Annotated in this window: 47 protein-coding genes (2 of these 47 cut by a window edge); 29 read left to right on the top strand and 18 right to left on the bottom strand. The window is 38.3% G+C overall.

Annotation, left to right across the window (positions count from 1 at the left end; translation table 11 throughout):
• From M9892_03870 to M9892_03835, 8 genes are all read left to right on the top strand, one after another.
• Nucleotides 1–1,222, top strand: partial view of an ATP-binding protein gene (locus M9892_03870; protein ID MCO5253487.1) — the 3' portion only. The gene continues 491 nt to the left of window position 1, outside the view; the window shows 1,222 of its 1,713 coding nt (coding positions 492–1,713); its start codon lies beyond the left edge, outside the window; its stop codon occupies nucleotides 1,220–1,222.
• Between the two features lie 173 nt (nucleotides 1,223–1,395).
• The gene (gene rseP, locus M9892_03865) at nucleotides 1,396–2,742 is read left to right on the top strand and encodes an RIP metalloprotease RseP (protein MCO5253486.1); all 1,347 of its coding nucleotides are present in this window, start codon (nucleotides 1,396–1,398) and stop codon (nucleotides 2,740–2,742) included.
• An 8-nt stretch (nucleotides 2,743–2,750) separates the two neighbouring features.
• Complete coding sequence (gene hscB / locus M9892_03860; GenBank protein MCO5253485.1) at nucleotides 2,751–3,266, top strand: Fe-S protein assembly co-chaperone HscB; 516 nt, start codon at nucleotides 2,751–2,753, stop codon at nucleotides 3,264–3,266.
• Between the two features lie 4 nt (nucleotides 3,267–3,270).
• Complete coding sequence (locus tag M9892_03855; GenBank protein ID MCO5253484.1) at nucleotides 3,271–3,861, top strand: riboflavin synthase; 591 nt, start codon at nucleotides 3,271–3,273, stop codon at nucleotides 3,859–3,861.
• 70 nt (nucleotides 3,862–3,931) lie between these two features.
• Nucleotides 3,932–4,168: an acyl carrier protein gene (locus M9892_03850; protein MCO5253483.1), complete on the top strand. Its 237-nt coding sequence runs from the start codon at nucleotides 3,932–3,934 to the stop codon at nucleotides 4,166–4,168.
• Nucleotides 4,169–4,179: 11 nt separating this feature from the next.
• On the top strand, nucleotides 4,180–5,439 hold the full coding sequence (fabF, locus tag M9892_03845; protein ID MCO5253482.1) for a beta-ketoacyl-ACP synthase II: 1,260 nt from the start codon (nucleotides 4,180–4,182) through the stop codon (nucleotides 5,437–5,439).
• Complete coding sequence (gene rnc, locus M9892_03840) at nucleotides 5,405–6,187, top strand: ribonuclease III (protein MCO5253481.1); 783 nt, start codon at nucleotides 5,405–5,407, stop codon at nucleotides 6,185–6,187. Before fabF ends, rnc begins: the two co-directional genes overlap by 35 nt.
• Nucleotides 6,188–6,425: 238 nt before the next feature.
• Entirely contained in the window at nucleotides 6,426–7,139 is a 714-nt protein-coding gene (locus M9892_03835; GenBank protein ID MCO5253480.1) for a hypothetical protein, read from the top strand.
• 152 nt (nucleotides 7,140–7,291) lie between these two features.
• Here M9892_03835 and mce read toward each other — a convergent pair whose 3' ends face one another.
• Nucleotides 7,292–7,693 (bottom strand): methylmalonyl-CoA epimerase, encoded by a 402-nt coding sequence (mce, locus tag M9892_03830; protein ID MCO5253479.1) that lies wholly within the window; start codon nucleotides 7,691–7,693, stop codon nucleotides 7,292–7,294.
• Between the two features lie 93 nt (nucleotides 7,694–7,786).
• On the opposite strand from mce, the gene M9892_03825 reads away from it, so the two are divergent.
• Nucleotides 7,787–9,001: an IscS subfamily cysteine desulfurase gene (locus M9892_03825; protein MCO5253478.1), complete on the top strand. Its 1,215-nt coding sequence runs from the start codon at nucleotides 7,787–7,789 to the stop codon at nucleotides 8,999–9,001.
• A gap of 53 nt (nucleotides 9,002–9,054) precedes the next feature.
• On the opposite strand, the gene menD is transcribed toward M9892_03825, so the two are convergent.
• Nucleotides 9,055–10,698, bottom strand: coding sequence for a 2-succinyl-5-enolpyruvyl-6-hydroxy-3-cyclohexene-1-carboxylic-acid synthase (gene menD / locus M9892_03820; protein ID MCO5253477.1), 1,644 nt, complete (start codon nucleotides 10,696–10,698; stop codon nucleotides 9,055–9,057).
• A gap of 111 nt (nucleotides 10,699–10,809) precedes the next feature.
• On the opposite strand from menD, the gene M9892_03815 reads away from it, so the two are divergent.
• The 3 genes from M9892_03815 to M9892_03805 are packed head-to-tail and all read left to right on the top strand — an operon-like array spanning nucleotide 10,810 to nucleotide 13,102.
• On the top strand, nucleotides 10,810–11,472 hold the full coding sequence (locus M9892_03815; protein MCO5253476.1) for a hypothetical protein: 663 nt from the start codon (nucleotides 10,810–10,812) through the stop codon (nucleotides 11,470–11,472).
• Entirely contained in the window at nucleotides 11,469–12,599 is a 1,131-nt protein-coding gene (locus M9892_03810; GenBank protein MCO5253475.1) for a hypothetical protein, read from the top strand. The genes M9892_03815 and M9892_03810 overlap by 4 nt, the downstream gene beginning before the upstream one ends.
• Nucleotides 12,600–12,607: 8 nt before the next feature.
• Nucleotides 12,608–13,102 (top strand): dihydrofolate reductase, encoded by a 495-nt coding sequence (locus tag M9892_03805; GenBank protein ID MCO5253474.1) that lies wholly within the window; start codon nucleotides 12,608–12,610, stop codon nucleotides 13,100–13,102.
• A 144-nt stretch (nucleotides 13,103–13,246) separates the two neighbouring features.
• Here M9892_03805 and M9892_03800 read toward each other — a convergent pair whose 3' ends face one another.
• The gene (locus tag M9892_03800) at nucleotides 13,247–13,957 is read right to left on the bottom strand and encodes an SAM-dependent methyltransferase (GenBank protein ID MCO5253473.1); all 711 of its coding nucleotides are present in this window, start codon (nucleotides 13,955–13,957) and stop codon (nucleotides 13,247–13,249) included.
• 83 nt (nucleotides 13,958–14,040) lie between these two features.
• Between M9892_03800 and M9892_03795 the strand changes: the two genes are divergently transcribed.
• From M9892_03795 to M9892_03775, 5 genes are all read left to right on the top strand, one after another.
• A complete protein-coding gene (locus tag M9892_03795; protein MCO5253472.1) occupies nucleotides 14,041–19,083 on the top strand; it encodes a C25 family cysteine peptidase in 5,043 nt (1,680 codons plus the stop codon).
• Nucleotides 19,084–19,295: 212 nt separating this feature from the next.
• Nucleotides 19,296–19,592: a hypothetical protein gene (locus M9892_03790; GenBank protein ID MCO5253471.1), complete on the top strand. Its 297-nt coding sequence runs from the start codon at nucleotides 19,296–19,298 to the stop codon at nucleotides 19,590–19,592.
• Between the two features lie 2 nt (nucleotides 19,593–19,594).
• Entirely contained in the window at nucleotides 19,595–20,680 is a 1,086-nt protein-coding gene (locus M9892_03785; protein ID MCO5253470.1) for an Mrp/NBP35 family ATP-binding protein, read from the top strand.
• Nucleotides 20,681–20,686: 6 nt separating this feature from the next.
• Complete coding sequence (locus tag M9892_03780; GenBank protein ID MCO5253469.1) at nucleotides 20,687–20,929, top strand: NifU family protein; 243 nt, start codon at nucleotides 20,687–20,689, stop codon at nucleotides 20,927–20,929.
• 3 nt (nucleotides 20,930–20,932) lie between these two features.
• A complete protein-coding gene (locus M9892_03775; protein MCO5253468.1) occupies nucleotides 20,933–21,760 on the top strand; it encodes a hypothetical protein in 828 nt (275 codons plus the stop codon).
• A gap of 59 nt (nucleotides 21,761–21,819) precedes the next feature.
• Here M9892_03775 and M9892_03770 read toward each other — a convergent pair whose 3' ends face one another.
• Both M9892_03770 and M9892_03765 read right to left on the bottom strand, forming a co-directional pair.
• Nucleotides 21,820–22,701, bottom strand: coding sequence for a DUF2911 domain-containing protein (locus M9892_03770; protein ID MCO5253467.1), 882 nt, complete (start codon nucleotides 22,699–22,701; stop codon nucleotides 21,820–21,822).
• A 107-nt stretch (nucleotides 22,702–22,808) separates the two neighbouring features.
• Nucleotides 22,809–24,041 (bottom strand): competence/damage-inducible protein A, encoded by a 1,233-nt coding sequence (locus M9892_03765; protein ID MCO5253466.1) that lies wholly within the window; start codon nucleotides 24,039–24,041, stop codon nucleotides 22,809–22,811.
• 288 nt (nucleotides 24,042–24,329) lie between these two features.
• Between M9892_03765 and M9892_03760 the strand changes: the two genes are divergently transcribed.
• Nucleotides 24,330–25,121 carry a TIGR02757 family protein gene (locus M9892_03760; GenBank protein ID MCO5253465.1) on the top strand — a complete coding sequence of 264 codons (792 nt, stop codon included), beginning with the start codon at nucleotides 24,330–24,332 and terminating at the stop codon, nucleotides 25,119–25,121.
• Here the strand turns inward: M9892_03760 and M9892_03755 are convergent.
• The gene (locus M9892_03755; protein ID MCO5253464.1) at nucleotides 25,118–26,380 is read right to left on the bottom strand and encodes an asparagine synthetase B; all 1,263 of its coding nucleotides are present in this window, start codon (nucleotides 26,378–26,380) and stop codon (nucleotides 25,118–25,120) included. The genes M9892_03760 and M9892_03755 overlap by 4 nt on opposite strands.
• 53 nt (nucleotides 26,381–26,433) lie before the next feature.
• Nucleotides 26,434–27,627 carry a leucine-rich repeat domain-containing protein gene (locus tag M9892_03750; protein MCO5253463.1) on the bottom strand — a complete coding sequence of 398 codons (1,194 nt, stop codon included), beginning with the start codon at nucleotides 27,625–27,627 and terminating at the stop codon, nucleotides 26,434–26,436.
• A gap of 247 nt (nucleotides 27,628–27,874) precedes the next feature.
• Between M9892_03750 and M9892_03745 the strand changes: the two genes are divergently transcribed.
• The gene (locus M9892_03745) at nucleotides 27,875–33,445 is read left to right on the top strand and encodes a PKD domain-containing protein (protein ID MCO5253462.1); all 5,571 of its coding nucleotides are present in this window, start codon (nucleotides 27,875–27,877) and stop codon (nucleotides 33,443–33,445) included.
• Nucleotides 33,446–33,507: 62 nt separating this feature from the next.
• On the opposite strand, the gene bshB1 is transcribed toward M9892_03745, so the two are convergent.
• Together bshB1 and M9892_03735 are read right to left on the bottom strand one after the other, a co-directional pair.
• The gene (gene bshB1 / locus M9892_03740) at nucleotides 33,508–34,224 is read right to left on the bottom strand and encodes a bacillithiol biosynthesis deacetylase BshB1 (GenBank protein ID MCO5253461.1); all 717 of its coding nucleotides are present in this window, start codon (nucleotides 34,222–34,224) and stop codon (nucleotides 33,508–33,510) included.
• Entirely contained in the window at nucleotides 34,217–34,891 is a 675-nt protein-coding gene (locus M9892_03735) for a DUF4294 domain-containing protein (protein ID MCO5253460.1), read from the bottom strand. The genes bshB1 and M9892_03735 overlap by 8 nt, the downstream gene beginning before the upstream one ends.
• Before the next feature lie 90 nt (nucleotides 34,892–34,981).
• Between M9892_03735 and prfB the strand changes: the two genes are divergently transcribed.
• The 4 genes from prfB to M9892_03715 all read left to right on the top strand — a co-directional run bounded on the left by prfB (nucleotide 34,982) and on the right by M9892_03715 (nucleotide 41,332).
• Nucleotides 34,982–36,074, top strand: a protein-coding gene (prfB, locus tag M9892_03730) for a peptide chain release factor 2 (protein ID MCO5253459.1) whose coding sequence is annotated in 2 segments (ribosomal slippage) — nucleotides 34,982–35,041 and nucleotides 35,043–36,074 — 1,092 coding nt in all. Because the reading frame shifts where the segments join, the coding sequence is not laid out codon by codon here.
• 49 nt (nucleotides 36,075–36,123) lie between these two features.
• Complete coding sequence (locus tag M9892_03725; GenBank protein ID MCO5253458.1) at nucleotides 36,124–36,450, top strand: hypothetical protein; 327 nt, start codon at nucleotides 36,124–36,126, stop codon at nucleotides 36,448–36,450.
• An 86-nt stretch (nucleotides 36,451–36,536) separates the two neighbouring features.
• Nucleotides 36,537–38,888 carry a T9SS type A sorting domain-containing protein gene (locus M9892_03720; protein MCO5253457.1) on the top strand — a complete coding sequence of 784 codons (2,352 nt, stop codon included), beginning with the start codon at nucleotides 36,537–36,539 and terminating at the stop codon, nucleotides 38,886–38,888.
• 8 nt (nucleotides 38,889–38,896) lie between these two features.
• Nucleotides 38,897–41,332, top strand: coding sequence for a gliding motility-associated C-terminal domain-containing protein (locus tag M9892_03715; GenBank protein MCO5253456.1), 2,436 nt, complete (start codon nucleotides 38,897–38,899; stop codon nucleotides 41,330–41,332).
• A 208-nt stretch (nucleotides 41,333–41,540) separates the two neighbouring features.
• Here the strand turns inward: M9892_03715 and M9892_03710 are convergent, their stop codons facing one another.
• Complete coding sequence (locus tag M9892_03710; GenBank protein MCO5253455.1) at nucleotides 41,541–41,840, bottom strand: septum formation initiator family protein; 300 nt, start codon at nucleotides 41,838–41,840, stop codon at nucleotides 41,541–41,543.
• An 86-nt stretch (nucleotides 41,841–41,926) separates the two neighbouring features.
• On the bottom strand, nucleotides 41,927–43,411 hold the full coding sequence (locus M9892_03705) for a hypothetical protein (protein MCO5253454.1): 1,485 nt from the start codon (nucleotides 43,409–43,411) through the stop codon (nucleotides 41,927–41,929).
• Nucleotides 43,412–43,446: 35 nt separating this feature from the next.
• Between M9892_03705 and M9892_03700 the strand changes: the two genes are divergently transcribed.
• From M9892_03700 to rfaD, 4 genes are all read left to right on the top strand, one after another.
• Nucleotides 43,447–43,869: a DUF423 domain-containing protein gene (locus M9892_03700; GenBank protein ID MCO5253453.1), complete on the top strand. Its 423-nt coding sequence runs from the start codon at nucleotides 43,447–43,449 to the stop codon at nucleotides 43,867–43,869.
• 129 nt (nucleotides 43,870–43,998) lie between these two features.
• Nucleotides 43,999–44,655, top strand: a complete 657-nt coding sequence (locus tag M9892_03695; GenBank protein ID MCO5253452.1) for a thiamine diphosphokinase — start codon at nucleotides 43,999–44,001, stop codon at nucleotides 44,653–44,655.
• On the top strand, nucleotides 44,655–45,665 hold the full coding sequence (locus M9892_03690) for a class I SAM-dependent methyltransferase (GenBank protein ID MCO5253451.1): 1,011 nt from the start codon (nucleotides 44,655–44,657) through the stop codon (nucleotides 45,663–45,665). The genes M9892_03695 and M9892_03690 overlap by 1 nt, the downstream gene beginning before the upstream one ends.
• Nucleotides 45,666–45,741: 76 nt before the next feature.
• Nucleotides 45,742–46,704, top strand: a complete 963-nt coding sequence (gene rfaD, locus M9892_03685) for an ADP-glyceromanno-heptose 6-epimerase (GenBank protein ID MCO5253450.1) — start codon at nucleotides 45,742–45,744, stop codon at nucleotides 46,702–46,704.
• Here the strand turns inward: rfaD and M9892_03680 are convergent.
• A complete protein-coding gene (locus M9892_03680; protein MCO5253449.1) occupies nucleotides 46,701–48,248 on the bottom strand; it encodes a sodium:solute symporter in 1,548 nt (515 codons plus the stop codon). The genes rfaD and M9892_03680 overlap by 4 nt on opposite strands.
• 3 nt (nucleotides 48,249–48,251) lie before the next feature.
• The gene (locus tag M9892_03675; GenBank protein ID MCO5253448.1) at nucleotides 48,252–50,687 is read right to left on the bottom strand and encodes a hypothetical protein; all 2,436 of its coding nucleotides are present in this window, start codon (nucleotides 50,685–50,687) and stop codon (nucleotides 48,252–48,254) included.
• Between the two features lie 122 nt (nucleotides 50,688–50,809).
• Here M9892_03675 and M9892_03670 point away from each other — a divergent pair, with 122 nt between their 5' ends.
• On the top strand, nucleotides 50,810–51,418 hold the full coding sequence (locus M9892_03670) for a LysE family translocator (GenBank protein MCO5253447.1): 609 nt from the start codon (nucleotides 50,810–50,812) through the stop codon (nucleotides 51,416–51,418).
• A gap of 7 nt (nucleotides 51,419–51,425) precedes the next feature.
• On the opposite strand, the gene M9892_03665 is transcribed toward M9892_03670, so the two are convergent.
• Genes M9892_03665 through rpoN form a run of 3 tightly spaced genes read right to left on the bottom strand, consistent with a single transcriptional unit; the run spans nucleotide 51,426 to nucleotide 54,283 of the window.
• The gene (locus M9892_03665; protein ID MCO5253446.1) at nucleotides 51,426–52,208 is read right to left on the bottom strand and encodes an enoyl-CoA hydratase-related protein; all 783 of its coding nucleotides are present in this window, start codon (nucleotides 52,206–52,208) and stop codon (nucleotides 51,426–51,428) included.
• Nucleotides 52,205–52,813, bottom strand: a complete 609-nt coding sequence (locus M9892_03660; protein ID MCO5253445.1) for a hypothetical protein — start codon at nucleotides 52,811–52,813, stop codon at nucleotides 52,205–52,207. Before M9892_03660 ends, M9892_03665 begins: the two co-directional genes overlap by 4 nt.
• Before the next feature lie 9 nt (nucleotides 52,814–52,822).
• Nucleotides 52,823–54,283 carry an RNA polymerase factor sigma-54 gene (gene rpoN, locus M9892_03655; GenBank protein MCO5253444.1) on the bottom strand — a complete coding sequence of 487 codons (1,461 nt, stop codon included), beginning with the start codon at nucleotides 54,281–54,283 and terminating at the stop codon, nucleotides 52,823–52,825.
• A gap of 74 nt (nucleotides 54,284–54,357) precedes the next feature.
• Here rpoN and M9892_03650 point away from each other — a divergent pair, with 74 nt between their 5' ends.
• Nucleotides 54,358–55,869, top strand: coding sequence for an asparagine--tRNA ligase (locus M9892_03650; GenBank protein ID MCO5253443.1), 1,512 nt, complete (start codon nucleotides 54,358–54,360; stop codon nucleotides 55,867–55,869).
• Between the two features lie 117 nt (nucleotides 55,870–55,986).
• On the opposite strand, the gene M9892_03645 is transcribed toward M9892_03650, so the two are convergent.
• Together M9892_03645 and M9892_03640 are read right to left on the bottom strand one after the other, a co-directional pair.
• Nucleotides 55,987–56,589: an SOS response-associated peptidase gene (locus M9892_03645; protein ID MCO5253442.1), complete on the bottom strand. Its 603-nt coding sequence runs from the start codon at nucleotides 56,587–56,589 to the stop codon at nucleotides 55,987–55,989.
• Nucleotides 56,590–57,671: the 3' portion of a Y-family DNA polymerase gene (locus M9892_03640; protein MCO5253441.1), read on the bottom strand. 178 nt of this gene lie beyond the right edge of the window; 1,082 of the gene's 1,260 nt are visible here — the last part of the coding sequence; its start codon lies beyond the right edge, outside the window; it ends in the stop codon at nucleotides 56,590–56,592.

The raw sequence follows: 57,671 nt of genomic DNA, 5'->3' as shown, positions 1-57,671 counted from the left end.
TTTATATGTTATTATCCTTCTGTTTTTAACTGTTTTGTTTATTCTCAATAAAATCAGTAACAGTTTTTCTAAATCAATCGTTGAATTACGAGACTTTGCGATTGCCCCTAAGAAAGATACACGGTTGAATTTTCCCAAAAATGAAATTGGGGAAATTGGAAAAGAAATTGCCGCAAATTACACACAACTCAGAGTGTCTAAGGAACAAATAGAATTGGATAAAGAAAAACTGTTGCAACATATCCATAATTCCAAGGAAGGAATTTGTTTTTATTCACCCCAAAAAAATGCAGAGTTTTATAATGGCTTGTTTATTCAAAATATTCATACCATAACCGATGAACCTACTACTGAACCTTCCATTATTTTTTCGGATAACACATTCGAAGAGCTTCAACACTTCTTAGAAAATACGCAGCAGCATTTCAAAGAGTATAATCTAAGCAAGCAAGGTAAAATATTTTCTATCCGCATTGTAAAGTTTGAAGATAGAAGTTTTGAAGTCATCATAAACGATATTTCAAAACAAGAAGAGTTGAAAAAAATAAAACAGCAAATGCTCAGCAATATAGCCCACGAACTGCGAACACCCGTTGCAGGAATCAGAGGGTATTTAGAAACTATTCTGGAAAAACCTTTGGACGAAAAAACCAATCAGCATTTTCTGTCTCAGGCTTACCATCAAACCAAAGTATTATCAGACTTGATACAGGACATGAACCTCATCAATAAGATGGATGAAGCAGGAAATACGCTAAAAAAAGTAACTTTAAATCTGTTAGCACTTTTAGAAAAAATACAGGATGAATATTCTTTAACGCTTATCGAAGACAACATTAAACTACAGCTTTCGATTCCTGAAAGCACGGTAATTAATGCCAACGAAAGTTTGATTAATTCTTTATTTAAAAATTTAATAGACAACGCCATTCGCTATGCAGGGAATGGCATTAGTATTTCTATTTCAATGTATAAAGAAGACAATGAATTCTATTATTTCTCATTCTATGACACAGGTATTGGCATTCCGGACGAAAAACATTTAGTACGCATTTTTGAGCGATTTTATAGAGTAGATGAAGGAAGAACTAGGGACACCGGAGGTTCCGGACTTGGTCTTTCCATTGTGAAAAATGTAGTCTCCATTCATGGGGGCAATATCATTGCAAAAAATAGGAAAGGTGGCGGATTGGAATTTTTATTCAGCTTAAGGAAGGATTAATCTACATAGATTTGAATATTGTTATGACTAAGGCAATTAAAACTTGCATACTAAATCTTCACTGTTCGTTACTTTCAATTAATACCAACTTCGATTTTATTCTGTTGAAATAAAATAGGATACATTTCAATATTGAGTAATTTTGCCAAGCAAATTTTTAACAGATAGCATACGTGGGAAATATCACAATGATTGGGCAGTTGATTGCCGCCTTGGCAATTCTTGTAACACTGCATGAGTTAGGACACTTTTTGGCAGCAAGAGCATTCGGAATTAAGGTAGAGAAGTTTTATCTCTTTTTTGATGCATGGGGAATCAAACTTTTTAAGTTCAAAATAGGAGATACAGAATATGGTATAGGATGGCTACCATTGGGAGGCTATGTAAAAATTGCCGGTATGATTGATGAGTCTTTGGATACAGCCCAACTCAAAAGCGAACCACAAGATTGGGAATTCAGAGCCAAACCCGCTTGGCAAAGATTGATTGTAATGGTTGCCGGGGTAGTTGTCAATTTGATTTTGGGAATCTTTTTGTTTTCTATGGGAATATTCAGCTACGGAGACGGATATTTACCCATGAAAGCTATTAATGATAACGGTGGAATTGCAGTTACAGAGATAGGAAAGCAGTTTGGTTTCCAAACAGGAGATAAAATAACAGAAGTGAATGGCAATCCTATTTTAAAATTGGAAGATTTGTTTGCTTCAGATATCATTCTTGCAGATAAAATCGAGGTGAAGGTTCAGCGAGAAGGACAAGCACAAACTTTGGTAATGCCTAAAGACTATACCAATATTATTTCCTCCAACAAAAAAGAGCCTCCATTTTATGCAAGAAATCCTTTGTTAGTGGATTCTGTTCTTGCAGAATCGCCTGCTGCTAATGCAAGTTTGCACAAAGGAGATAAAATCACAGGATTTATTTTGGACAAAGACCATGTGGTTTCTGTGCAATTCCAAGATGAACTCGCATCTGCGCTGAAGGACTATGCTGATAAACCTATTGTGGTAATGGTGGAAAGAGATAAAAGTATCTTGTCTTTGCCCATTCAGCTTGATACCACACTCAAACTTGGCATTTTGGTTAAGGATGTTTATTCAGATAAAATCGAAAAAGTATATTATGGGTTTTTCAAATCTTTTGAACTTGGAACAACTCGCTCTTTTGGACTAATCATCGCAAATGCCAAAGGACTTGGTCAAATTTTTACCGGAAAAATCAAAGCACAAAATGCCTTGCAAGGACCTGTAGCAATCGCCACTTATTTTGGCAAAGTTTGGGATTGGCAAAGGTTTTGGAATCTTACGGCTATTTTGTCATTGATACTTGCTTTCATGAACTTGTTGCCTATCCCTGCCCTTGACGGAGGACATGTATTCTTCCTTTTGATAGAAATGATTATAGGAAGACCTGTCAATGAAAAAATAATGCACACTGCACAAGTCATAGGGATGATAATTCTACTGGCTTTGATGGTCTTTGTGATTGGAAATGATATTTTCAGATTGTTTAAGTAGAATTTGACATGGATACAAGCAATTATTTTCGTTTTTACGGTTTTGAGCCTGAATTTGATATTGACGAAAAATTATTGCGACAAAAATACCTGCAAATCAACCGCGATTTTCACCCTGATTTTTTTGCCTTAAGTCCTGAAAAAAAAACAGAAGCTTTGCAGATTTCATCATATAACAATGATGCTTTCAAAACCCTTGAAACATTTGACAAAAGAGTAGCTTATTACTTGTCTCTATATGGCTTATATGACAAGGAGTCCAAAGCCGAATTGCCACCTGATTTTCTGATGGAAGTGATTGACCTGAATGAGGAAGTTGCAGATGCTCAATTTGACCATGATGCAAATACCCTGAATGCGGTAAAGGAAAAAATTACTAAGATGATGCAGGAATGTGTAGATAAACTGGTAGAGATTGGCAAGCAACTGAAAGGACAAGAAGAAAGAGATACATTACACCAGGCTGCCAAAACAGAATTTCAGAAATATAAATACTTTAGCAGGTTGTTGTCCAAAATCAAATGAGCGTATGTTTACCGGGATTATTGAAGATATTGGAGAAGTAGTTGCCATTGAGAAAGAACAAAGTAATTTGATTTTTACTATCAAAAGCAAATTAACTCCTGAGCTTAAAATTGACCAAAGTGTGGCTCATAATGGAGTGTGTCTGACTGTTGTTGACATCAATGGAATGCAATACAAAGTGACTGCCATTGCCGAAACCTTATCCAAAACCAATTTAGACACATTAAAGCCCGGAAGTCTTGTCAATCTTGAGCGTTCATTACTTGCAAATCAGCGTATTGACGGACATTTTGTACAAGGGCATGTGGACACCACCGGAGTTTGCACAGAAATTGTGAATAAAAACGGAAGCTGGTTGTTTACCATACAATATGTAGCTGACCAAACACATTTTTATACCGTCTCCAAAGGTTCTATATGTATTAATGGTATAAGCCTGACTGTAGCACAAAGTAACAAAGGTGAAATGGCGCTTGCCATAATCCCTTATACTTATGAAAATACCAACCTTAACACCTTGAAAACCGGAGATAAAGTCAATATTGAGTTTGATATTTTGGGCAAGTATATCAGTGCATTGATTCAAAATAAATAAACTCAAAAAAAGAATTTGTCTTATTTGGTAAAAATATAGTTATTTGCACCCGATAAAAAACTTAATTATTATGTCAGATATTTCAACAAAAGTGAAGTCAATTATCGTTGACAAACTCGGGGTAGAAGAAAGCGAAGTTTCTATGGAAGCAAGCTTCACACAGGATTTAGGAGCAGATTCATTAGATACTGTTGAATTGATTATGGAATTTGAAAAAGAATTCAATATTGCAATTCCCGATGAACAGGCTGAAAAGATTCAGACCGTAGGAGAAGCCGTAAGGTATATCGAAGCAAACAGCAAGTAATTTCCCCCTCAATGGAGAAAAAACTGAAAAGAGTAGTCGTTACAGGTCTGGGTGCATTGACACCTATTGGCAATGATGTTCAATCTTATTGGAATGCGCTGCAAAATGGTGTGAGTGGGGCCGGACCTATAACACGCTTTGATGCCTCTCTTTTCAAAACTAAGTTTGCTTGTGAAATCAAGAATTTTGACGTAACTAACTTGTTGGACAAGAAAGATGCGCGCAGAATGGACTTGTTTACACAGTATGCTTTGGTATCAACCCAAGAAGCCATTAACGACTCAGGCGTCAATATTGAGGCTATCAATAAAGATAGAGCAGGAGTTGTTTGGGGCTCGGGAATTGGCGGTTTAACCAGTTTTTTTAAAGAAGTTATTGATTATGCGAAAGGAGATGGAACACCGCGTTTTTCTCCTTTCTTTATTCCTATGATGATTGCCGATATCGCCTCCGGTTATATCAGTATCAGATATGGTTTTAGAGGTCCTAACTATACCACAGTATCAGCTTGTGCCTCTTCTAACAATGCTCTTATAGATGCTTTTAACCTCATCCGATTAGGCAAAGCAGATATTATCTTAGCCGGTGGTTCTGAGGCTTGTGTAAATGAACCCGCAATCGGTGGATTTAATTCAATGAAAGCGCTTTCTGAAAGAAATGATGATCCTAAAACAGCTTCCAGACCCTTTGACAAAGAACGCGATGGTTTTGTATTAGGCGAAGGTTCTGCTGCTATTGTCTTAGAAGATTTAGACCATGCACTTGCCCGCGGAGCAAAGATTTATTGCGAAATGGCAGGTGGAGGTCTTACCGCAGATGCATACCATATTACTGCACCGCATCCGGAAGGATTGGGAGCACAAATGGTTATGACACATGCTTTGGAAGATGCAAACATGAAACCCGAAGAAATTGATTATATCAATGTACACGGAACTTCAACTCCTTTGGGAGATATTAGCGAGGTTAAAGCAGTTCAGCGAGTTTTTGGCGATCATGCATGCAAATTAAATATCAGTTCAACAAAGTCTATGGTTGGACACTTGTTGGGAGCTGCCGGAGCAGTTGAAGCACTTGCCGCTATTTTTGCTTTAACAAAAGGTATTATTCCCCCAACCATCAACCACTTTACGGATGACGAATCTTTTGACCCTAAATTGAACTTTACTTTTAACAAAGCCCAACATAGAGAAGTAAATGCTGTTCTCAGCAATACTTTTGGCTTTGGGGGACACAATGTCTCTGTTATCTTTAAAAAGTACAACCCTTGATTTTCTTCTATTGAGTATTCTGTCTTATATTGGACTTCAACGAGAAAAGAAGTTTTGTAAGCGCATACAAAAAATAACCGGATACAAACCTGAAAATATAAGGTTGTATAAACTTGCCCTAACGCATAAAACTACCGCTACTAAAATCCATCACGGAGACATCAGAGAAGACAACGAAAGATTGGAATTCTTGGGTGATGCTGTCTTGGACTTAATTACGGCTGAAATACTTTTCAAACAATTTCCATTCAAAAACGAGGGGTTCCTTACAGAAATGCGCTCCAAAATGGTAAGTCGTGAGCAATTAGGAAATATTGCCGGCAAAATAGGATTATTGGAAATTGTCAAATTTGATAAAAGTATGCTGAATAGAAAAGGAGCTATGCATGTAGTGGGTGGCAATGCTCTTGAAGCACTCATCGGTGCGGTTTACCTTGACAAAGGCTATAAGAAAACTTCTAAGTTTATCAAGAAACGCATTGTGGATACGCATTTGGATTTCAAAATATTAGAAGAATCCGAAATCAGCTATAAAGGCAAACTCTATGAGTATGCACAAAAAGAAAAAAAGGAAGTTCGCCTTGATGTGGTAAATGAATTTAGAAAAGGAGGGGACACCTACTTTGAAATATGTGTTCTTATTGACAATGTTCAAATTGCAAAAGAGGTATATAATTCTAAGAAAAAAGCCGAAGAGTTAGCCAGTGAAAAGGCATACAAGAAGATTATGGAACAATCTGCGCATTAGTTCAATCACCATTCTTCTATTTTTAAAACATAAGTTTAAATTGATTTTGTTTGAAGTTGAAAACTTATAGGAACTGTTCCTAGTGTTACTAACACGTTTCAAAGCATTCATAAACACACGTTTTATCTCCATTTGAAAGATTTTGAGTTTAGGCATTATTCAGAGATGAAAATGTGTTGTATATTTGACTACCCCCAAAAGCCCGAAACAACTATTTGAACTTTTTTTAAACCTCTTAATGAAAGCCAAATTAATCATCTTGTTGTGTACACTGTTTGCTTCTGTTCATTCAAAAGCGCACAATAATATATTGCCAATTAAGAGTAGCAATAAAGATACAGCGGTGCGTGCTTTTCCTTGGCGTAATTTTACTTTAGAACTTGGAGTCGGAATACTCCCTTATGGTACAAATTCAATTAATAAAGAAATGCAATCATCTTATTTCTACAATCCAATTAGTTCTCCATATATTGGGTTTTCGTATAATTCTAATAATTTTCCTATTGGTGCTTATATTGATTTTAGTTTGTCCCAATTTTATACGGGTAATACATGGGTGCCATTTGACTGGCAACCTGCATCGTTATATGACCCGGCATTTCCGAGTAGAGTATATAGACTTTCATATATTGAAGCAGAATCGCAGGCAATGAATATTGGGATATTATATGGCAAAGAAATAATGAATGGCTTTGAGCTATATACCAAGGTTGGTGTAGGAACGAGTTGGCACGATTATGAACTGGGATATTATTATAATGTCGGTGGAGCTGTGTTTAACGGGCATTTCAAAAAAGAAACATTCAATTATCAGTGGGCGGTTTGTTTCAGATATTTTCCTATAGATATTTTTGGATTTGGAGGCAGCTTTGCCTTTGCAGATAATTTCCCTGTTTACACGCTTACAACTGCGTACAAGTTTGGATATAAATACAATAAAGGTGCACAGTAACCACCTTGATTATTTCATTTTCTCCATGTAATGCCCCAATCATTGCTGATGTACTTTCCCAAGTTTAGGTAGGAAATTTTCAGATAGTTAATTTACCTTAATGGTACTCACTATTCAAAAAAATATTGAAAGCAAAAAGAAAAAATTCCACTTTATTTCTTAGGCTGACACAGTTCAATCAGGTTCCCTAATGTGGACTTTGGATGTAAAAATGCAATTTCCATATTGTCTGCTCCCGGTACAGGCTGTTCGTTAATCAACACAAACCCTTCTGATTTTAGTCGCTCAATCTCAGCTTGGATATCATCCACAAGGAATGCGTAGTGATGAATACCTTCGCCATTCTTTTCTATAAACTTGGCAATCGGGCTGTCTGGGCGAGTAGCAGCAAGTAATTCTATTTTGTTTTCTCCAATTTTGAAAAATGCAGTTTTGACACCTTGTGTGGCAACATCTTCTATTTTATAGCACGATGTATTGAGCAAATTCTCATATACAGGTATTGCAGCTTCTATGTCTTTCACCGCAATTCCTATGTGTTCTATCCTTTTCATGCTGCACAATCTATTTTAGGGTGCAATAAAATGTTTTTACTTTAAATAATTACTTAGTTTTGCAGCTTAGAATGAATCTAAATAAATACCATCATGTTAAAATTACCTATATACCTTGATAACAATGCCACCACACAGGTTGACCCACGTGTGTTGGATGAAATGCTCCCTTATTTTACAGAAAAATTCGGAAATGCTGCCAGCCGAAATCACTCTTTTGGATGGGTGGCAGAAGAAGCAGTTGATTATGCTCGTGAGCAAGTTGCAAAATTGATCGGCTCGGATGCCAAAGAAATCATTTTCACTTCGGGTGCAACCGAATCGAATAACCTTGCTATCAAAGGCGTTTTTGAAATGTATCGTCAAAAAGGCAATCATATTATTACCGTAACAACTGAGCACAAAGCAATTTTGGATACTTGCAAAGCAGTACAGAAGTTGGGTGCAGAGGTTACTTATCTTGAACCGAACACGCAAGGGATGATTACTGTTGAACAAGTTGAACAGGCTATTACACCACAAACAATACTTATCAGTGTGATGTTTGGTAACAATGAAATTGGAGTGATTCAACCTATTAGTGAGATTGGTGCATTAGCCAAGAAAAAAGGAATCTTATTCCATACAGATGCAACACAAGCTGTAGGAAAAGTGCCGGTAAATGTGTTGGAAGATAATATTGATTTAATGTCTTTCAGTGCACACAAACTTTATGGTCCAAAAGGTGTTGGAGCTTTGTATGTGCGCAGAAAAAACCCGCGTGTGAAAGTTATTGCGCAAATGGATGGAGGCGGACACGAAAGAGGAATGCGCTCCGGAACGCTGAATGTGCCCGGTATTGTAGGATTTGGTAAAGCATGTGAAATCTGCATGAACGAAATGGAGGAAGAGGGCAAAAGATTGAGCAAACTCAGAGATAAATTGCAAAATGCACTGGGAGTTTTAGAAGAATCATACATAAACGGAGACAAGGAACACAAGCTGCCGCATGTGTTGAACATGTCATTTAAATATGTGGAAGGTGAAGGATTGATTATGGGTATTAAAAATATTGCAGTTTCATCAGGTTCTGCTTGTACCTCAGCTTCTTTGGAGCCTTCTTATGTTTTGAAAGCATTGGGCTTGGATGATGAATTGGCACATTCGTCCTTGCGTTTTGGATTGGGACGCTTTACCACAGAAGAAGAAATTGATTATACCATTGAGCATGTCAAAACTGCGGTTAATAAACTCAGAGATATGAGCCCACTTTGGGAAATGTTTAAAGAAGGAATTGACCTCAAAACTCAGGCTTGGGGTGCTCACTAAACGAAAAAGTAAATACCAAAAACAAAAAAGACTGTTCATTTGAACAGTCTTTTTTATTGTTTAACATTGTGCCACATTGCTTGATTCTGTTCAGGATGAGTAATTACTTCCAAAATAAAGTTTGAGTTTATTGTTATAAAATCAGACAGATGTTGAGTGAAGGTGTTTTTTGAATGTGCAACCGCATATTGTAGCTGAAAATCATCTGCAATATTTTTTGCAGTACGTGAATGTGGGGTAGTAAAAAAAGATTTTGCTTGACTGCCGGACGGTCCGGGAATCATATCAAAGATATTTCCTCCTTGATTATTGAACAAAAGTATTTTCAGATTATCAGGCACCTTATCTAACCATAACCCGTTAGCGTCATAAAAAAAAGCGAGATCACCGCAAATGAGATAATGTTCATGCTCTTTGTCTGCAAGTGCAGCACCCACAGCAGTGGACACACATCCGTCTATTCCGCTGGTTCCTCTATTTGCATATATGGAGAGTTGGCTGTCGGCTCCACATACTGCCACATAGCGCACTGACATTGAGTTGGCAACATGCAGGATTGCATTTTTGGGTATTATTTTCAAAAACGAGTCAATCGCCCATAAATCATTCATGTCAACAGTGTTCTCGATTTTGGAATGAAGTCGTATTGTATGATCTGACATTTGCTCAGTCCACAGATGTTTGAAATCTTTGTTGTCTTGAATAGAATCCATAAATGGAGAGCCAAGACTGCTACAAACAATAGGGTTGCTAAAGTATGTGTCGCGTATAATATTCCTGTCTGCCAAATGAATATGGTGTTTGGGCGGATATTTTCTAATTAGGCTTTTAAGATTTTTGTTCAACAAAAAACTTCCGCAGGTAATCAGAGTATCGGGTTTGTTTTTTTTCCAAAACTCTTCTGAAATTGAATTGCAAAATAGTTCCCAATAATCATTGCTTTGGTATTTGCGGTATGCAGAGGTTAAATCGCATAGAATCAGTGCATTCTTTTCTGCCAGATTCTTAATTTCTTGTTCTGTATTTATATTGAAATCACCGGTGCCACATAATACCATCAATGTTTTACCACAGAGAGATTTGTTGGCAGGAAGTTGCACTTGGCTGTGGCTTTTGACCTCCGTTGTAAGGCTGAACGGTTTTACCTTTTTTATCGGTTCAGGAAAATACAACGGCTCTGAAAAGTGGAAGTTAAGATGTACTACTCCTTTGTCCGGAAACTGAGTGCGTGAGTTGATTTTATTGGCAATGCGTTCAACCTTTCCGAGCGAGCGCTGCAATTCCATTATACCTTTCCATTCTATATAGGCATTGGTATATTTGCCGAACACCCTTCTTTGGTCTATTGCTTGATTTTCCCAACGATTGATAAGTCGAGTGGGTCTGTCTGCACTGAAAACAATGAGAGGAATATTCAACTGATGTGCTTCTGCTACAGCCGGGAACAGGTTTAGTAGGGCGGTGCCGGAAGTGCAAATAATAATAGCAGGTTTTTGTGAAATTTTTGCTGCCCCTAAAGCCATGTATCCGGCTGCGCGTTCATCTACCACAGAGTGTAGTTCAAAACCTTGTTGTGCAACGGCTGCATTAATAAGCGGAGCATTGCGAGAACCGGGACAAACAAAGACGTGTCTTATTCCATACCAATACAAACATTGAAACAAATGATGTACATTTTCTTGTCCGGCTTTTTTCACGTTTTTTATCCTTTAAACGGCTGCAAATGTAAGGATTATTAAAGGGCATACATGAGTCAATTAGTATGACAAAATCTTTATTTTTGTGCAAAATATTTTTTCAAACATCAAGTGAATTTCTTCGGACATTATTTTACTGATTCACAAAAAGGGAAGGCATGGTACAATATGGGTTTGGTTTTCCCTGATTTGTTCAGAGATTTATACCGAAAGCATGTTCCGGAAAGAGATAAAAGAGAATATTCCACACAAGCGCTCGAATTTATCAAGGGCATGAAATCCCATATTGAACGCGACAAAATGTTTCATAACTGCGAATATTTTATCCATGCGGAGGAAGAATTAAAAAAAGCATTTTATGAAAAAGGTATTTTTGAAAAAATTCCCAGGGCTTGGTTTATGGCGCATGTCTTAACCGAGCTGTTAACGGATAAGCAGTTGGTTATAGATTTCCCTGAAAAAGTCAAAGTATTTTATGATGACATGTACACAACTATTGGAGATGAAGCAATTGTGGATGAATTGTTTGACAATGCAGTATTCAAAACAGTATTTTTGTCAAGAATGCGCCTGATACATCATGATAAGTTTATTTTTGCCTACGCTAATAATGAAAAAATAATTGCAACGTTATGGAGAGTATATGAACGTGCAAAAATCAATGTAAGCATGGAGACTCAAGTTTTTTTAACACCTATATTGCTCGAAATCGTTGCCGGATTGGACGGCAGTATTCATTTTGACTGGAATCAATACAGAAAAATAAATTTATGAGAAAAATAATCACAGCTTTTTCTGTAATACTTTTTGCACTGCAAATACAGGCACAGAATGCAACCAAATACAGCAATGAGTTTTTAACCTTAGGTGTTGGCGCACGCTCCATGGGGATGGGAAATGTTGCTGTTTCGCTCACCGATGATGTTTTTGCCGGATATTGGAATCCTGCGGGTTTGGTGGATATTCAAGACAAGATACAAGCTTCATTTATGCACTCTGCATACTTTGCCGGAATTGCAAACTATGATTATCTGGGTATTGCAACAAAACCTACTGAAAATAGTGCACTCGGATTGACAGTGTTGAGATTTGGTGTGGATGGTATCTTGAATACTTTGGACTTAATTAAAAATGGTGAAATCAATTACGATCGTATTTCTCAATTCTCTGCGGTTGATTATGCTTTTATTGCTCATTACGCACAAACTGTTGATATGACAAGGCTAAACAGCTATTCGTTCTTTCAAGACTCTAAACTGAGTTGGGGTGTAAACACTAAAGTGATTAACCGCAAAGCAGGACCTTTTGCTACTGCATGGGGATTTGGTTTTGATGCGGGTGCAAGGCTTACCGGATTAAAATATGGTTGGAGTTTTGGTGTAATGGCTAAGGATATTACAACTACATTTAATACATGGAGGTATAGTTTTTCGGAAAGAGATAAGGAGGTTTTTGCACAAACCGGCAATGACATTCCTATCAATACCCTTGAACTAACCTTGCCCAGGCTGATTTTGGGTGTAGGCAAAAAGTGGGATTTGAAAAAGTTTGAGATTGTTACTGCTACCGATTTTGAAATTACCACTGACGGTAAACGAAATACCCTTATCAAAAGTAATCCTTTTAGCATAGATCCCAAATTGGGCGCGGAGTTCAGCTATAAGTTTAAGGATGAAAACAATAGGGTTTCGTTGAGAATGGGTATTGGCAATATTCAGAAAGAAACAAACAAAAAAGGCAATAAAATCAATTCATTTATGCCAACGGTAGGGGTAGGGATTAAAATAAAAAGTTTTAGCATTGATTACGCATTAACCGATATTGGAGATATGAGTGCAGCTCTTTACTCAAATATTATCTCTGTACGCTTTGGTTTTGATGCAGCCAATCTGAAAAAATAAGTTGACTGATGCGTGAACTGGTGCAAATTGTAGCTGTAGGACAGAACAACGAAATAGGAAAAGATAATCAGTTATTGTGGCATTTGCCGGACGATTTCAAATGGTTTAAGAAACACACAATAGGACACCCGGTGATAATGGGTAGAAAAACATTTGAGTCCATGGGAAAACCGTTGCCGGGCAGGTTGAACATTATTGTAAGTAGAACTCCGCGCACGCTTGAAAACACGGTCTGGACAGACAGTGTTGAAAAAGCAGTTGAAATAGCTCAAAAACAAAATGATAGGGTTTTTATTCTGGGTGGTGCATCTCTGTTCAAAGATTGCTTGCCAATCACTGATACAATCTATCTTACTAAAGTGTTTGCAACGTTTGATGCAGAAGTGTTTTATCCTGAACTCAACCCGCAAGAATGGAAACTTACTTATTCTCAATTTCATCCCAAAGATGCCAAACACCTCTATGATTTTGAGTTCGAGATTTTGAAAAGAGTAGGCAAGTGATTCGCTGAATTCACATCAGCATTATTGGCAAGATAAATTCAAAAATACGATTGTTTTTTACCTGAATGCGTTGAGATTGTTAGAAATAAACTCATCCAAAACAGTTGAAATCATTTTCTTAAATTGCTATTGTTCGAGATGTGCTTATCTCCCTAAAAGAAAAATAGTGGGATTTTTGTCAATTGCAATTGGGTTGGTGTTCCATTCGGCTATAGTTTGGGTATCAATACGTTGATTGTTTTGTAATAAATTGGTAGCTAAACAAAGTCTAATATGTGGGTTAATATTCTCTCGCAAGTGTAAAAATAGGTTGTTGTTTCTGTAGGGGGTTTCTATAAAAATCTGAGTGTATCCCGAATTGAGCACCTCTGTCTCCATGCCTTTGAGTGCTCTTTTTAGTTCTTTGGGTTGTACGGGTAAATATCCATGAAAAACAAATTGCTGTCCATTCAGTCCCGAAGCCATTAGCCCTAACATCAGCGAAGATGCCCCCACCAAGGGAATAATTTCAAATTTCTTCTTACGTGCCAAATCAACTAAGGCAGCACCGGGGTCTGCAATACAAGGCAGACCGGCATCTGACATAAATCCTACTTTTGAATACTGAACTAAACTCTCCGAAATTTCATTCAGTTCTATATGGTCGAATTCATTTTTTGCGATTTCTCTGATATCAAAACTTTGGATTGTACGCTGCAAGTGACAAGATTTTATAAAGGCTCTTGCTGGCTTAGCGTGTTCTACCCAAAGCACTTCAATTTGTTCTAAGACAGTCTTATGAAAAGTTGTGATTTCTTTGTCGATACTATCTTCGCCAAGTGATGAAGGAATTAGATAAAATTGCTTGTCGGACATGGTGGATGTTTGTGTAATAGTTGTTATTGAGGTAGCTTAGTATGTATCAATCTTTTGTTTATTTTTGAACGTTTGCGAAAACGATGAGAAAAATACTTGTTTTTTTACTGACTTTTACTTGCCTGATTATGGTTTTTCCCTATCATTCTATTGGGCAAAACTATGGAAATGAATGGATAAAAAAAGACCAAAAGTATTTCAAAATTAAAATAGCACGCGAAGGAATCTTTCGTATTGATTATACCACACTTGCAACGGTTCTTTTTCAAAATGGAATTGATTTATCTACAATTAATCCCACCAAAATTCAGCTTTTCAATAATGGTGAAGAGGTACCCATTTACTTAAAAGGTGAGAATGATGGGATATTTAATTTTAATGATTTTATTGAATTTTATGGCAAACCCAATGATGGGAAGTTAGACCGGGAATTGTTTTATACCGACCCGGTAAATGACCCTTTGCACGATAATCAAAGTTTATATTCTGATACAGGGGCTTATTTTATTACCTTCTTGCCAAATAGTTCACTGTCAAATGGCAAACGCTACGCACTTTCACAAACACAAAATCTGGGTGCATTCCCAATCGAACCCTTCTTTAAATACACAAGTTCTTTATATTTAAGTGAAACATATTACTATGGACACCCCACGGTCATATCCAATGTAGCATTGTATTACCCCGAATATACGGAAGGAGAGGGTTGGGTTGGAAACAGATTTGGATTTGCTCCCTCTGTGGCTTCTTTTAGAACCTTGTCTTTGCCAACTCCCGCCCAGAATGCAAGTGGTTTTGACCCTATACTAGAATTTAAAGTAATTTCATCCACAGAAAACATTGCCATTCCCGATCATCATTTGCAGGTGGGTGTGAGCATGAACAATGCTTCTTTTACTAATGTTTACGACACTTTAACGGATAGCTATGGAGTAATAAAGAAAACGTTGAGCTTCCCTAAATCTTATATTAGTGGAGGCGGAACATCATATATCAAACTTGAAGCTATGAACATACCGGGCGTTGCTTTGCAGGCATTTAACCCGTCTTATGTAACATTGAAATATGCACGTGATTTTAATATGGTTGGATTTACATCAATCAAAGGTGTAATGGCACCCTCTGCTACATCTAAGGAAATTTCTTGGAGCAATTATGGTGTGCCGGGACAAAATGCACCGCTTGTATATGATTTAACCAATAACCGTAGAGTTACACCTGTTTTTGGAGTAGGTCAAACTTTTAGCTATGTCAATCCGCCTTCCGCAAAGGACGTGGAATTTGTGATTTTTGACAGTACTGATGCCTCTACTGTTACTCAAATTGAAGCTGTTGATTTCCCAGATATTGATGTAGCAATCAACAACACCCAGTTTCTCATTATTACAAATCAGAAGTTAATGGGAAAAGCAGCCACAGATTATTTGAACTATCGCAAAACAAGCTTTGCTGCTAATATGTATTCCGTACAACAGTTGTACAATACTTTTAGTTATGGAGTTGAAAATCCTATTGCAATTCGCAGATTTGTAAAATTGTTGATAGACAAAGCTACAACGATGCCACCTGAATATCTGTTGTTTTTGGGACGAGGTATTCAGCCGGATTTGCTAAAAACTGCCGGTATGCGACCTTTGAACCTTGTTCCAATCATAGGAAGCCCAGCATCAGATATTTTATATACATCGGGTTTAGGCGGCAAGCAATATACCATCCCCTATCTTGCCACAGGACGTGTATCAGTTGACAAACCTTCAGATATTGCTATTTATTTGGAAAAACTAATTGAGCAAGAACAAACTCCCAATGCTCAATGGAAAAAACGTGTCATGCACTTGGGGGGCGGCAATGATGGTTCGGAAAGCAAAATTATACGAAGTTATCTTGAGTATTTTGCAGCTTACCCCGTTAAACCCCCATTTGGCGGCAATGTGCAAGGCTATTACCGCAGTGCTTCTGATGTGGCGATTGATATTAATATTCGCAATAATTCTGTGCAAAATATCAATAGTGGATTGAGCTTGATAACGTTTCTTGGACATGGGTCTGCAACTGTTTTAGATGTAGATATAGGAGACACTACCGATTATACCAATAAGGGCAGACTGCCTATTATGTATTTTAACGGTTGTAGAGCTGGGAACCCTGCCATTGGTTTTAATAATGGTAATTTGTTCTATGGCGAAAGAATGATAAGAGCCAAAGAAAAAGGAGCTATTGTTTTTATTGGTCAGACCTCGGTTTCAGAATTAGGCAGTTTAGGTGGGCAAATCCGTAGTTTCTATGATAATATGTTTATCCAAAATTTTGGAAAATCAGTAGGTAAGATTCTGAATAAGACCATTGAAGAAAACCTTAATTATAACAGCCCTTTATCAAGATTGCACAATACGTTTATTTTTTATCAAGGAGACCCTGCTTTTACCCTTTACAATCCCCCTTTACCGGATTATTTTGTTACGCCTTCAAGTTTATTCTTAAATCCCACTAATACCAATGCACTCAGTGATTCATTTCAGTTAGGGATAATAGTTGGTAACATAGGCAGATATAATGTAGCTGACTCATTTGATATTGCTATTAAAAGAACATGGCCTTCAAATTCCAAGATTGAACAATATACAATACGGGTGCCTGCTATAGGATATTTGGACACCCTTTACTTTACTTTTAGAACCAAAGATATTGCAACAACCGGAAACAACATATTTGAAGTTGAGCTTAATCCCTCTAAAGAAATTATTGAAAGCGATTATGCTAATAATAAGGTCAAATGGGATAGATATATTGAAGGGAATGGTATCAGTCTGTTGTATCCCAGACGCTTTGCCATCCATAATCAGGCTGATTCTGTTACGCTTGTGGCGCAATCCCTTAACTTATTAAAAGCCAATAATCAGTTTATTTTTGAGATAGATACAACACCGGACTTTAACAGCCCTTGGTTAAAAAGAACTATGCCGGCTATTAATACAGGAAATTTAGTTAAATGGACAGTGCCTATCATGTCAAAAGATAGTCAGGTATATTATTGGCGTGGAAGGTTAAACTTGCCGACTGACCAAGGCGGTTTTTGGGAAGAACGCTCATTTATCTATATTAAAAACGCTCATTCAGGTTGGTCGCAATCCGATTTTCCGCAGTTTTTACAATCTTCTCAACCAAACAAAATTATCTTAAACAAAGAGAAAGAGCAATTTGAGTTTGGTCAAACAGAGCGTTTTGTGTGGGTAGATACAAGAGTTACTTCACACGCGAATCTTGGGGTGAAATTTGCAGGATTCTTGTCTCAGGATGTCAATCCCAAAGCCGATGGAAGCTTTATTGCAGTCTTATTGGATAGAAACACATTGCAACAATTCTTGGATGGGAATTTCTACCCCAAATGTTGGTTAGGTGCTACGTGGCCACCTTTTCAGGCTTCACAAGATTATGCTTATTATTGTTTTGCAAATAATGCAAGCGGAGTAGCAGAATTTAATGCTTTGATTAATGATGTTCCTACCGGCACCTATGTTGCATTCTTTACGCGCTATGATGCACAACTCAGCACTTGGGGGGCGCAAATGAAGCAAACACTCAATTTGTTGGGTGCTAACTCGTTTGAAGGATACCCCAAAAACCAAGCTTCTTATGTGATGATAGGTTGCAAAGGTTGGACGCCCGGCACCGCTTTTGAAAACATTTCACACTTGACAGACAGTGCTACCATGGGGTATGCTGCTATTGAGGGCAAAATTTTAGGTAGATATGACCAAGGGGCATTGATGTCCGAACTCATTGGACCTGCTACACAATGGAATACCGCCTATTTTGATTGGCGCCCTATGACAGGAACACCATTCAATACAGATGAAATTAAATTCTCTGTATATGGTGTAGATTCAAGCAAAAACTCTTTTTTGCTAATGCAAAATATCTCCCCTTCTACGGTTGACCTGTCAGCCATTGATGCAAACCGTTATCCCTTTCTTCAACTCAAAGCAGATTTCAAAGATTTGACCGACCGTTCTGCACCACAGATACGCCATTGGCTTATTACCTTTGAAGAAAGACCGGAAGGTTCTATCAATACATCTCAAAATTTTTCCTTTCATAAAGACACCTTGCAGGAAGGTGACTCTTTCCGCATCAATATTGGATTCCAGAATATTTCGACTAAGTATATGGATAGCGTACTTTACAAGTTTCAGATTGTTGATTTGTCTAATCAAAATGTTTTGCAATCGGTTACACAAAAAGGCAATCCAATCCTGCCGGAGGAGTTTGTGTATATCAATCAGAAAATGCCGACCAAAGGTTTAGCGGGACGTTATGCTGCCAATATTTTCTTTAATCCCGAAATGGCTCAACCCGAAGTTTCTCTCGCCAATAATTATTTGAGTATCCCATTTCAGGTTATTACTGACAATTTGAACCCCTTGCTTGATGTGACTTTTGATGGACGTCATATCATGAATGGTGAGATTGTCTCACCTAACCCCACAATTTTGATTACATCTAAAGATGAAAATAAATTTTTGCTTCAAACTGATACAGCCGGCTTTGAAGTATTGCTTCGAATACCCGGTTCGCAGGTGTTTAATCCCATTGATTTGAGTGGAGGGGAAATTACGTTTAAACCCGCTATGGATGCCAATAATGTGGCGGCTATTGAATACAGACCGACCAATCTGCCGGATGGCAAGTACACCATCAAAGTGCAGTCTAAAGATATTTCAGGAAATAATGCCGGCAAGGAGTTCTATACCATTGATTTTATTGTCATAAACGAAAGTAGTATCACAAATTTTTATCCTTATCCAAATCCATTTACTACTCAAATGAGATTTGTGTTTACGCTCACCGGCAAAGAAGTCCCCGATGATATCCGAATCAAGATAATGACAATTTCCGGCAAGGTTGTCAGGGAAATCACTAAAGATGAGTTAGGCTTTATCAGAGTGGGTAATAATGTTTCCGAATTTGCATGGGATGGCACTGATCAGTTTGGCGACAGGTTGGCGAATGGTGTTTATCTGTATCAGGTTACTGTAAAGAATCACAAAGAAGATGTGAAGCATAGAGATTCTGCAGGAGACAATAGTTTTGTCAAAGGAACCGGCAAAATCTATTTGCTGCGATAGAACGGATTTCTGTCTGATTTGCGCTACTACCAATGAGGCTAAAGTTGTTTACAGATTATTAGAAATTAAAGGACATATAAGTCCTTTTCACTCCAAAATTTTATTTGATTTTGCATAATTGTTATTTGATGATAGCTGAGAATCAGTTAGTTGTTTCTTATTTATATTTATTACAAATAATCAGTTTCAATCCCTAACTTTGTCGCCTATAAATGCGTTGGTACGAAAAACTTCAAAAGAGATGGCAAGTAAATACATTGTGGGACGTAGTTGCAATTTTGATAGTATTCACACTGACGGGGTTTAGTGTTGTTTATATAAAGCATCTGATGGGTGTACACATAATAACTCCTATCTATTGGCGAATTCTGTTTTATATACTCATCTTAGGACTCTATCAGATTGTATTACTTTTTTGGGGTTTTATATTTGGCAAATTCAGGTTCTTTCTTGAGTTTGAAAAGAAGATGTTCAGACGCATGGGAAAGTTATTTAAGAAACAAAAATAGAGATGGAAATTACACCCAAAGAAGTATTGCAGGCTTTATCTGTTGTTATAGACCCTGACTTCAAGAAAGATATTGTAACACTTGGTATGGTGCGACATATCAATATCGAAGGCAATAAATTGGCTTTTGATTTAGTGCTGACTACACCGGCTTGTCCTTTAAAAGAATTATTGGAGAACGGCTGCAGAGATGCTATCAGAGAGCGACTCTCGCCTGAACTCGTTGTGGATATTAATGTAACATCAGAAGTGCGAAAAAATATTTTTATGCAAGGAACTTTAGAGGGTGTAAAAAATGTAATTGCAGTTGCATCAGGCAAAGGAGGAGTAGGGAAGTCCACGGTTTCTTTGTCGCTTGCAAAAGCATTGGCTGAATCAGGTGCCAAAGTGGGGCTGATGGATGCAGATATATATGGACCTTCACAGCCCACTCTTACAGGTACAGAATCTTATAAGCCTACCGGAGTACAAGGCAAAGACAAAAATTTGATGAAGCCGGCAGAAGCGGGAAATCTAAAAATATTTTCAATTGGATACTTAGTAGAACCGGGCGTGGCAGTTGCGTGGCGTGGTCCCATGATGTCAACAGCTTTAAGACAATTTGTGAGTGATGTGGCGTGGGGCGAATTGGACTACTTGATTATTGACATGCCTCCCGGCACAGGCGATGCGCAACTTACATTGTGTAGTGCATTGAAAATTACCGGTGCTGTGATTGTTACAACGCCACAAAAAGTAGCTATGGTGGACGCTGATCGTGCTTTGCAAATGTTTAGAATGCAAGGTCTCAGTGTTCCCGTTTTAGGAATCATAGAAAATATGGCATGGTTTGAAACTGCCGAACTACCCGGTAGAAAATTCTATATTTTCGGAGATAGTGCAGCCAAAATACTGGCAGATAAATCATCTGTCCCAATTTTGGGTTCGGTGCCAATCGTGGAAAATCTTTCTGCGGATACAAATAGGGGCAGTATTATTGAAAACAGCCCTATTATGCCATACTTTAAAGAAATTGCAGGTAGTTTAGTGAGACAACTTGCAATCCAAACACAGCATATTCAAGAAAATCAAATATCTCAAACTTTGTAATATTTTATGAGTGAAACAGAACTAATCGGAAGGGTTAAAGAAGCATTGGAATCAATAAGACCTTTTTTGCAAATGGATGGCGGTGATGTTGAATTGGTTAACATTGACTCTGAAAAAAATGCCAATATCAAATTGATGGGTAATTGCGTGTCTTGTTCCATGAGTGCGATGACCATGAAGGCAGGTATTGAAGGCGCAATCAGAAAAGCAGTTCCCGAAATCAATAAAGTGATTGCGGTAAATATTTAGCCTTTGAAGAAATTTGTCAGCAATATATTGATGGCGATTTCTGATTTGAGTTTGCCTATTGTTGCAGGTGGGGCAATAAGTTTTACTTTTTTTGCAAAGCTTCATCAAGTTGAGTTCTATTATCCTATTGTGTTGATATGCAGTATTGGGATTTTTGCTATTTATCTTTATGACCATTTCTCAGACCTTAAATCTGTAGGGCATGTAGCTTATGGTGAGCCTTTTTGGATTTTGTACCGGTTTAAGAAATTCTGGTTTGCACTTACAGCAGTCTCAATCATCATAGCTTCTATCCTTTTTTTTACTCAATTACGCAGGGTATATATTATGCCGGGATGTGCGGTGGCGATTTTAGTTTTAGGCTATTACCTGTTTAGAAAATTTGCAGCTAAAAAATGGCAAGGGAAACTCAAGGAATTATGGATTTCTCTTGTTGCTACTATGGCTCTTGGAGGTATTACTGCTTGGATTTCTTCTGCCGAGATTCAATGGTTGTTGTTGTTGAGTTTATTTGTGATTTGTTTTCAGAATATGTTGCTCTTTTCGTGGATTGACTATGAACAAGATATGAAGAATAATAATCCTACACTGGCGATAGATTCGGGAATCCCTTTTGTAGTTTGGTTGTTGGATATATGTGCTTTGATCAATTTTGCACTCTTAGCAGATTTGTGGTATTCAGATGGATACTCGCTTGACAAACCAATTTTTATGGCAATGCAGTTGCAACTGTTAATTGTTCGTATCCTTTGCGAATATACCAAGCCCAAAAGAATTTATAGATTTTGGACAGATATGGTTTTTGTTCTTCCAATTATATACCTTCTTTAAAATAAAAACCCCTTCACAATTTCATCATGAAGGGGCTTTGAGGTCGAGAAATTTTTAAATTATTTTTTCTTACCCTTCGGAGCTTTATAAGCGGGATTTTTCTTAATATTTTCAATCAAAGCATTTAAGTCATTCACATAAGATGTAACACCTGCTTTCTCTGCGTTGGCTTTGGCTTGTTCTGCAGTTTCTACTGCTTCTGTGTAGAGTTGATTTTCAAACTGGATTTTAGCTTTTAAAGTCTGAACCCAATATCTGCCCGGGGTTAGCTCGTCAGCTTTATTAATCCATTCGAGGGCTTTCTTCATATCTTTTCTGTTGTTATAGTAGTAAGAAGCCGCTGCATAGTAAGGGCGAGTATCATTAGACATTGTTTTCTCTATTTGCTTCACCAATTCTGCATCAAAATTTGCAGTAACGGCAACGCTTACCTTGGTTTTGTCCCATTTTAAGTCTAATGAAAAAGAGTTGTCAGTGATATTATTACATTCAATAGTAAATGTTTCTTGAACATCGCTAAGCATACTCACAGGAGCTTCTACTCTTACAACATCATTTTCCTGTTTGTACGAACCGGCTCCCGTTACGTTTAGGTCTTTGGTAATGATGATTGTCCATTGTTTTTCATTAGGGATGGTCAATAGACCGTATTTGCCTTTGGCTATTGTTTGGTTATTGATGATTACATCTTGTCCGAACTCAATGGTTGTGGCACTATTCGCACCGGTACGCCAAATTTGTTCAAAGGGGACAAGCCCTCCAAAAATAACTCTGCCTTTTACGCTTGGGCGAGAATATGACAATTCAACAAAAGAGGTTGCAAATTGTTGTTTAATTGTGCTTGTAGTGCTTGGGCTTGGAAATGAAATTTGTTGTGCATTCACATTGTTTCCTGCGAACAGCATGCCTGCCGTGAGTGTACTCAATAATAATTTTTTCATCTTGATTTGCTTTTAGTTATAATGCAGCAAAATAAAGCACAATTTCTTTTCTTAGTCAACTTCATAACGAAAAGAAAGGGGTGTTTGCCAATTCCTTTTATCTGGATTTATAAGTTTCTTCGCAATAGATTGAAAACTGCAATCATGGAGTATTCCATAATTCTATGTCTTTTTGCCGGATAAAAAAGTTTTTCTGTGATAGTGCCATGTGCTGAACTTAAGCCAATATATACAGTGCCCACCGGTTTTTCTTCTGTGCCACCATCGGGTCCCGCAATGCCGGTTACTGAAAGAGCATAATCTGAATTCAAATGCAGGCGACATCCTTCTGCCATTGCACTTGCTACTTCCGCGCTTACTGCACCATGCTTGGACAAAAGTATTTCCGGAACACCTAAAACTTTGTTCTTAACTTCGTTTGAATACGAAATAACAGCTCCGCTATACACTGCCGAAACTCCCGGAGTTTGAGTGAAACTACTCGAAATTAATCCGCCTGTGCAACTTTCAGCAAATGAAATTGTCTTATTTTTTGCTTTTAATAAATTGTAAATGTGTTCTTCCAAACTGATATTTTGTTCAGTAACCAAATCGTTGCCAAGTTTTGCCCTAAATCGAGAAACAAAATCATCAAAGAGTGTTTTGTCTATCTGTTCGTTTTCAATGCTGCAAGTAAGTCTGAGTCTGACAATATTCAAATGAGGCAAATAGGCGAGTTTGAAATGCTTGGGCAAACTATCTTCTACTTCGGCAAGTCGCTCAGCCAACAGTGATTCCGGTACATTCACGGTTAAAAAGTGGTGCACTAGCACAGGAGTCGGCTTAAAACGTTTTTTAATTTCGTTTACAACATAGGTGTCCATCATATTTTGCATTTCGAATGGAACCCCCGGAAGAGAGATGAGTATCTTATTGTTTTTTTGAAATAACATGCCCGGTGCGGTTCCCCAATGATTAGCAATGGCTTTGCAATTGTCGGGTAGGTAGGCTTGTTTTTTGTTTATTTCTTTGAGTTCTCGATTTCTTTGGCTGAAAAGTTTGTCAATTATGCGAAGGCTTTCCTCGTCCCAATGCCAACCGCTCTCGAAATATTCTGCTAACACTTCTTTTGTTAGGTCGTCTTTGGTGGGTCCTAATCCGCCCGTGATAATTACTACATCTGAGCGTTGGAACGCACAATCAATCACTTCAAGCATTTCAGTACGTTTATCTGCAAGTGATATCATGCGATTAATAAGGATGTTTTCTTGCAACAACCGATTGGCAATCCATGCACTATTTGTATCTGTTATTTGCCCGATTAGTATTTCATCACCTATTGTCAGTATTTCTGTTTTCACTGTAATCCGGACTATTAATGCGGCAAATTTATGTTTTAATCAAGTCTGAGAATTGATTATTGTAATGTTCGGTCAATCGCTCATCTTTGCACCAATGAAAACAAAGTCTTTGGTTCTGCTGATGATTGTTGCCTTGTTGGCAGTAATCATCCTGGATTCATGCGGAAGCAGAAAAAAAGGAACCTCTCGATTCAACCAAAAGTGTAATTGTGATTTTTAAAATCAATTTTATCTTATAAATCAAGCAGGTTCATAACGTGTCTATTATGAATGGCAGATTGATTGTGAATGGACAAGTATCAAACTATGGACGCTAAACTCAAAAAAATTTTAGACGATGCTTATTGTCGTTTTCATCAACAGGATTTTATTCCTTTTGACCCGATTTCTATTCCACATAGATTTTCACAAAAGCAGGATATTGAAATCATGGGATTTTTGGCGGCAATACTGGCTTGGGGACAACGCAAGACTATTGTAAAAAAATGCACAGACTTAATATCTTTATTTGACAACAGTCCGCATGACTTTATTTTAAATCATTGCGAAAGTGACCTGAAACACTTGTCAAACTTTGTTCACCGAACATTTAACAGTACAGACCTATTCTACTTTATTTATTTTCTAAAAGAAATTTATTCTGAAATGGATAGCTTAGAGAATGCACTGTTCCCCACGTTTGATACTTCTCAAAATGCAGTTGAAACAGGGTTGAATCGATTCAGGAATAGGTTTGTTTCTTCGGAGTGGTTTCCCAAGCGAACAGGCAAACACATTGCTTCTCCGATACAAGGAAGCGCATGCAAAAGGCTTAATATGTTCTTGAGGTGGATGGTGCGTAAGGATGAATTGAATATTGATTTCGGGATTTGGAATCATATTTCGCCTGCACAACTGATTTGTCCTTTGGATGTTCACGTTTTGCGAACAGCAGTACAAATAGGGTTACTGGATAATTCCAAATCTGATTGGAAAAATGCAGTTTTGTTAACACAAAAGCTCAGAGAATATGATGCCATTGACCCTGTTAAATATGACTTTGCGCTATTCGGAATAGGAGAGGCGGAGAGTAGGAGTTAGGTTTTAATCTCTTTTTTCTTAGCGGATGGAAAAAGAATATTGTTGAGAATTAATCTGTACCCGGGAGAGTTAGGGTGCAGCGAAAGCTCGGTAGGTGGTTCTCCTACATAATGTTGATAGTCTTCGGGGTCGTGTCCACCATAAAAAGTCCAAGTGCCCTTGCCCATAGTTCCATGTATGTAACGCGCTTCACCCAAAGAGGTGTTTTCACCTAAGATAGTTACGTTGGGTTTGACATATTTACTTTTGAAAGCAGTTGTTTGTCCGTAAAAGGCTTTGATAGTGCGGGTATGGTCTTGTGTTAAAATGGTAGGAATGACATCGTATTTGGCAGAAAACTCAAACAATGTAAAGAAGTCGTTTTCTTCTCTTATCCCTTGTCTTTCGTTGGGTTGCACGTCAATAGAACTGAATTCGTAAATATAGGGATTGGTAATTAAGTCAAAATCTTGAAATGCAAAAGTATTGTCAAAGTTCAGTTTGCTTTGCGCTTGTGGGTCGATGGGGTCTCCATCAAACATACTCTCGCAAATATCCACGCCATCTGCTGCAAGTGCTATATCATAAGAATCAGTTGCTGAGCACATGGCGAACAAAAAGCCTCCTCCCAAAACATAATCTCTGATTTTTTTGGAAACGGCAAGTTTTAGTTGAGATACCTTTTGAAAACCGTATTTTGCTGCAGTTGCTTCATTTGCCCTCACTTCTTCTTTATACCAAGGCATGTTACGGTAGTTTGCCCAAAATTTTCCGTATTGTCCCGTAAAATCCTCATGGTGCAAATGCAACCAATCATAAAGAGCGAGTTTGTCATTCATAACTTCATCGTCATAAATGATATCATAAGGAATTTCAGCATAGGTGAGAACTAAAGTTACCGCATCGTCCCAAGGTTTTTTCTCTTTGGGTGAATAGACGGCAATTTTAGGTGCTTTTAATAATTTGACAGTTTCCATATTGACCTCCGGGTTAGCAATAGTGGCATAGATGGCATTTGCGTTTGCATCCGGTACTATTTCGTAGGTGACGCCCCTTACCAAGCACTCCTTCTCAATATTTTTTAGGTAGTCAAACATAAAACTACCTCCTCTGTAATTGAGTAACCATTTGCCTTCTCCTCCCTGCGCCAGCACCCAATATGTTACACCGTATGCTTTAAGATGTTCTTTTTGAACTTCATCCATAGGAATAAGCAACTTAGCAGCTTTTACATACAAACTGCAAAATGCAAGACTGAAAAGAAGAACAAGACGTTTCATGATGAACAAAATTACAAGTTGTTATTGGATTGCAAAAGTAAAGCCGATTTAACCTAAAATGAAATCGAGCATTTTGGGTCGTTTTCTTTGTACCATTCCTGAATTTCAGCTTTGTGCTTTTCTGAAATAGGATTGTTGTAAAGGCTTATAATCTCAAGCCATTTGAGTGATTTCATTTCCTCCGGCAGCTGAGTGATTTGATTGTCGCCCAACCACAGTTTAGATAAAAATCTAATCTTACTGATATCTTTGTCGATATAGTTGATTTCATTGCCACGCAAATCCAATATGTTGAGTTTTTGCAGTTTTCTGATATCAGATGGAACGGCTTTAATCTGATTATAACTCAAATCAAGGTTTGATAACAGAGGAAGAGAATATATTTGCTTTGGAATCGAATCAAATTTATTACCTTCAAGATTTAAAACTTGTAGTCTGCGCAGCTTGGGAAAGCTTTTAGGTAGCGAAGAGAGTTGGTTCTTGCCAAGAAAGACTTCATCTAATTGGTATAAATCTCCAAAATTATCTGGCAGGGTTGTAAACAAATTATCATTTGCTTCAAAAACCCTTAATTCATAAAGTTTCCCAAAAAGATTTGGCAGTTTGCTCAATTGATTTTGCGATACCCTGAAATCTATTAATGCAGTGAGGTTGCCTATTTCATCAGGAATAGATTTTAGTTTGTTGTTTGAAAATCGAAGTTGATACAACTTTTTGAGTGAACCAATTGAAGCGGGTATGAGTTCAATTTGGTTGCCGCTAAAATCAATGATGCGCAGATTGCTCAGATTGCTTATTTCATTAGGGACGGCAGTGAGTTTATTATTTCTGAACCAAAGTTCCTCAATTTTATGTAACTGCAAAATTTCCGCAGGAAACACATCAAAGTAATTATTTGACAGTTCAAGCACCTCAAGGCTCTTCATCTTATTGAAATTCTTGGGTATCTTAGTAAGTCTGTTTGTATTTAAGTCAAGTTTTTGCAAATGAGGCATTTTTGCCAAAAACTTTGGTAGTTCTGTAATTAAGTTTTCGGAAAGATCAAGTTGTTTGAGGTTCTTAAACTTTTTAATCTTGCGTGGAACCTTGCGAAGTTCTTGTCCTGATAAATCTAGAAATTGGACATTTTTTTTGTTTTTAAGTGCCTCTTTAATCGAGGTGTAAACAGTGTTGTCTTGGCAGATTCCATTTTGGGAAAAAGATAGTAATCCGAATAAAATGAGTGCTTTGAATAAGCTGAATTTCATGCTGCTATACTACACTAAAATTAGTGATTGTCTAAGTCCTTTATGAAGAATTAAGTGTTTTTTCGACTAAGAAATAAAATATGACTTTGTCCGTTTTTTTTTAAAATTTCTTTGGTGGTGTTGTTTAAGTATGATGTAATATTGTATTACTAAATTTAAATAGCGTATGAAACTATTACTACACCCAAATTTTCCCAAGAAACTGTTAATAACTATATTTTCAGTTCTTTTATTTTCCTTTCAATTCATGTTTGCTAGTCACGTAAGTGCACAATCATGCTCCGTAAGTGGAGACACGATTGTGTGTGAGAATCAGATAAGTCCTTATACGGCAGGTAACATAGGCACATATTCATATACTTGGAATGCATATGGAGGAACAGTAGTGGGTGCCGGTACATCGGTTTCGGTTACTTGGCAAAGCACCGGTTGGGGCAAAGTGACTTTAGTAATTAGAGACCAACTCAATCAGATAGTTTGTACATCCATCATAAACGTATTTGTCAAGCCTAAACCCAAGCCGGTTATAGTGCCGTCTTACACGGTAGGATGCGGCATTACAGACCCAAAAGGTGGCGGCAAACCAGATCAACGAGATGAAGTGGTTTGTATAAAAGCATGTGATTCAACATGGGTGACATATAGTGTTCAAAACCATCCGGGAAGTACATATAGTTGGATAATCACGGGAGCCGCTAATTACACACCAACCATCACTAATTCTATTAATGTTTATTGGACAGGAATAGGCTCCGGAATGGTTAAGGTGATTGAAACCGATTCATTTGGTTGTGTTGGAGAAAAAGAAATATGTATAGACATTATTAGTAAACCGCATGCTGCTTTTACAACATTACCCGCAGCGATTGGGGGTGTAGTGAATGTTTGTAAAAATCAATCCATTCAATTTTTCAATCAATCTTATGCAGGTGCAGGCACACCGCTTTATACTTATGAGTGGATATGGGGTGATGGTACCTCAACAATGCAAAATGCACCTGCTCCAAATGCTACACACTCATATTCCTCTGCCGGAACTTACATTGTTCAACTTGTAGTTCAGAATGAGTGCAGATGTAAAGACACATTCTCTATCAAAGTAATTGTAGATAATATGTCGGGACCGGAAATATTTTGCATAAGTACTGTTTGTCCTGATAATACTGTAACCTATCACACCAACGCACTATGTCCAACTTACAAATGGACTGTGTCCAACGGAACAATCTTGGGAGACAGCACTCAATCTTCTGTTACTGTGATGTGGGGTTCGACCGGTCCCGGGGTTATCACTTTGAGTACGCCCGGTTGTAGCGGTATGTGTTCTTCACCTACATCTGTAATAGTGCCAATTATTACACCCGTATCTCAAATTTATGGAGATACCCTTGTTTGCTTTGGCGAACCTGTTAAGTATTCTATTGCATGCAATATTCCTATTGACAGTATTCGTTGGCACTTACCTGCCAATGTATCACTGTGGTCAGGTGATACTATCAATAGTCATGAAATTACTGTTGTTTTTAATAGTCCGTTTGTATCCGGTAATATTACGGTTGATTATTTCCATAATGTGCCCGGAAGCACAGAAGGATTACATTGTGGTGGAACAGCGAGCCTAAATGTTACTGCACGACCAAAATTATTTATCAGTGGACCTTCGGAAATTTGTGATAATGATCCTATAAATTTTTACCAATATCCTAATGTGCCGGGATTTATTCAATGGACAATCACAGGCTCTTCCAACCCGCCACCCATGCTCATTTTAGGTAATGTTCCTTTTATAGTACCTACATGGAGTTTTGGTCCTGGACTTTTTAATATTACAGCACAAAGCACAAGTGGGCAATATTGCAATGACCCTCAAACTATAACCCTCAAAGTTAATGCTGCACCACCGCCCCCTGATTCTATCAAAGGTCCAAGTCCGGTTTGTCCTAACAAACCTTATACTTATATAGCTTTCCCTTCTTCTTCTAATTTTGCTATTGAATGGAATGTAATCAATGGCACTCCTACAACGATGGGTGGGACAACTATTAGTGTAATGTGGGGCAGTACAGGTCCTTATATTCTCAATGCATATCAGATAGACCCATTGACCGGCTGCAAGTCCTTGGCGTTGAGCGATACCATTAATAGTATTCTACCTCTTACACCTGCACCCATCATAGGTTTGGATACTGTGTGTTCGAATTCAACCGTCAGCTATAATACAAATGTACCGGGTGATAATTTCGCATGGAGTATTTCTCCGACTATAGCAGGTAGCGTTGTGAGTGGACAAGGAACTTCAAATATTGGTGTTGAATGGAACAATTTTACCGGTGCTGCAACTTTGACTGTAATCAGAACTGTTTGCGGGCTAACTATTTCAAGTTCAAAAACCATTATCGTTATTGCTCCACCTGCACCATTAATGTCCGTTCCTCCTACGGCTTGCAAAGGTACTTCAGTTACAATGAGTAGTTCTACACCTGCTATGTCATATAGCTGGAATTTTGGAGATGCGGGAACGGGCTCAGGCGCGAGTACTTCACATATCTATAATTCAACCGGAAATTTTGTAGTTAATCTTACTGTAACATACAGTGGAACTTGTAGTGGTACTGCAACCGCAAGCAAGAGTATTATGATTAACCCAAATCCTAATATTACGATTTCCACTCCTGACCCCAATTTGTTTTGTGGTGCTGTTGGTACTGTGAATATGTTTGTGGCAGCTCCTGTTACGGGTACTACCTATACTTGGTATAAATCACCATCGACTTTGCTCGCTACCGGTAATTCATACTCTACAAATATCATAGGTGGTTATTATGTTATTGGAGTGAATTCATTTGGATGTTCAAGTACAAGCAATGTTATTCCAATCGATACAGTTTGTGATACTTGTAAGGCTGACCCTGCTTATACTAATAATTTCAGCACCATTAAATTAGGATGTGATAAAGATAGTTTTATAGGAACTTATACCGCTGGTGCTTTTAATCCAACTTGGAATTTTGATGACCCGTTCAGCGGTTCAAATTTTGCCAGCGGCACAAATGTCTCACATACGTTTATAGAGCCGGGGTTTTATAGAGTTAACTTTTGTGTTAATGTACCTGACATCACAGGAACAGATACTTGTCAAATATGTAGGATGAGTGTTGATACCATTAAGTATATTCCTGATTTCTTTGATTCATTATATTGTTCAGGAGGAGGATTTAATGTTAAGTTCATTAATAATACAAAGCGATTGTCAACATTGCCCATTCCGAGTTATGCTTGGTTGATTACCCCCGGGTCATATACAAGTACTTTAGCGAATCCGATATTTGCTTTGCCTTCCGGAACCTATACGGTTTCCTTAACCGTGAATGGAACTTGTGTTAAAACTAAAACCCTTGTAGTGCCCCCAATGCCACAAGCGCTATTTACACTTGCTGATTCGGTTTGTCAAGGTAGCCCGGTTGCTTTTGTTAATACTTCAATAGGATATACTCAATCGAAGTGGTATTTTGGTGATGGAGCAACTTCTTTAATTACAAATCCTAACAGAACATATTCAGTAGCCGGTACTTATACTGCCTCTTTGGTTGTTTCTAATCTCTATGGTTGTTCTGATTCTGCGTTCAAGAGTGTTGTCGTTATGCCCAATACGCTAAGTGGTGTTATTGCACCTTCCGACACTACAATTTGCGAAGGTGATAGTGTTTTATACAAAGTTACTCCTGCTGGAGGCTATCCTCCTTATCAATATTTGTGGTCGTCAATTGCTAGTACACAATCAATTTGGGCAAAATATACAGGAAGTTATTATGTTGACCTTAAAGACAGCAAAGGTTGTATGTTTAGGACTGCACCTGTTAATGTGATGGTGAATCCGGTTCCTCGACCTGAAATTCATGGTAAGAAACACATTTGTATCAATACATTTTATAAATTTTCAGTGAACTACCCTGCCAGTGGCGGATATACAATAAATTGGACATTACTTCCGGATAATGCAACAAGCTCCGGAATGAACACATTTAGTTATAATTATTCGTCTCCAGGTAGCAAAGTATTATATGTAAAAGTAACCGGACCCACCGGTTGTTTCGGATATGATTCATTATATTTTAGTGTGCATTCCAATCCGATAGCATCTATTGCAACGGTAGGTAACCTTTGTGAAGGACAAGTAAATCAACTCATTGGTTCATCGGTTTCTCCCAATATTGTGCAATCATTTTGGAATAACGGTTGGAACCAAGATACGCTCAACACCACAGTACCCGACCAATATGTTTATACCGTTATTGACACTTTTGGATGCAAAGCCTCAGCCGCTGTAAATGTAAATCCTTTGCCTGACTTCTGCGGTTATCAATCAGGTTGTTATGAAATTTGCGATACCGTGCAGGAACTTGTTTGGTATGCACCCAAAGGCTATTACTCGTATCAATGGTATTATAATGGCAGTCCGATTACAGGAGCTGTCAATGACACTTTGCATATTCCGCTATACCAATCCGGCTCTTATCAGGTTGAAATAACGACTGTATTTGGTTGTAAAGCCATGTCCAAACCTACTGATATCAAGTTTGTGAAATGCAATAAACCGGATTGTGTTTGGAAAATTGAAGCTACTGTGAAATGTAATAGAATTAACCCTGAAACGGGGTTGATGACCTACAATATTACTTTGAGTGTATTTAATGGATTTGCATCAAGTGCAACACTTAATGTTATACCAGCTTCCGGTACAATTTCAGGTTCAATGCCGGTTACAGTTTTACCAAACTGGAATACTTTCGGTTTTACTTATAATCCTTCTGTACCTTCCGCTACGGCTTGCTTTACATTGTTGCAAAATTTTAAAGATATACGATGTGATACAAGCATTTGTATCACACTTCCTAATTGTGATTTAATTCCTTGTAAAGGGGAAGTAAAATTTGAGAAATTTGATTGTGCCGGTTTGGATGCAAATGGTCATCCTCAGTATTATGCGTGTGTCAATGTGAATTGGGGCGGAAGTCCTGGCTCTACATTCACGGTAAATACACCTTCCGGAACAGTAGTCCCAAATACGTTTACTCTCAATACAGGTGCACAAACTTTCTGCTTCACTTTCACTGATATGCCACCTTATACAAGTCCGAGCACATTCTATTTTTCATTCTATGATCCTAAGGCAGAAAAAGCTTGTCGTGATTCGTTGTCTATCAAGCATGAGCCATGTAAGGAGCCTTGCAAATTAGAAACTTATAATAACTGTGCGCGTTGCTTAAGTGAGGAGATTGGAATTTCTACCTATGAACTGGATATCACTTTGTACAATCCTTTTGCTACCAATGCCTCTGTTACCGTTCTGCCAATAGGAGCAGGAACTTTTGGAAGTGTTATCCCTAACCCTGTTGCACCCGGAATGCAGACAATAAAAATTACCTTTACTGATAATCCTCCTAAAGATACTTTGATTTGTTTCAAAGTAATATTGACTGATTTGAAAGGTAATAAATGTATGACAGAACTTTGTATGTATTTGCCTCCTTGCGATTATCTCGGTGTGAAACAAGCAGGGGTGCAAAGTGCAAGTATGAAACTCGCTCCAAACCCTGCCAATAATAGTGTAGCTATTTATTACAATGTAAGTAACGGCTCAAAACCACTATTTGAAATTATGGATATGACCGGACGCAAATTGATGGAAGTTCAATCCACAAGCGCAAACGGTGAAGTGTTGGTTAACCTACAAGATTTGGCTGTTGGTACTTATCTTGTTAAACTCATTTCAGATGGAAATAATTTGCAGATACAGCGATTGGTGATTGTGAAATAACACCCTTCTGTCATTGCCACTTAGAAAAATCGGATTGTCACACATGACAATCCGATTTTTATTTATGCGAGTTCTTGTATTTCAAAAGGAGAAGCGGCTATAAACCCTTCACCATAGGTGCAGTTTATATATCTACCCATTAACAATGCTTTGCTTGTGAGTAAATCCCAAAACTCTTTGCTCGAAATAGGGGTAACGGGTTCGTGAGAGTCAGGGTTGTAGAATTGTGTTTTATAAGCTGCTATGGCTTGCAATTTCTTGTCGTGCCATTTCGTAACATCTATCACAAAATCAGGTTTCATGAAATGATCTTGTATGTAATGAAAAATATGTTTAGGACGCCAAACTTGTTGTGATTCGCCATTATGAGAGGTTTCAATTTTTGCCAAACCGGACAAAAAACAAGCGCGAGCAACCAAATGTGCGCCTCGTCCATGGTCGGGGTGACGGTCTGACAGTGCATTTGCCAATACTATTTCGGGTCTGTATTTGCGGATGATATGGATAATTTTGAGCAAGTTTTCTTGTGTTTCTTCAAAAAAACCGTCTGCCATTCCCAGATTTTCACGTACATCAATCTCTAATATGGATGACGCTACTTCAGATTCGTGTTGACGTGTTTCAGCATTTCCTCGTGTGCCCATTTCTCCTCGTGTAAGATCAATGATGCCGGTTGTGTAACCCAATGCTTTGTGTTTGAGCAATGTTCCCGCTGCAGATAACTCAACATCATCGGGATGTGCAGCAAAAGCAAGCAGATGTATCTTTTGATTATTCAAGTTCTAATTTTTTAATGATTTCTTCTATTTCCCTATCTACGACAGGGTCAAAGGTTTCTTTGGTGGATGCTCCATACAAATTTGCCATTGTATTCCAAAACAAAGGTTCGAAAGTGCCGGCATAGGTAGTCAAAATATTCCAAGTTGTTTTGCCGGTTTCTCTGTGGATGAGTTTGAGTAGTATTTTGCCTTGTGTTACGGTCAAGTTTTTGAGATCGCTCATAAATTCCTCTTTAATGGCTTTCTCACATTCACTGATGTATTTTTTACGCGCACGTTTGGATTTTATCATACTCAGGTTGTCTTCCATCATTTGCAATCTGAAGGCGGCAAGTTTAGCATAAGGCAAAGCAACTTTGACATCACGCACTAATTTTTTGTATCTCTTAATTTCCTCTGCACTCTGTAGGGATTGCAAATACACATCGTTGAATAAATAAACCGGAATAGAATCCCCATCAACAACTTCATAGCCGATTTTGACTGCATTGCTTTGATTGTGCGCAGGACGGGAACTATCTTGTGCCTGAATGCGTGTGCGAACCGTATCTTTTGGACTTATCTTGGGTTTGACAATAGAATTGGAACTTTGTCCATTTGTATGTAAAACAAAACTGAAAAATAGTGCGAGAATCCCTGATTTGATTAAAATTCCTAAGTTATTCATACCCTGATTTTTTTGCAACTGCTATGCCATTAAACAGCATGGCAAATTTATGCAAACTAGCGGTTATCTTTGCCACCCTAAAAACAGAACATGAATACAGATCAATTTAAAGATTTGAAGGGCAGACAAGAAGCCTTGAGGAGGTATCTTTAACATCGAAGAAAAGTTAGCACTGATTGCAGATGAAGAGAGCCAGACTCTTGACCCCAATTTTTGGGATAATCCGGACAAGGCTGAAAAACATTTGAAAATTATAAGAGAGAAAAAAATATGGACAGAAGCCTATCAAGAAGTTGAGAATTCTGTCAATGACCTTGAAGTGATGGGGGAGTTTGTTGCTGCGGGAGAAATGACCTCAGATGAATTGGATGAGGCTTATCGCAAAGCACTTGTTATTGTAGAGTCTTTGGAACTCAAAAATATGTTGCAGAACGAGGAAGATACATTGCCGGCTATTGTTACCATCAATTCGGGTGCCGGAGGGACAGAAAGCTGTGATTGGGCGGAGATGCTCATGCGTATGTATATCATGTGGGGCGAAAATCATAAAATGAAAGTTACCGAAATGGATATTCAACAAGGTGAGGTTGCCGGTATTAAATCCGTTACGCTCAAATTCGAAGGCGATTTTCCTTACGGCTATTTGAAAAGTGAAAGTGGGGTTCATCGCATGGTGCGTATTTCTCCATTTGATTCCAATGCACGCAGACATACTTCTTTTGCTTCTGTTTATGCCTATCCTTTGGTGGACGATAATATTAACATAGAAATTAAAGACAATGATATCGAGTTGCAAACATCCCGTTCCGGTGGAGCAGGGGGGCAGAATGTCAATAAAGTGGAAACCAAAGTGCAGATCACACACAAGCCCACAGGGATTGTGGTTGTGTGTCAACAAGCACGCTCTCAATTAGAAAACAGAGTACTTGCTATGCAAATGCTCAAATCACAACTCTACGAAGCGGAAATGCGCAAACGCAATGAAGCAAAACAAGCAATAGAAGATTCTAAACTCAAAATTGAATGGGGGTCTCAAATCAGAAACTATGTGTTTCATCCTTATAAATTGGTCAAAGACGTGCGTACACAAGAGGAAACATCAGATATACAAGCTGTAATGGATGGTGAAATAGATGAGTTTGTCAAAGCTTACCTAATGATGTTCGCGGGAAAGAAGAAATAGTAAATACTTGTATTTCTTTAGTCATACTCTCGTCAGTCCGAGTAAAACGGTGCTTCGAGTTCGCTCAATAGCGGCTGCTGAGCGAAGTTTAGCGGTCGCTGAGCGAAGTATAGCGGTTGCTGAGCGTAGTATAGCGGTTGCTGAGCGAAGTTTAGCGGTCGCTGAGCGAAGTATAGCGGTTGCTGAGCGTAGTATAGCGGTTGCTGAGCGTAGTATAGCGGTCGCTGAGCGTAGTCTAGCGGTTGCTGAGCGTAGTCGAAGCACCGCTGTTTATTTTTATCCTCCAAAAATTTGTTTTTATCAAAAAAATAGTTTTAACTTTGAAGTTCATTTAAAAAAATACCGATATGAAACAATTATTACAAAATCAGAGTAAAGTGTGTTCAGCGGTGTTACACACACACACACACACACACACACACACACACACACAGGGTCAATCGTAAAAAGGCTATGCTGTTGATGGGCATATTGACCTTATTTTCGGGACTGTCGTGGGGTCAGTTTATGAGTGGGTATCCGTCCATGACGCGTGCTAATCCGAGTTCAGGCGAATGGTATGCGGACGACAACCGTGCACAAGTAACCACGATTACGGCATGGGGTGCCAATATGAAGCTAAATCTGAGTAATATTTCAGGTTCATTTTCAGCATCCAACCGAGCGATAGTGATTCAGATGATAGGCAGTTCAACTTATATTGGTCATTGGGAAGAAGTAGATATAATCAATGTCAACCCCTCCGGAGATGAGTTAGAGGTGAGTTTGCTAAGCCGAGGTTATTCCACAGCAGACCCTAACGACCGAGTACAAGTCATTCAATTAGAGCAATTTGGGGATTTGACATTAGATAAAGTATTTGTTAAATGTCATCCATGGGATGGCAATACCGGAGGAGTATTGGCATTAAAGACAAATAGTATTACCATGAAGAGCTCTGTCATCACAGCCGCTGGTTGTGGATTTAAGCCGGAGGATGGTTATAGTTTTGGTAAAGGAGGACAAGGTGCACCCGGAGATATTTATTATGACGGAGTAGGAGGAGGGGAGTCAGCTCAATACAATGAACCTTGTTTAGATCCGGATCCGTCACCCAATAATAAACATTCAGGTAATCAAGGAACAGATGGAGATCCGCAGGTATCGAGTTCTGTTATATTGCCAACACCTGCTAACGGAATGTACACAACTTACCCTGTACCGAGCGCTTCGACTGGTATAGCCATCATGGGCAATGCGGGTTATATCGAAACCGGCATAAACAAAGGAGGTATTGGAGGTAACGGAGGGGGACATGGAGGCACGGGAGGGGGGACTAATGCACCGACACCCGTATCAGGTAATGCAGGTTCAGTGGGTTCGCAAGGCGGTAAAGGAGGCAATCAAGGTAGGGGAGCCAGAGGAGGAGGTATCATACTGCTCAAAACCAAATATATAGAAGACGGAGACTTAAAACAACGAAACATATCAAGGTGGTTAGATGTATCCGGTGCGAATGGAGAGAACGGAGAGCCCGGATTGGTGGGGGGGGACCCCGGTGCAGGTGGTTTTGGAGGATTCGGAACTATTATTGGAACTGATGTATATTATTCAGGAGGAATGGGTGGCAGCGGAGAACCCGGAGATGCAGCGGGAGGTGGAGATGGCAGCTACGGAGGCGCACCCGGTACCATTCAATTGGCAGGTAATCCCATCTTAGCGGGAAAATCGCAGTTTTTTGAAAATTTTGGCGTGCCCTTTGACTCTAAATGGATAGGAGTTTCGCCTGGAAAGAATGGAGTTGGAGGTAGAGGGGCATATAAACTCACGCCCATCGACCCTTTAATTCAGTTGCCAAGCGGATTAGGCGGAATATATGAAGAATGTAGTTTAGGAGGGGGAGGTGGTAACCCACCACCTGCTGATTTTTATACTTTTAAATGCGACTGCGATTCAGCGATGTATCCGTTTACATTGTTTGATAATAGCATTCCTACTTATCACGTAGATCCTAATAATTCCCTTATATTTGAAGATCTTACAAATGTCCCCGATTGGAAAATTAAGTATGACAAAGACAATGGTAAATTAATCAGTATAGATGAAGTAAATAAAATCAAGTACCATTGCCGTCTTCATTATAAAGGCGAAGCCACGGAGATTATAAATGCCATAGCAGGTTTGGGTAAAAGGTCCCGAACAAATCAAAATATCAAATTGCCTGCAATTAAAGTAACAATCACAGCGGATCATTTTACATATATTTTTTTTGATGAAGATGGAAATACATCCATTGTATATGAATCAGATCTCTCAGACCTTGACCATTTAATTCAAAAAATTGATTTTGATGCGGAAGATGGCAGGTATAGTGCCTCTTATTCAAGGTGTAATCCACTTAATCCTCCATCCGAGGATGTGAACGAGCCAACTACACTTGATGATCCTATTATGGAGGACTCAGGACCTGATGGTAATACTCCAAGTGGTCATGTCGGCTATGGACAATTCTATGATCACTATGGATTTGACTTTAACTCATCCTCTATGATTCCTGATAACAATCAAAATAATACATCAGGCATCAATATTCGCCATAACTCCATTACCAATGAGATTCGTGTAGCGGATGACTTATACAGTAATCCGGATGTTGAGGCAACTAAGGTTAGTATGCAGTGTGAGATATATGATTTGAGTGGCAGGTTAATCAGCAGCTATACTACTTTTGAACCGAGCATACAGATAAATACCCGAACCCTGAGTGTCGGAGTCTATATTCTGAAAGTAATAAAGGGCAGTAGAATGGCTACAAGTAGAATAATCGTTGAATAGACATTAATATGCACTCGATTTTGTTTACATACCGCAAATTGTATTTTTTCTTATTATTGTTGTTTGTACAGACAGGTTTGAACCTGTCTGTACAAGCGCAATCCAAGCCTAAAAACTTGGTTCAGAACGGTAGTTTTGAGGAGTTTCCGGACAGCCATCCCTATAAGACAAAACCCAAGGAATTCTTTGACGTTGATACGAATTTGACTAAATATTATGAACGTCAGTGGTATCAGTTTCAGATAGATTCGTGTTATCATTGGAACTCATGTATGTCAACTGAAGGCGGTGATAGAGATGGAAATTGTTGTAATAGACATCATCCAACAAGCCCATTCTTGGATGTAAGAGATAACCATTCCGGCTTTTTTTTCAACTATTATACACTCAAGAATGATTTTTCTTGTAAATTACTTTGGCGTTCCCAAGCACCAAACCAAGGTGATTATGGTTTTCAGGATGTTTTTCAAAGGGATTATTATATTTATAAAAATTATAATAATCTTGATTTTGATTACCCTCTGAGATATGCTTTACCAAAAGATACTCTAAACGGTAAATATATTGCGTATATAGCTTTAGAAGATTATGCATGGTGGGTAGCTTACTATCCTCTCTGGTACACAGCTACTTCTCATTTTGGTTATATTACCAATGACTTGAAACAAACCTTAACGGTAGGTAAGAAATATAAAATAGGTTTTTTTGTGGGAGTCAATAATTGGATAGATACCTTCAATCTACCTCAGGATCCCGTCAAGTATATAGACTATTCTAAACTTTCAACTAATAAATATATTAGAGAATCTCAACTCAGAAGAATCTATACGTTTTCGCCCATACAGCAACCGGGTAATTACACCTCTTACCTAACAGATGGGTTAGGTATTTTGCTTTCTACCCCTGATATTGCTTGTGTTCAAAAAGGGACAGGAATAGCTTTCCGCTCTCAGAAGCCGTTTGATCCTCAACCAACATATTCACCTCAATTCAGGATTCCCCGTCCACACATGAGCAAGGGGGAGTGGGTAGAGTATTCATGGGAGTTTGTGGCAGACAAACCTTTTACCAAACTCACTATAGGTAATTTTTGGGATACATCCCAACAGACTATGGTTAGGTGGATTTTTGATGCATTTGGTGATGAGTATTTCAAAAATGATACAATAAAACTTCCTGTTTTTGATGGGCCTGCTATACCTATACCTAAGGCAGCTTATAATTCATATTTCATGCATGTTTTTATAGACAGTGTTTATTTGTATGAGATAGGGGGGTATCTTCCTGCGGATACCGTTGCTTGTTATGGAAGCCGGCTTGAGTTTGAGGAAAATTTGGGCAGAGAAATCACTTGGATACGGGAAGATGGCAGCAGTGAACAAAGCCGTAAATTTCAGATGACGGTTACCAAACCAAAAGAGATGATAGTGGGCATCATTGACGGAGAATATGACACAATGTATGTTTTCGGCAAGTTTGCTCCGCAATATGAACTGCGGCACACCGACAGTCTTTGTGCACCGGCAGGGAGACCTTTTAACAAGTTGCTGGCAATCGCAAACGAACCCAAAGTCCATTACTCATGGAACCAAAACGGAAAAATGCAAGACAGTAGCTTGTTTGTAAGTGCAGATACGGGGATGGTTGAGCTAACTCTCACTGATAGTGTAGGCTGTGAATATGTTTATCATATTCCATTAGAAGAATATTGCCCTTGTGTTATTCTTCCCACCGACACGATGATATGCAAAGGCGCATCGTTGAATATCCGCGACTATTATGGCAGGGCAATAGACTGGGCAATAGATGGAGTGAACCAAGGGAACTCAATCTCACTGACAGTAAAACCAAACAAATGGCAAACGACCATCACGGGCAGTTGTGACAGTATAAGTCAAAGCATGCAGCTTTATATGAAAGAGCCGGCTCAAGTAATTTTGACCCACACCGACAGCATGTGTATCTGGACAGGTAAGCTATACAACAAGCTCAACCTTCGCTCGGAAGAATCCATCATCGGAGTTTGGGATTTCAATGGAACAAGCTACACGGGTTTATACTTTGAGAGCATGGATACGGGCATTGTGTATTACAAAGCCATAGACAGCTTAGGCTGCGAGACACACGGAGCGACATATTTGGGTGAATACTGCCCTGAGTTTTCGGATATGTGTGCATTCCCGAGTGCATTCAGTCCCAACGGAGATGGTTTAAATGATGTATTGACGATTAACTGTGTAAACATCAAGAGCTTTAGGGCAACGATTTTAGACCGCTGGGGAGAAGTCATAGGCATGAGCAGTGATGCAGGTCATGTTTGGGACGGTACATATAAAGGTCAATCCGTAGCAGCAGGAGTTTATGTTTTCCTGATAGAATACGAAGTGTATTTAGAACCCGGCAAGAAGTATTATTACAAAGGGACATTGACATTGGTGAGGTAGTGCTTCGACTACGCTCAGCAACCATGCTTCGACTACGCTGCGGTTGCTGAGCGTAGTCGAAGCGCCCGCTGCTTCAAATCCGCTCAATAGCGGTTGCTGAGCGTAGTATAGCGGTCGCTGAGCGAAGTCGAAGCACCGCTGCTTATTTTTATCATCACAATAAATTTTGTTTTATTTCAACACTCTCTTGAATTAGAAACAGGGTGATTTATTTTTTCTTTTCTTCCACAATGATGAATACATCTTCATCATCCTTTTTCATCAGGTATTTCTCGCGGGAAAATTTTTCAAGATTTGCTGAGTTGGAAAAAAGATATTCTCTTTGTCTTTTGGCACTTTCTATTTCATTTTTATAGAATTCATTTTCTTTATCCAATATATGAACTTCATTAGATATCTTAGCCAATGAAATCAAGCTGTTGAAGTCAAAAAAGGTAATCCAAATTCCATACACTCCAATGAGTATGAAATACCGGTATTTGAGCCAAAAATCCTTGTCTATTTTCACACTTACAAATCTATAAATAGAACCAAGCTATCTATTGTAGTTTTACACACAAAGTGTTTAAAATTCTAATAACTAAAACACTTGACTTAATGTCTGTCATCAATTTTGGAATTACCAAACCCATAAGACAATCCAAAGTAGTAGTTAAAACCTTTGAAAGAAGAACGGCTAATGGAAGTGATAATATTATCTGTTCCAAAGAAGAAAGGACCTAAGCGTAGAAAAGCACCTATGTTGGCATTGCGATAATCATTATACAAAGACATTGGCACAGCAACTTCTACTCCTTTCATTTCAAATCTTGGAACGAGTGTAAGAGAAGACGGCTTGCGATAACTTACCGATTGTTTCCCTCTCAAGCTCTGAGAAATCTGAGCTCCGATATAGAATTTAGATATAATTTTCAAATCACCATGAAGCATGAGTGTGGTAGGGAGAGTAGCTTTGATTGTATTTGATTCTGTAACTTGAAACATGGCTTTGGTTAAACTATCCATATAGTGTAAACCTCCTTCCATACCGGTTGACCAAGCTTGCGCAAACTCAATACCGGGTGTCCATGTTTTAGGGGTTGTGTTTTGGAGATGTCTTGCAATAACACCTGTGTTGTATGTGATACTACCCATATCTTGCAGGGCAATACCTCCTCTGAAGTAGTATTCAACATCCGGTATTTCAACATAGCTGCCGATTCTGTGATTGGGCTTTTTTAACTCCATATATGCTGAAAGGTCAAAACCGAAACCGCTTCCTGCAGGTTTGCCATTCATAAAATTGATGGTGTTTAAGTTTGAATAAAAGGATGGCTGTACATACCCATATTCAATATCAGTTTTGCCAAAACTTACGGAATCAAATCCGTTTACTTTAAAAGAAGTGCCATTGTTTTTTACATAACCGGTACCCATTCCCAGTAGGTATTTGATGTTTGCACCAACACTTACAGTCATGTACTTGTTGTGAATCAGTGCGGCTGCTCCGCCAATCCCAATTTCTGAAAATGAATTTAGGTTGATAGAAAAGGAGTTATCTGAAATTTCATCACCAAATTTGATTTCATTTGGTGGGTTATAAATGAAGTTTTGAGTGCTGTCAAGTCCATATCTGAATATTCTGGCAACTTCTTCGCTCATACCAAAGCCTTGCAAACCTATTCTGGTGCGGGAAAAGAAGCCAACAGCAAATCTTCTGTCATAATTATACATTGAGGCAGGACCCCTGTTTTCAATATTGAAATCAAAGTTTTTTGGATTGCCGTCTAAGTTTTCTTCAAACCATTCATTTTGGAATTTTACTCTCCCTCTGCTGTCTTTATATTGGCTTGGCACAGTGCCTCTTACCCATTGGGTCATAGAAAAAGGAAGTTTATAAGTAAGATAATTATTTTCAAAATTCATTCCCATCGAAAAACCGTTGACACTTACCATAAAAGGAGAGGAAACCGCCATTGCTGTATTGGAATAAAATGCATTGGCTCCGTTGTAATTACTCTGGTTCATTCCCGACCAACTTTGTGCGTAAAGATGACTGTTAAAAAAGGATAATAGAAAAACGATAGCTACTAATCTCATAAGATGTTTAATTTCGCGCAAAAGTAACTCTGTAAATGACGGATACATCTTATAAATATTCACAGTTGCAAAAATTTGCACTTACTGTAGCCTCTTTTGGTCTGGCAATTTTTGTTGTGCTTACAGCAATGGGGGCGCACGCACTCAAGGAAGTGTTGGAAAATCCTGACTATAATAGGGTGTTCTCGGCAGCAACAAGACACCTGATGTTGGGAAGTATCGGTATTTTCGTGATTGTATTGTTGTCAAATATTTTAACATTAAACCCAAAAATACCTTTGGTTTTAATGTTGCTTGGCTTGCTCTTTTTCTCGTTTAACCTTCTACTCTATTTTTTCCTGAAAATAAATGGCATTTCACTTTCATTTCTCGGCATTTTAGCCCCCATAGGCGGTATTATGTTCACAGCAGCATGGTTATGGTTTGGCATTATGATAGCAAAGTCCAAAATTAAATAGTGAGATAGAATTGAGTCTATAACCACTTCTTGCACAAGGGCGTTAATACGTTTACATTCTTTTCATATAATTACCACATACCACACTAATTCCCTTGCTTTTCCATAAGAATAACAGAATTTTGCAGATATGTCTTCGCATCTTTTTGTGAAAGAAGGACAAGAGCCTGTATTGGTGTTAGCAAACGGAATGCCTTGCAGTTCAGACTTATTGAATCAGTTGGTGGAATGGAGTCCTTCGATTATGGTGCTTGATGGTGCTTATTTCAAAGCGATGGCGCGTAATATTCGTTTTGATATTTTGTTAGGTGATTTTGATAGTCTGGGAACTTTATCGCCCGAATTACCTTTTCCGGCAGAGATAATTCACACTCCCGATCAAGAAAAAACAGACTTACATAAAGGTATTGAGTTACTCATAGAACGCAAAACACAAGCTGCTAACTTGCTTTGGGCTACGGGCGCAAGGGCAGACCATTTTATGAGCAATTTGAATGTAATGGCAAGATTCAGAAACGAAATTACACTCAAAATGATTGATGACCATTCGGTTATCTATCCAATTAAAAGCCCTTTTAAAAAGTATTTTAGAGCGGGAGAAAATCTTTCTCTCATTCCGCTCAAAGCAGTCAGGAATATTAATACCCGAAATTTACAATACGAAATTAGCCAGGGTGTTTTAGAGCCCGGAGGCAGGTTTGGTTCAAGTAACAAGGTTAAAGAAAGTGGCTTAGTGGAAATTTCTTTTGATGATGGCATCTTGCTTTTAATGGAATGTAAAGATTGATGGACAGCAAGGGATTTATAGCGTTGGTGCAGGATAGGTTGTCCGTCTTGCCGGAAGTTTCTGAATACACGCACGAATATGTGCAGAGACTTTTACACGAATTGCCATATAGAACCATGATTTATCGTTCTATTTTTGAAGAAGTATTCAAACATATCAAACTTCAAAGGACAGAATTAACAGTGGTTGACTACGGAGGAGGCACGGGTTTGCTGTCTTGTTATGCCAAATGGATTGGAATTGGCAATGTGATTTATATGGACATATTTGAACAATCTTGTCACGATGCGCAAAAGATTGCCGATAAGTTGGGTTTAAGAGCAGATTCTTATGTACAAGGAGACATCAACGCTTTAAACACTCATATAGATGCTCTTGTGAGTACCGATGTGATTGAGCATATTTATGATTTGACCGGCTTTTTTCAGTCTTGTTATCAACTCAATCAAAACCTTGTTCAGGTGCATGTTACAGGTGCCAATCCTTATAATTCCATTATTCGCAAACGCTTGATGGCATTGCAAATTAGAAACGAAAATGAGTTTCACGCACCCCCTAAAGGAGCAAAACAAATGGATGATTATCGGGCGTATAAAAACATTAGAAAAATTTATATTCAAGAAAGATTTGGAACACAACTCACAGAAAATGAAATAAATGAATTAGTGTCTCTGACAAGAGGTAGAAATTTTGATGATTTACAAACCTTGTTGGAAACATATCTGCAAACCAAAATTTACCCTCAATCTATTTCGCATCCTACCAACACTTGCGACCCTAATACAGGCAACTGGTCTGAGCGCTTGATAACACAAGAAGAAATGGATGCTTTTAGTGTCAAATCAGCTTGGGCAAGTAATTATGAATCGCTGGGTTTTAACACCCGTCAGCCTAATTGGTTAAAGAATTTTATTTGGTCTATGTTGAATATAATCGGCAGATTGATGGGACAAAATTCAAAGCGATTGCTGCCATTGCTCAAAATCACCATAAAGACAAAAACTGCATAGCGTAAGAGCTAAAACAGCAATTTATTTTCTCTGTAAATCTCTTACTTTTGCCCGATTCAATCACCACAAGATATAAATGATAGTCGTTACAGGTGCAGCCGGTTTTATTGGAAGTTGCTTAATTACCGAACTTCAACGCAGAGGCTACGCTGACCTTGTGGCTGTGGATGATTTTTCAGTTCAGGAGAAAGCCTCTAATTTGTTGGCAGTTTCAGGTGTTCAGAAAGTAGAACGCAATGCTTTTGCACAATGGTTGCGCACCAATCAGCAGCTCACACAATTTGTTTTTCATATCGGTGCGCGAACTAATACTGCCGAGTTTGATATGGATGTGCTCAACAGATTGAATCTTGATTACACAAAAGAAGTTTGGAATATTTGTACAGAGTTTTCTATTCCATTGATTTATGCCTCTTCGGCAGCTACTTATGGGATGGGTGAAAACGGTTTTGATGATAACACTTCGCCCGAAGAGTTGACCCCTTTAAACCCCTATGGAGTTTCAAAAAATGAGTTTGATAAATGGATGTTAAAACAAAACCAAACACCTCCCTTTTGGGCAGGATTTAAGTTTTTTAATGTCTATGGTCCTAATGAATACCACAAAGGGCGTATGGCAAGCGTGATTTTGCATGCATTTAATCAAATTCAATCAACAAATAAAGTTAAACTGTTCCAAAGTCATAACCCCAATTTCAAAGATGGTGAGCAGGAGAGGGACTTTATTTACGTTAAAGATGTGTTGAATGTGTTAATTTTTATGATGGAACAGCGCAAATATTCAGGCTTGTATAATTTAGGTACAGGACAAACAGGTACTTTCCTTGAATTAACACAAGCGGTTTTTGATGCCTTAGACAAGCCGCACAACATTGAATACATTCCAACCCCCATTGATATACGCGACAAGTATCAGTATTATACTTGTGCTAACATGACTAAACTGCGCAAGGCGGGTTATTTAGAACCTTTCACAAGTTTGCGCAATGGAGCGATGGAGTATGTCAGCACATACCTGAAAGATGGAAAAAGGTATTAAACTGTTACAGTTCCTTTGCTGCGCAGCAAAAACAGACCTGCGAATGTTATAATCCCATTGACAATCAATATTTCAAAGCCAAATACATAGCCGTTAAATAATGCGCGGCTGTTGGCGTCCAATAAATAACAAATCACGGGAGAAAGAATACAAACTACCGGAATCAACGAATCTTTGATTCGAATTTTGGTTGCCAACCCAAAAGCAAACATACCCAACAAAGGACCATAAGTATAGCCGGCAATCTTGAAAAGTTCGTTAATAACAGCATCATTATTCAACACTTTAAAAACAAGAATTATAACATAGGTGAGCATGGAAACACCAATATGCACCCACATCCGTGCACTTCTGGAACCTTTGTTTTCATTAAATCCCAGAAAATCTACGCAAAAGGATGTTGTCAAAGCCGTCAGCGATGAGTCTGCGGTAGAATAAGCGGCTGCAATTAATCCGATAAAGAAGAAAATAGATGCAAGTACCGGAAGTTGATTGGCAGCAAGCAACGGAAACAACTGGTCTGTCTTGATATATTGGCTTGTACCGTCAGCAAACATATAAGTCAAATGTTTGCCGTGTGCCATCAAGTCAGGGTTATTGAAGTTTTCAATGATTACGCCTGTTTGTGTGCCATACAGATAAAGTAGTCCGCCCAACATCACAAACAAAAAATTGACGGGAATAAGTAAAGAACTCATCCAAAACATATTTTTCTTGGCATCTTTCAAACTTCGACATGTAAGATTTTTTTGCATCATGTCTTGGTCTAATCCTGTCATCACAATCGTGATAAACATTCCGCCAAAAAAGTGTTTCCAGAAAAAGTTCTTTTGGTTAGAGTCCCATTCAAAAAACTTGGAATAGTGTGAATTTTGAAGCTGTTGCCAAACCGGTACATCGCTAATCATTCCTAGCTGATTCCAGATATAAACAATAGAAATGCCCAATGCTGTCAGCATAAATACAGTTTGCAGTGTGTCGGTATAGACAATCGTGCGTATGCCGCCTTTAAAAGAGTATAGCCAAATTAATGCAATGGTAATAAAAACGGTAATTTCAAAAGGGATATGCAGATTGTCAAAAATAAAAGTCTGCATAACAACCGCAGCCAGAAACAATCTTAGCGCATTTCCGATAGAACGGGAAATCAAGAAATAGGCAGCACCCGTTTTGTATGCTACATTTCCAAATCGTTTTTGAAGATATGCATAGATTGAAGTTAAATCGAGTTTGTAGTATATAGGTAGTAAGACTTGGGCAATAACTTGATAACCAAGAAAATACCCCAACACCATTTGCATATAAGAAAAATTGTCTTTTCCGACAGCTCCCGGAATAGAGAGAAAAGTTACACCCGAAAGTGAAGCCCCAATCATGCCAAACGCAACTAAAAACCAGGGAGAGCGTCTATTGCCCCTGAAAAAAGTGGCATTGTCGCTGTTCCCTTCTGTAATTTTACCAACTACAATGAGAATCAGAAAATATACTGCCAGTATGATTGGAAAAACAATGAGGTTTATGGCGCTGCTGTTAAGAAAAATCATATATTATTTTACTTTGTCGTATTTAATGTATTTTTTGAAATCTTCAATACTGCGCGGAGGGTGGGTGAGCGAGTTAAGACGTAAAAAATAAATGCTACCATCACTCAAGCCATAGCTGCGCAAAGCATCCCCGTCAATATAATGCAGTTGTCCCTTGAAATCAGCGCAGAGAATCAAGCTGGTATTGTTTAGGTTGATGGAGGTGTTGCCTTTATAAAACTGATATACGTTACGGTTAGTCTTGTCAAGTAAAAACAGGGTTTTTACATCAATCGGAATACCATTATTATCTAAATAATTAATAAAACAACCGATGCGCTCCGGTTGCTCATTGTCAATACTCATAAACCCATAAATTCCGGTGCTTTTGATAAATACTGTCCTGAAGCTGTTTTTACGTTCCCATGAGGTTTGACGCGCTTGGTAGAATGTAGTATAATCTTCTAATCTTTGTTTAAGAAATGTTTCAAAAGATGCACTGCGTTGTCCTTGGATTTTATAGAACTTTTCGAGTAGTGCCAAGCTTTTCTTTTCCGAATAGGGTTTCCCACTTTTTTTGTAAAGAAGATGCGCTATATCAATCACTTTATATCCCTCATCACTTTTCAAAATGATTTGCCATTTGTTACGCTCCCTATCTTTTTCAATTCTAAAATCAGAGTAGCGTTTATTTCGGGTATAGGCAGCATTAAACTCTTTGTTCGAAAGGCTGTCGGAATATTTAAAAAGTGCTCTTCTGAATACTTGTAATTCGTTGAATAAACCGGCTTTGTCTTCAATCTGAATAAATACATCTCCTTTGGCTTTATTCTTAGGGTTAATTTTAGTAATCTTAAGCAAGTTTCTTCCTTCTTGGATTTTGATATTGGTTTTATCTGTATTCTTATTTTTCTCCCATTGGTATTCCTTGGCAGTATAAAATTTTCCCTCTTTTAAATAACGCTCGACTTTATCGCCTTGGTCAAACAGAAAATAGGTTTCAGGATTTCTGAACCTCTCGTTGAAAGAACGCAAATCAAGAATGTACTTATTTTTGGATAGATTGTTACGAATCCATTCATCATAACGAATAGGAGTTTGAGCAGTTTCAGAACTATAGAAAACAGTCTTAAACATTTCATAGTCCATAAAACCTTTGGATTCGTTGTCGTAGAAATAGAAAGTAGTACTTGTGTCCGTTACAGGCACATCTAAACGAATATTCATGCTGTTGTTAAATTGCAGCGGAAAAACACCGTCAGAAACTTCAATTTCAATCATCACGTCTGAACGATACAAAGGACTGCCTCTGTATTTAGTGACTCTCATGTCCAGCCCTCTGAATGCAGCACTGATTAAGTCTTGCATGAATCGTATGGAAACAAAGGCATTGCCCTCGAAAACAGAGCCATCCTTTTTGAGCAAACTTCCGGCAGGAATAAAAAGATTGCAGCCTGATTCAGTATGTATAATGGTGTTTTCTCTTGTGTTAATACTAAAAGTTTCTGCACTTGGATATAAGTCTTCCAAAAGAGTGGGAATATTGATATCAGCAGGAAAAATGGGTTTTGGGGTTAGAATATAAAGATTTTTTGTTCCCTTATTACTGGCAAGTGCACCGGCAGGAGGGTCAAAAATGTCGCGTTTGCCGCTCCAAATTGACTCAATCCAACGGTTTTCCCTTGCCGTCAAGCCATAGTCTTCGGAGTAAAAAAGAACAGAAAAAGTAATAGGTTTATCATTGCCCAGCACACCGTTGATATTAAATCTTTCGGGTTGTACTTGTGCTTGATGGTCGTAATTTAGGCGGGTCAGATTGTCATACAATTTCAAAATCTGTAATTCTCCCAATAGGTTCATATTACTTGGCAGGTCAGTAGCATAATCAATGCTCAGCCCAAGTTCTGTGAGGTGTGGGTATAACATCAATTTGTCCACGATGTCATAAAAAGTTTCGGATAGAAAGGTGCCGTAAATATGCAATGTTTTGATGTTCCTATAAAAATACAAAAAATCCCAATCTTTGGGTTCTTCCTTGAAAATCAAAGTAATTTTTTCAAGATTGGGAATCTTGTAAATGTTTTCTAACAGATTGCTATCTCCCGGTTCACATTCCACGATAATATGTTCTATATACTTGAGTTGTTCAAAGTCATTATCAGTAAGTTGGATTCCTGAATTTTTTAAATACAACTCTGTAATATCTGTCCATTGATTAAGCAGAGCAAAAATATTTTTGGGAGATTGAATATTGTCTATTTTAACGGAATATGCCTCAAAAAGAAACGCAGTCTTTTTTTGTAAATTGACATAATCCGCCTCCGAACTAATCAGAAGTTTATTTGGACGGTCATTTTTTTTGAGACTTTCAATAGGTGTCCATGTGCCTGAAAATTGTGCGGAAAGGTCAAATAGACTGATAAATATGAGTAAAAGCGATAGGAGAAGTATTTTTCTCATGTTGAGCGTTGATATTGAATATGTAAAAGAAAGTGTATGCAATTTTATCAAAAACTACTTTTATCAACGTATTGTGCAAATTTGAGGGCTTAATTTGGTTTTCTTTGCACCCCGTGAATTTTGTGTTGCCCATAGCAGAAGGTTTTATTACAGGCATTGGATTAAGTTTGACCTTGGGGACAGTGTTTTTTGCTCTGATACAAAATTCACTGTTGTTTGGATACAAAAAAGGGATGCTCATTGCTGCCGGTGTGGTTTTTAGTGATATCATCCTTATTTCTCTGGTGTTGTGGAGCGATTCTTTTATTGCTTTTCTGGAAAATCATGCCAAAGGAGTAACGCTCGTAGGTGCACTATTGTTGATTTTGTTCGGTATTGTGCAGTTTTTTTCCAAGCCTAAATCTCAAGTAGGTATCAAGGATTATGCAGGGTCATTGATGGGTAACATTTTTTTTGTTGGAAAAGGTATTTTTTTGAATGTTATCAATCCTGTTAACTTCTTTGTTTGGCTCTCTATTTCAGTTATGCTGACAGCAAAATTCCACTATGAAATTCCCGAGAAAATTTTCTTCTTTTTAGGCTCTGTTTGCGCAATTTTCACAACTGAATCCATACTTGCAATCTTTGCCTCACGTGTTCGCAAACTTGTCAATGACAGACGTATATCATGGGTAAACCGAATTTCGGGGCTCATTTTTGTGGGAATAGGTATTTTCTTGTTATTGGGATAGTTTAGCACTACTCCCCCTTAAATACCGGCTTCCTTTTTTCATTAAAAGCTGAAACGCCTTCCTTGTAATCGGCAGATTTTCCGGCAATTTCTTGAGAGAACGCCTCGTATTCCAGCATTGTATCAAGGTCAGAGTGGAAGGATTTGTTGAGCATTTTTTTCATTAAACCGATGGCTTTGGTGGGTGCTTTGGCATAGTATTCTGCTATCTTGGTAACTTCATTGTCAAGCTCCTCGGGTGATACAACGCGGTTAATCATTCCCCATTCCAATGCTTGTTTTGCTGAAACCTTATTGCCCATAGTGGCAAGTTCAAATGCACGATTGCTGCCCACAATTCTGGGTAAAAAGTAGGATGAACCACTGTCTAACACTAATCCAACATTAATAAAAACCTCTATCAAAGAAGCATTGTCAGAAGCAATAACAAAATCGCAAGCCAATGCCAGCGAACAGCCTGCACCGGCAGCGACACCGTTGAGCCTGCAAATGATGGGCTTTGGCATTGTACGCATGGCTCTGATAATGGGGTTGTATCTTTGGTATAAAGAATCCGAGAGTGAACGGTTTTCGCTCTTGCTAATCGCTTTTAAGTCTTGACCGGAACAAAACGCCTTGCCCGCACCTGTCAACACAATAACCCTGATGTGGCTGTCTCTGCTTACATCTTTCAAAGCATCTTGAAGTTCATAACTTTGTTCGTCATTAAATGCGTTAAAAACATCTTCTCTGTTCAGTGTAATAGTAGCTACACTGTCATTTTTCTCTAATTTGATTGCATTGTATGTCATAGCGCAACACTAAGAAAAATCACACAAAATCCCAACAAGAATCCACAGTAAATTTCCTTGAAATTATGTGCCCCAAGTGCTAAACGTGAGCTTGCACTTAGTCCGGCTAATAAGATTGCAGGTACGAGCCAGTATATCATCACGCCTTCGTTTAAGCCAATAATGGTATATAATAACATTCCGACTACGCCTGCAATAGCGGCTGCATGTGAGCTGATTTTGAACCAAAAATTTATAATAGCTATGATAAAAATGAGTGCTGAAACTCCAAACAGAAAACGATAGCTCAGTTCGCCCAAATTTGTGTCCATAATTTGCCATGCGGAAACAGCACACAGAGCAGAAGTGAGTAAATAAGGAAGGGTGCGCTCTCTTTGTTCTTTGAGATATATACTCTTGATCAATTTGAGTTGTTGCAGCAACAAAACCATTATTACCGGAATCAACACAATATTGGTAAAAATGAAAAGTAGTAAGAATGACCTGTCTTCATCGTAAAAACGCGCTTGGTAGTAAGGCAGAAAGTAAAACAAAATGGCATAGGAATATAGAATCAACAGAAGAGGGTGTAAAAGAAAGGAAATAGCGAGCCAGAAGTTTTTCATAAGCAAAGTTTACAACTGCTTTCTCATTCGGGAAACCGGGATGTTGAGTTGTTCTCTGTATTTGGCAATGGTTCTGCGGGCAATATTATAACCTCGTTTGTTTAGAATGTCCATTAACTCTTCGTCTGTCAAAGGTTTTGACTTGTCTTCTTTGCCTATTTCTTCTTTCAAAATAGTTTTGATTTCGCGGTTTGAAACTTCATCTCCGCCATCGGTTGACAATCCTTCCGAAAAGAAAAACTTTAAGGGGAATATGCCAAAAGACGTTTCTACGTATTTGCTGTTAGCCACGCGTGAAACCGTAGAAATGTCCATGCCTATTTCGTCTGCAATATCTTTCATTACCATAGGCTTGAGTAAGGTCTCATTGCCTTCATAGAAAAAATCTCTTTGTTTGCTGACAATGGCTCGCATAGTGGATAACAGTGTGTTCTGTCTTTGTTTGATGCTATCAATAAACCACTTGGCGCCATCAATTTTTTGCTTCACATATTGGGCGGATTCTTTGAGTTGCTTGTTGTCAGTATTTGCAGAGTATGCTCTCAAAGTATCTTGGTAGTTTCTGCTCAGTCTTAGTTCGGGCGCATTTTTAGAATTTAACAAAACCCTCAGTTCTCCGTTATCATCTTCCACCGTAAAATCAGGGTTGACATATTGTTCCCTATACGTTGAGTTTGATATTTGACCGGGTTTGGGATTCAGTTTAGTAATCTCAGTGATGGCATTTTTTAGTTGTACATCACTAACTTTGAGACTTTTACTCAGTTTGTCAAAATGTTTTTTTGTAAAAACTTCCAGATGTTCATTCAGTATGGTAATGGCAAGTTGAATGTCCTTTTTGTTTTCAGCCTCATAAAGTTTTCGGTTGAGTTGCAACAACAAACATTCTTTTAAATCTCTTGCTGCTACGCCTGCCGGATCGAATTGTTGAATTTCATGCAATACTTTTTCTAACTCCTCAACTGTCGTGCTAATATTAGCCGTAAACATTAAATCATTCACAATGGCTTTTAGGTCTCTACGCAAATATCCATCATCTTCCAAACTTCCAATTAAATGATGTGCAAGTTCAAGCTGTTTTTCATCGTAAATATTGGTATCTGCTTGCTCTATCAAGTATTCATAGAATGTTTGAAAAGTAGGAATGGGGAACTCTTTTTTTTCTTCATCTCCATAGTCTTCATTCAGCCTGAAACCTCCGTCATCATTGGAGTCTGAGAGATAGTCAGAAATGTCATCATCAAAAGTGTCTTCGGTGCTATCTATGTTGTCATTGTCGAAATCATCATTTTTTTCATAATCATCACCGGTGTCTCCATCATTGCTTTTTTCAAGTGCCGGATTGTCTAATAACTCTTGTTCAACTCTTTCCATAAAGTCAGCAGTTCCTAATTGCAACAGTTTCATAAATTGAATCTGTTGAGGCGACATTTTTTGTTGTAGTTTCTGACTTAAAGTTTGTTTGAGCATAAAAAATAAGTTGTTTTTAAAGCTTGTTTTCTATTTGTATTTTCGCGACTTGTAAAACATTACAAAAATAGGCAATGCAAATTAAAGATTTAGCGCAAAATGACGGAAAAATTGTTACCCTAAACGGATGGGTATCAAACACAAGAGATAGCAAGGGGTTGGTGTTTGTGATATTGAGAGACGGAACCGGATATTGCCAGTGTATTGTCTCCCTGGATGAGATAGGAGAAGAAAAGTTTAACCAAGCAAAAAGCCTAACCCAAGAAAGCTCACTTTCGTTGACAGGTAAAGTAGTTAAAGACGAAAAACAAATTGGAGGATATGAGCTGCATGTTAGCGATTTGAAAATCTATCAACTTACACAGGACTATCCGATTACCAACAAGGAGCACGGAGTAGAGTTTTTGATGGACCACAGACATTTGTGGCTGCGAAGCAAAAGACAATGGGCTGCAATGAAAGTGAGAAATACACTTATTTATGCAATCCATAATTTTTTCCAAGACCGGGGGTTTGTACAAATGGATGCTCCACTTTTTACGGGTAATGCTGCCGAAGGAACAACTACTTTGTTTGGAACTGATTTTTATGGCGAACCCGCATATTTATCCCAATCAGGTCAGCTTTATGGTGAAGCAATGGCGATGGCAATGGGCAATATTTACACCTTTGGACCTACTTTTAGAGCAGAAAAGTCAAAAACAAGAAGACATTTGTCAGAGTTTTGGATGATTGAACCCGAAATGACTTTTTATAATAACGAGCAAAACATGGATTTGATTGAAGAGTTTTTGCACTATGTTGTTAGACAGGCTTTGGACAAAAACAAAACAGAGTTTGAAATTTTGGGTAGAGATACCACCAAACTCGAAGATTCTCTTAAGCCATACAAAAGACTGACTTATACAGAAGCAGTAGAAATTCTGACTTCTAAAAAAGCAGTTAATGGAAAAACCGCCAAAGAAGTTTTGACCCAAGACCTAGAAAAAGCAAGTAGTGATATGGCTGCTTTTGAAGCACAAATTGCAGACTATGACAAGCAATTATCGCAACCCGGTCTGAAAAAAGGACAAATCAATTATTTTCAATCAAAAATTGCCACCCTCCGCCACGACATCAAGGAGTTAGAAGAAGATTTGAGAAACTTGCCACAATGGTTAGAATCGGCTTCTAATTTTGAATATGGAAATGATTTTGGAGGAAGTGACGAGACTGTTTTGACGCGCCTATTTGACGTGCCGGTGATGGTGTATAATTGGCCTCATGAAATCAAAGCGTTTTATTTTAAACGTACCGAAGACCAAAAGTTTGCAAAAGGCGTAGATGTCTTAGCTCCCGAAGGATACGGAGAGATTGTGGGAGGAGGAGAGAGGGAAACTGATATCAAATTGCTCACCGAAAAAATTGAAGAACACCAATTGCCAATGGAAGTTTTTGAATGGTATTTAGATTTGAGAAGATTCGGCTCTGTGCCCCATGCCGGCTTTGGATTAGGATTGGAAAGGTTGGTTGCGTGGGTATGCAAATTAGACCATGTCCGTGAAACTATTCCATTCCCAAGAATGTATGGAAGATTGAGACCGTAAAAACATCTGTTTTCCCGTGCTCCACACTTCTAATGAAGCTGCTTGTTAGATGCTCTTGCTTTTGTTTTATTGGAAGATATATTTGAGCAATGCCTACTCTTGTTAGGTACAGTTTTATTATACTGCTGTCGCTTTAAGCCTATCGTTTTGCATTATCAAGTCTTGTCCGTTTAGCCAAGTCTGTTCGGAGTCTTTCGAAATAATAATAGGCATACGTTTTTTGGTGTTGTGTATTTTGCTCATTAGTTCGTTGGCTTCTGTTGTCAATATGGTATAAGTGTTGATTATTTCGCCTGTTGATTTGTCTGTCCACTCGCTGTAAAGCCCTGCAAATGCAAACAATTCGTTGTCGGGCAATGTCAGTTCGTATTTCTGTTTTTGTTTGCCTTTGTCGTCTAACCATTGCCACTCATAAAAGCCGTCTGCAAGTATTAAACAACGATTATTTATCGAATTTCTAAATGCCGGTTTTTCGTGTATAGTTTCAATTCTTGCATTTAATGTGTTCTTCTTTATACTGTCATCTTTTGCCCAAAACGGAATAAGCCCCCAATTAAAAAAATGGATTTTTTCGGGTTGTTTGTTTGTAATTACAGGTGTTTTTGGAAATTGAAAACCGTTGTAAATGCTTGGCGTAAACAATGCTTCGTTATCAAATTTTGCTTTGAAACGGTTTTGCAGTTCTTGTGCTGACTTTGATTGTTTACTGTGAAAACACATCTACAAGTTTATGGTGATGATGTCGTTTAAGTTGGTTGTGTATCGTGGCGACAATTTTTGTTGCTTCATTTTCCAAACTCTCTTTGTGTCTTGCGAAGCAAGGCGGATTTTTTGTTGCCCGAATAGTAAATTCAATTTGTCTATCGCTTGCATTAACGGAATGTGTCGTTTATCGCGGTTTTCAAAAAGTGTCTGTTGCAAACTGTCGGCTTGTGAAAAGTCTTGAACGATTACACCTGCTTTTTTGTAGGCGTAACCTTGTTTGAAAATTTTTTGCAACGCTTGGGTTGCAAACTTTGCTAACTCAATGCTTGAATTTGTTGGATAAGGCAGTTTTATAATAATATTTCTGCTGTATTGCTGTAAATCTTTTCGGTGTCCGTTGGTGTGAATAAAAACCATTATGGAATTGCAACACGAATTTTGTTTACGCAATTTTTCGGCACAAGACGAGGCGAAAGTGCTTATTCGCTCTGCTAATTGTTCGTATTCGGTGTAATTGGTTTCAAAACTTCGGGTAGTGGCAATGTTTTTTTTGATTTGCATCTCTTCCAAATCCAGTGTCGGGATACCTTGTAAATCAAGTTTTAAGCGTAAGCCTACTATTGACATTTGCTTTTTTACAAAATCATCGTCAAGTTGTGTAAAGTCAAAAGCTGTTTTTACGCCTGCTGCATTGAGTCGTTTGCTGTGTTGCCTGCCAATTCCCCAAACATCTTCCACTTTCAACCATTTCAAGGCTTTTATGCGTTTATCTTCGCTGTCAATGATGTAAGTGCCTTTGGTTTCGGTTGGGTATTTTTTGGCGATACGGTTTGCAACTTTTGCCAATGCTTTTGTAGGTGCAATACCAACGCTTATTGGTATTCCTGTCCACTTCGTTACTTTGCAACGCATGTCTTCGCCATAAGCCTGCAAGTTGAAAAAGTCAAACCCCTTGAGTTTTAAAAAACATTCGTCAATGCTGTAAATCTCCATTTCGGGCGAATAGTCGGAAAGGATTGTCATAACCCGATTACTCATGTCGCCATACAAAGCAAAATTTGCAGAAAAAACCTGCACTCCGTGTTGCCGGAAAAATT

The sequence above is a fragment of the Bacteroidota bacterium genome (genome assembly GCA_023957335.1).
Classification (GTDB): Bacteria; Bacteroidota; Bacteroidia; order NS11-12g; family UBA955; genus JALOAG01.
Note: the sequence above shows the minus strand (reverse complement) of the source record. Positions and strands in the feature narration are given on the sequence as shown.

What these genes read in the sequence shown, in the direction of transcription:
- hscB (MCO5253485.1), top strand. Translation starts at nt 2,751, where the DNA reads ATGGATACAAGCAATTATTTTCGTTTTTACGGTTTTGAGCCTGAATTT.
- M9892_03855 (MCO5253484.1), top strand. Translation starts at nt 3,271, where the DNA reads ATGTTTACCGGGATTATTGAAGATATTGGAGAAGTAGTTGCCATTGAG.
- M9892_03850 (MCO5253483.1), top strand. Translation starts at nt 3,932, where the DNA reads ATGTCAGATATTTCAACAAAAGTGAAGTCAATTATCGTTGACAAACTC.
- fabF (MCO5253482.1), top strand. Translation starts at nt 4,180, where the DNA reads ATGGAGAAAAAACTGAAAAGAGTAGTCGTTACAGGTCTGGGTGCATTG.
- rnc (MCO5253481.1), top strand. Translation starts at nt 5,405, where the DNA reads ATGTCTCTGTTATCTTTAAAAAGTACAACCCTTGATTTTCTTCTATTG.
- M9892_03835 (MCO5253480.1), top strand. Translation starts at nt 6,426, where the DNA reads ATGAAAGCCAAATTAATCATCTTGTTGTGTACACTGTTTGCTTCTGTT.
- mce (MCO5253479.1), bottom strand. Translation starts at nt 7,693, where the DNA reads ATGAAAAGGATAGAACACATAGGAATTGCGGTGAAAGACATAGAAGCT.
- M9892_03825 (MCO5253478.1), top strand. Translation starts at nt 7,787, where the DNA reads ATGTTAAAATTACCTATATACCTTGATAACAATGCCACCACACAGGTT.
- M9892_03810 (MCO5253475.1), top strand. Translation starts at nt 11,469, where the DNA reads ATGAGAAAAATAATCACAGCTTTTTCTGTAATACTTTTTGCACTGCAA.
- M9892_03805 (MCO5253474.1), top strand. Translation starts at nt 12,608, where the DNA reads ATGCGTGAACTGGTGCAAATTGTAGCTGTAGGACAGAACAACGAAATA.
- M9892_03800 (MCO5253473.1), bottom strand. Translation starts at nt 13,957, where the DNA reads ATGTCCGACAAGCAATTTTATCTAATTCCTTCATCACTTGGCGAAGAT.
- M9892_03795 (MCO5253472.1), top strand. Translation starts at nt 14,041, where the DNA reads ATGAGAAAAATACTTGTTTTTTTACTGACTTTTACTTGCCTGATTATG.
- M9892_03790 (MCO5253471.1), top strand. Translation starts at nt 19,296, where the DNA reads ATGCGTTGGTACGAAAAACTTCAAAAGAGATGGCAAGTAAATACATTG.
- M9892_03785 (MCO5253470.1), top strand. Translation starts at nt 19,595, where the DNA reads ATGGAAATTACACCCAAAGAAGTATTGCAGGCTTTATCTGTTGTTATA.
- M9892_03780 (MCO5253469.1), top strand. Translation starts at nt 20,687, where the DNA reads ATGAGTGAAACAGAACTAATCGGAAGGGTTAAAGAAGCATTGGAATCA.
- M9892_03770 (MCO5253467.1), bottom strand. Translation starts at nt 22,701, where the DNA reads ATGAAAAAATTATTATTGAGTACACTCACGGCAGGCATGCTGTTCGCA.
- M9892_03760 (MCO5253465.1), top strand. Translation starts at nt 24,330, where the DNA reads ATGGACAAGTATCAAACTATGGACGCTAAACTCAAAAAAATTTTAGAC.
- M9892_03755 (MCO5253464.1), bottom strand. Translation starts at nt 26,380, where the DNA reads ATGAAACGTCTTGTTCTTCTTTTCAGTCTTGCATTTTGCAGTTTGTAT.
- M9892_03750 (MCO5253463.1), bottom strand. Translation starts at nt 27,627, where the DNA reads ATGAAATTCAGCTTATTCAAAGCACTCATTTTATTCGGATTACTATCT.
- M9892_03745 (MCO5253462.1), top strand. Translation starts at nt 27,875, where the DNA reads ATGTTTGCTAGTCACGTAAGTGCACAATCATGCTCCGTAAGTGGAGAC.
- M9892_03735 (MCO5253460.1), bottom strand. Translation starts at nt 34,891, where the DNA reads ATGAATAACTTAGGAATTTTAATCAAATCAGGGATTCTCGCACTATTT.
- M9892_03720 (MCO5253457.1), top strand. Translation starts at nt 36,537, where the DNA reads ATGGGCATATTGACCTTATTTTCGGGACTGTCGTGGGGTCAGTTTATG.
- M9892_03715 (MCO5253456.1), top strand. Translation starts at nt 38,897, where the DNA reads ATGCACTCGATTTTGTTTACATACCGCAAATTGTATTTTTTCTTATTA.
- M9892_03705 (MCO5253454.1), bottom strand. Translation starts at nt 43,411, where the DNA reads ATGAGATTAGTAGCTATCGTTTTTCTATTATCCTTTTTTAACAGTCAT.
- M9892_03700 (MCO5253453.1), top strand. Translation starts at nt 43,447, where the DNA reads ATGACGGATACATCTTATAAATATTCACAGTTGCAAAAATTTGCACTT.
- M9892_03695 (MCO5253452.1), top strand. Translation starts at nt 43,999, where the DNA reads ATGTCTTCGCATCTTTTTGTGAAAGAAGGACAAGAGCCTGTATTGGTG.
- M9892_03690 (MCO5253451.1), top strand. Translation starts at nt 44,655, where the DNA reads ATGGACAGCAAGGGATTTATAGCGTTGGTGCAGGATAGGTTGTCCGTC.
- rfaD (MCO5253450.1), top strand. Translation starts at nt 45,742, where the DNA reads ATGATAGTCGTTACAGGTGCAGCCGGTTTTATTGGAAGTTGCTTAATT.
- M9892_03680 (MCO5253449.1), bottom strand. Translation starts at nt 48,248, where the DNA reads ATGATTTTTCTTAACAGCAGCGCCATAAACCTCATTGTTTTTCCAATC.
- M9892_03675 (MCO5253448.1), bottom strand. Translation starts at nt 50,687, where the DNA reads ATGAGAAAAATACTTCTCCTATCGCTTTTACTCATATTTATCAGTCTA.
- M9892_03665 (MCO5253446.1), bottom strand. Translation starts at nt 52,208, where the DNA reads ATGACATACAATGCAATCAAATTAGAGAAAAATGACAGTGTAGCTACT.
- M9892_03660 (MCO5253445.1), bottom strand. Translation starts at nt 52,813, where the DNA reads ATGAAAAACTTCTGGCTCGCTATTTCCTTTCTTTTACACCCTCTTCTG.
- rpoN (MCO5253444.1), bottom strand. Translation starts at nt 54,283, where the DNA reads ATGCTCAAACAAACTTTAAGTCAGAAACTACAACAAAAAATGTCGCCT.
- M9892_03650 (MCO5253443.1), top strand. Translation starts at nt 54,358, where the DNA reads ATGCAAATTAAAGATTTAGCGCAAAATGACGGAAAAATTGTTACCCTA.
- M9892_03645 (MCO5253442.1), bottom strand. Translation starts at nt 56,589, where the DNA reads ATGTGTTTTCACAGTAAACAATCAAAGTCAGCACAAGAACTGCAAAAC.